48 protein-coding genes, 2 tRNA genes and 1 rRNA gene are annotated in these 48,849 nt (G+C 54.4%); 28 read left to right on the top strand and 23 right to left on the bottom strand.

The genetic code is table 11. The features are described from left to right. Positions 1-137 precede the first annotated feature (137 nt). The 3 genes from rrf (at position 138) to dkgB (ending at position 1,358) form a co-directional block, all read left to right on the top strand. Positions 138-253 (top strand): 5S ribosomal RNA (rrf, locus tag ABLU80_RS20725). A 56-nt stretch (positions 254-309) separates the two neighbouring features. Continuing rightward, positions 310-386 (top strand) — tRNA-Asp (locus ABLU80_RS20720). Positions 387-554: 168 nt separating this feature from the next. After that, the gene (gene dkgB / locus ABLU80_RS20715; protein ID WP_032712664.1) at positions 555-1,358 is read left to right on the top strand and encodes a 2,5-didehydrogluconate reductase DkgB; all 804 of its coding nucleotides are present in this window, start codon (positions 555-557) and stop codon (positions 1,356-1,358) included. Positions 1,359-1,406: 48 nt separating this feature from the next. Here the strand turns inward: dkgB and yafC are convergent, their stop codons facing one another. Continuing rightward, a complete protein-coding gene (gene yafC, locus ABLU80_RS20710; RefSeq protein ID WP_015368133.1) occupies positions 1,407-2,309 on the bottom strand; it encodes a DNA-binding transcriptional regulator YafC in 903 nt (300 codons plus the stop codon). Positions 2,310-2,413: 104 nt separating this feature from the next. Here yafC and ABLU80_RS20705 point away from each other — a divergent pair, with 104 nt between their 5' ends. The 3 genes from ABLU80_RS20705 to ABLU80_RS20695 all read left to right on the top strand — a co-directional run bounded on the left by ABLU80_RS20705 (position 2,414) and on the right by ABLU80_RS20695 (position 5,362). Next, positions 2,414-3,604 carry an MFS transporter gene (locus ABLU80_RS20705; protein WP_348850430.1) on the top strand — a complete coding sequence of 397 codons (1,191 nt, stop codon included), beginning with the start codon at positions 2,414-2,416 and terminating at the stop codon, positions 3,602-3,604. Positions 3,605-3,707: 103 nt separating this feature from the next. After that, positions 3,708-4,505: an endonuclease/exonuclease/phosphatase family protein gene (locus ABLU80_RS20700; protein ID WP_015704463.1), complete on the top strand. Its 798-nt coding sequence runs from the start codon at positions 3,708-3,710 to the stop codon at positions 4,503-4,505. Positions 4,506-4,591: 86 nt separating this feature from the next. Beyond that, positions 4,592-5,362 carry a class I SAM-dependent methyltransferase gene (locus tag ABLU80_RS20695; RefSeq protein ID WP_213795692.1) on the top strand — a complete coding sequence of 257 codons (771 nt, stop codon included), beginning with the start codon at positions 4,592-4,594 and terminating at the stop codon, positions 5,360-5,362. Between the two features lie 54 nt (positions 5,363-5,416). On the opposite strand, the gene mltD is transcribed toward ABLU80_RS20695, so the two are convergent. Further along, complete coding sequence (mltD, locus tag ABLU80_RS20690) at positions 5,417-6,784, bottom strand: murein transglycosylase D (RefSeq protein ID WP_032712667.1); 1,368 nt, start codon at positions 6,782-6,784, stop codon at positions 5,417-5,419. Positions 6,785-6,855: 71 nt separating this feature from the next. Continuing rightward, positions 6,856-7,611 (bottom strand): hydroxyacylglutathione hydrolase, encoded by a 756-nt coding sequence (gloB, locus tag ABLU80_RS20685; protein WP_015704465.1) that lies wholly within the window; start codon positions 7,609-7,611, stop codon positions 6,856-6,858. Between the two features lie 33 nt (positions 7,612-7,644). On the opposite strand from gloB, the gene ABLU80_RS20680 reads away from it, so the two are divergent. Continuing rightward, positions 7,645-8,367, top strand: coding sequence for a class I SAM-dependent methyltransferase (locus tag ABLU80_RS20680; protein WP_348850429.1), 723 nt, complete (start codon positions 7,645-7,647; stop codon positions 8,365-8,367). Here ABLU80_RS20680 and rnhA read toward each other — a convergent pair. Continuing rightward, positions 8,364-8,831: a ribonuclease HI gene (rnhA, locus tag ABLU80_RS20675; RefSeq protein ID WP_015368126.1), complete on the bottom strand. Its 468-nt coding sequence runs from the start codon at positions 8,829-8,831 to the stop codon at positions 8,364-8,366. The two genes, ABLU80_RS20680 and rnhA, sit on opposite strands and share 4 nt — an antisense overlap. A 64-nt stretch (positions 8,832-8,895) precedes the next feature. Between rnhA and dnaQ the strand changes: the two genes are divergently transcribed. The 6 genes from dnaQ (at position 8,896) to ABLU80_RS20645 (ending at position 13,872) form a co-directional block, all read left to right on the top strand. Further along, a complete protein-coding gene (gene dnaQ, locus ABLU80_RS20670) occupies positions 8,896-9,627 on the top strand; it encodes a DNA polymerase III subunit epsilon (protein WP_015368125.1) in 732 nt (243 codons plus the stop codon). Positions 9,628-9,759: 132 nt separating this feature from the next. Beyond that, positions 9,760-9,836: transfer RNA gene (locus tag ABLU80_RS20665), tRNA-Asp, on the top strand. Positions 9,837-10,226: 390 nt separating this feature from the next. Further along, entirely contained in the window at positions 10,227-10,928 is a 702-nt protein-coding gene (locus ABLU80_RS20660) for a hypothetical protein (protein ID WP_196798181.1), read from the top strand. A 33-nt stretch (positions 10,929-10,961) separates the two neighbouring features. Then, on the top strand, positions 10,962-11,615 hold the full coding sequence (locus ABLU80_RS20655; RefSeq protein WP_227513509.1) for a phospholipase D-like domain-containing protein: 654 nt from the start codon (positions 10,962-10,964) through the stop codon (positions 11,613-11,615). A gap of 74 nt (positions 11,616-11,689) precedes the next feature. After that, the gene (locus tag ABLU80_RS20650) at positions 11,690-12,709 is read left to right on the top strand and encodes a DUF6396 domain-containing protein (protein WP_227513508.1); all 1,020 of its coding nucleotides are present in this window, start codon (positions 11,690-11,692) and stop codon (positions 12,707-12,709) included. A gap of 731 nt (positions 12,710-13,440) precedes the next feature. Continuing rightward, positions 13,441-13,872 carry a hypothetical protein gene (locus ABLU80_RS20645; protein WP_228306603.1) on the top strand — a complete coding sequence of 144 codons (432 nt, stop codon included), beginning with the start codon at positions 13,441-13,443 and terminating at the stop codon, positions 13,870-13,872. A gap of 186 nt (positions 13,873-14,058) precedes the next feature. On the opposite strand, the gene ABLU80_RS20640 is transcribed toward ABLU80_RS20645, so the two are convergent. Next, positions 14,059-14,946 carry a LysR family transcriptional regulator gene (locus ABLU80_RS20640; protein WP_047080955.1) on the bottom strand — a complete coding sequence of 296 codons (888 nt, stop codon included), beginning with the start codon at positions 14,944-14,946 and terminating at the stop codon, positions 14,059-14,061. Positions 14,947-15,049: 103 nt separating this feature from the next. Between ABLU80_RS20640 and eamB the strand changes: the two genes are divergently transcribed. Further along, positions 15,050-15,640 (top strand): cysteine/O-acetylserine transporter, encoded by a 591-nt coding sequence (gene eamB, locus ABLU80_RS20635; protein ID WP_045413139.1) that lies wholly within the window; start codon positions 15,050-15,052, stop codon positions 15,638-15,640. 30 nt (positions 15,641-15,670) lie between these two features. Here the strand turns inward: eamB and ABLU80_RS20630 are convergent, their stop codons facing one another. Further along, complete coding sequence (locus ABLU80_RS20630) at positions 15,671-16,441, bottom strand: amidohydrolase (RefSeq protein WP_182015136.1); 771 nt, start codon at positions 16,439-16,441, stop codon at positions 15,671-15,673. A 168-nt stretch (positions 16,442-16,609) separates the two neighbouring features. Beyond that, entirely contained in the window at positions 16,610-19,054 is a 2,445-nt protein-coding gene (fadE, locus tag ABLU80_RS20625) for an acyl-CoA dehydrogenase FadE (protein WP_015368121.1), read from the bottom strand. Positions 19,055-19,294: 240 nt separating this feature from the next. Here fadE and lpcA point away from each other — a divergent pair, with 240 nt between their 5' ends. Together lpcA and ABLU80_RS20615 are read left to right on the top strand one after the other, a co-directional pair. After that, on the top strand, positions 19,295-19,876 hold the full coding sequence (gene lpcA, locus ABLU80_RS20620; protein ID WP_004099149.1) for a D-sedoheptulose 7-phosphate isomerase: 582 nt from the start codon (positions 19,295-19,297) through the stop codon (positions 19,874-19,876). Between the two features lie 96 nt (positions 19,877-19,972). Next, positions 19,973-20,740: a class II glutamine amidotransferase gene (locus ABLU80_RS20615; RefSeq protein WP_049033453.1), complete on the top strand. Its 768-nt coding sequence runs from the start codon at positions 19,973-19,975 to the stop codon at positions 20,738-20,740. Here the strand turns inward: ABLU80_RS20615 and dpaA are convergent. Then, positions 20,711-21,451, bottom strand: coding sequence for a peptidoglycan meso-diaminopimelic acid protein amidase (gene dpaA / locus ABLU80_RS20610; protein WP_015704469.1), 741 nt, complete (start codon positions 21,449-21,451; stop codon positions 20,711-20,713). The genes ABLU80_RS20615 and dpaA overlap by 30 nt on opposite strands. 409 nt (positions 21,452-21,860) lie before the next feature. On the opposite strand from dpaA, the gene ABLU80_RS20605 reads away from it, so the two are divergent. From ABLU80_RS20605 to nqrM, 7 genes are read left to right on the top strand one after another with little or no spacing between them, the layout of a single operon-like run. Continuing rightward, positions 21,861-23,207, top strand: a complete 1,347-nt coding sequence (locus ABLU80_RS20605; protein ID WP_230250596.1) for a Na(+)-translocating NADH-quinone reductase subunit A — start codon at positions 21,861-21,863, stop codon at positions 23,205-23,207. A 3-nt stretch (positions 23,208-23,210) separates the two neighbouring features. Next, a complete protein-coding gene (locus ABLU80_RS20600) occupies positions 23,211-24,449 on the top strand; it encodes an NADH:ubiquinone reductase (Na(+)-transporting) subunit B (RefSeq protein WP_015704471.1) in 1,239 nt (412 codons plus the stop codon). Further along, positions 24,442-25,236, top strand: coding sequence for a Na(+)-translocating NADH-quinone reductase subunit C (locus ABLU80_RS20595; RefSeq protein WP_015704472.1), 795 nt, complete (start codon positions 24,442-24,444; stop codon positions 25,234-25,236). The genes ABLU80_RS20600 and ABLU80_RS20595 overlap by 8 nt, the downstream gene beginning before the upstream one ends. Then, positions 25,229-25,867, top strand: a complete 639-nt coding sequence (locus ABLU80_RS20590; RefSeq protein ID WP_002889716.1) for an NADH:ubiquinone reductase (Na(+)-transporting) subunit D — start codon at positions 25,229-25,231, stop codon at positions 25,865-25,867. The genes ABLU80_RS20595 and ABLU80_RS20590 overlap by 8 nt, the downstream gene beginning before the upstream one ends. A gap of 6 nt (positions 25,868-25,873) precedes the next feature. Further along, positions 25,874-26,470, top strand: a complete 597-nt coding sequence (gene nqrE, locus ABLU80_RS20585; protein ID WP_015368115.1) for an NADH:ubiquinone reductase (Na(+)-transporting) subunit E — start codon at positions 25,874-25,876, stop codon at positions 26,468-26,470. A 12-nt stretch (positions 26,471-26,482) separates the two neighbouring features. After that, a complete protein-coding gene (gene nqrF, locus ABLU80_RS20580) occupies positions 26,483-27,706 on the top strand; it encodes an NADH:ubiquinone reductase (Na(+)-transporting) subunit F (RefSeq protein ID WP_020079561.1) in 1,224 nt (407 codons plus the stop codon). A gap of 2 nt (positions 27,707-27,708) precedes the next feature. Continuing rightward, positions 27,709-27,924 carry a (Na+)-NQR maturation NqrM gene (gene nqrM / locus ABLU80_RS20575; RefSeq protein ID WP_015368113.1) on the top strand — a complete coding sequence of 72 codons (216 nt, stop codon included), beginning with the start codon at positions 27,709-27,711 and terminating at the stop codon, positions 27,922-27,924. Between the two features lie 56 nt (positions 27,925-27,980). Here nqrM and ABLU80_RS20570 read toward each other — a convergent pair whose 3' ends face one another. After that, entirely contained in the window at positions 27,981-28,841 is an 861-nt protein-coding gene (locus tag ABLU80_RS20570; protein WP_045366719.1) for a glycerophosphodiester phosphodiesterase family protein, read from the bottom strand. A 159-nt stretch (positions 28,842-29,000) separates the two neighbouring features. On the opposite strand from ABLU80_RS20570, the gene dinB reads away from it, so the two are divergent. Both dinB and ABLU80_RS20560 read left to right on the top strand, forming a co-directional pair. Next, positions 29,001-30,056, top strand: coding sequence for a DNA polymerase IV (gene dinB / locus ABLU80_RS20565; protein WP_015704475.1), 1,056 nt, complete (start codon positions 29,001-29,003; stop codon positions 30,054-30,056). A 2-nt stretch (positions 30,057-30,058) separates the two neighbouring features. Continuing rightward, positions 30,059-30,520: a GNAT family N-acetyltransferase gene (locus tag ABLU80_RS20560; RefSeq protein ID WP_047064469.1), complete on the top strand. Its 462-nt coding sequence runs from the start codon at positions 30,059-30,061 to the stop codon at positions 30,518-30,520. Positions 30,521-30,944: 424 nt separating this feature from the next. On the opposite strand, the gene ABLU80_RS20555 is transcribed toward ABLU80_RS20560, so the two are convergent. Next, positions 30,945-31,082 (bottom strand): hypothetical protein, encoded by a 138-nt coding sequence (locus tag ABLU80_RS20555; RefSeq protein WP_348850426.1) that lies wholly within the window; start codon positions 31,080-31,082, stop codon positions 30,945-30,947. Positions 31,083-31,101: 19 nt separating this feature from the next. Next, complete coding sequence (gene pepD / locus ABLU80_RS20550) at positions 31,102-32,559, bottom strand: cytosol nonspecific dipeptidase (RefSeq protein WP_047064546.1); 1,458 nt, start codon at positions 32,557-32,559, stop codon at positions 31,102-31,104. A 257-nt stretch (positions 32,560-32,816) separates the two neighbouring features. Between pepD and gpt the strand changes: the two genes are divergently transcribed. The 3 genes from gpt to crl all read left to right on the top strand — a co-directional run bounded on the left by gpt (position 32,817) and on the right by crl (position 35,083). Then, on the top strand, positions 32,817-33,275 hold the full coding sequence (gene gpt / locus ABLU80_RS20545) for a xanthine phosphoribosyltransferase (RefSeq protein ID WP_002889733.1): 459 nt from the start codon (positions 32,817-32,819) through the stop codon (positions 33,273-33,275). Between the two features lie 107 nt (positions 33,276-33,382). Then, a complete protein-coding gene (gene frsA / locus ABLU80_RS20540) occupies positions 33,383-34,627 on the top strand; it encodes an esterase FrsA (RefSeq protein ID WP_045413116.1) in 1,245 nt (414 codons plus the stop codon). A gap of 57 nt (positions 34,628-34,684) precedes the next feature. Then, on the top strand, positions 34,685-35,083 hold the full coding sequence (gene crl / locus ABLU80_RS20535; protein WP_348850424.1) for a sigma factor-binding protein Crl: 399 nt from the start codon (positions 34,685-34,687) through the stop codon (positions 35,081-35,083). A 93-nt stretch (positions 35,084-35,176) separates the two neighbouring features. Here the strand turns inward: crl and ABLU80_RS20530 are convergent, their stop codons facing one another. From ABLU80_RS20530 to ABLU80_RS20475, 12 genes are read right to left on the bottom strand one after another with little or no spacing between them, the layout of a single operon-like run. Further along, the gene (locus ABLU80_RS20530; RefSeq protein WP_020079555.1) at positions 35,177-35,692 is read right to left on the bottom strand and encodes a serine acetyltransferase; all 516 of its coding nucleotides are present in this window, start codon (positions 35,690-35,692) and stop codon (positions 35,177-35,179) included. Positions 35,693-35,703: 11 nt separating this feature from the next. Continuing rightward, positions 35,704-37,119: a DUF4832 domain-containing protein gene (locus tag ABLU80_RS20525; RefSeq protein ID WP_348850423.1), complete on the bottom strand. Its 1,416-nt coding sequence runs from the start codon at positions 37,117-37,119 to the stop codon at positions 35,704-35,706. A gap of 7 nt (positions 37,120-37,126) precedes the next feature. After that, positions 37,127-37,540, bottom strand: a complete 414-nt coding sequence (locus tag ABLU80_RS20520; protein ID WP_015704480.1) for a hypothetical protein — start codon at positions 37,538-37,540, stop codon at positions 37,127-37,129. An 11-nt stretch (positions 37,541-37,551) separates the two neighbouring features. Further along, positions 37,552-38,652, bottom strand: a complete 1,101-nt coding sequence (locus ABLU80_RS20515) for a glycosyltransferase family 4 protein (protein WP_348850422.1) — start codon at positions 38,650-38,652, stop codon at positions 37,552-37,554. After that, positions 38,649-39,863: a glycosyltransferase family 4 protein gene (locus tag ABLU80_RS20510; RefSeq protein WP_348850421.1), complete on the bottom strand. Its 1,215-nt coding sequence runs from the start codon at positions 39,861-39,863 to the stop codon at positions 38,649-38,651. The genes ABLU80_RS20515 and ABLU80_RS20510 overlap by 4 nt, the downstream gene beginning before the upstream one ends. After that, on the bottom strand, positions 39,844-40,869 hold the full coding sequence (locus tag ABLU80_RS20505) for a glycosyltransferase (protein WP_348850420.1): 1,026 nt from the start codon (positions 40,867-40,869) through the stop codon (positions 39,844-39,846). Before ABLU80_RS20505 ends, ABLU80_RS20510 begins: the two co-directional genes overlap by 20 nt. After that, positions 40,862-42,244, bottom strand: a complete 1,383-nt coding sequence (locus ABLU80_RS20500) for a hypothetical protein (protein ID WP_047063979.1) — start codon at positions 42,242-42,244, stop codon at positions 40,862-40,864. Before ABLU80_RS20500 ends, ABLU80_RS20505 begins: the two co-directional genes overlap by 8 nt. Beyond that, positions 42,235-43,452, bottom strand: a complete 1,218-nt coding sequence (locus tag ABLU80_RS20495; protein ID WP_285178043.1) for a capsular biosynthesis protein — start codon at positions 43,450-43,452, stop codon at positions 42,235-42,237. Before ABLU80_RS20495 ends, ABLU80_RS20500 begins: the two co-directional genes overlap by 10 nt. A gap of 5 nt (positions 43,453-43,457) precedes the next feature. Continuing rightward, positions 43,458-45,545, bottom strand: coding sequence for a polysaccharide biosynthesis tyrosine autokinase (locus ABLU80_RS20490; RefSeq protein ID WP_348850419.1), 2,088 nt, complete (start codon positions 45,543-45,545; stop codon positions 43,458-43,460). A gap of 1 nt (position 45,546) precedes the next feature. Then, positions 45,547-46,101: a polysaccharide biosynthesis/export family protein gene (locus ABLU80_RS20485; protein WP_045380850.1), complete on the bottom strand. Its 555-nt coding sequence runs from the start codon at positions 46,099-46,101 to the stop codon at positions 45,547-45,549. Then, on the bottom strand, positions 46,098-47,384 hold the full coding sequence (locus ABLU80_RS20480) for an outer membrane beta-barrel protein (protein ID WP_015704488.1): 1,287 nt from the start codon (positions 47,382-47,384) through the stop codon (positions 46,098-46,100). Before ABLU80_RS20480 ends, ABLU80_RS20485 begins: the two co-directional genes overlap by 4 nt. Beyond that, positions 47,374-48,777: an undecaprenyl-phosphate glucose phosphotransferase gene (locus ABLU80_RS20475; RefSeq protein WP_015704489.1), complete on the bottom strand. Its 1,404-nt coding sequence runs from the start codon at positions 48,775-48,777 to the stop codon at positions 47,374-47,376. The genes ABLU80_RS20480 and ABLU80_RS20475 overlap by 11 nt, the downstream gene beginning before the upstream one ends. Positions 48,778-48,849 lie beyond the last annotated feature (72 nt).

Below are 48,849 nucleotides of genomic sequence, written 5' to 3'. Positions count from 1 at the left end.
ACGTTGAGCTAACCGATACTAATGAACCGTGAGGCTTAACCTTACAACGCCGAAGGTGTTTTGGCGGATTTGAGACGATTTTCAGCCTGATACAGATTAATCAGTACGTCCTGAGGACGTGTTGAAAACAGAATTTGCCTGGCGGCGATAGCGCGGTGGTCCCACCTGACCCCATGCCGAACTCAGAAGTGAAACGCCGTAGCGCCGATGGTAGTGTGGGGTCTCCCCATGTGAGAGTAGGGAACTGCCAGGCATCAAATTTGCAGTAAAACCGGGGCATTAAACCGGTAGATGTAGAAAAAATTCGGTGGAGCGGTAGTTCAGTCGGTTAGAATACCTGCCTGTCACGCAGGGGGTCGCGGGTTCGAGTCCCGTCCGTTCCGCCACTTATTAAAAGCCCTGAGCATTTTGCTCAGGGCTTTTTTGTTTTCTCCATTCCAATTATTGCTAAATCAGCAAAAATCCTCTGCATTTATCGATCTTTTTCCCAACCCAACCTTCACCCATAATGGCCTCAGTTAAGCGAAACGAATAATTAACGAGGAACATCAATCATGACAATCCCTGCATTTGGTCTTGGCACTTTCCGTCTGCAAGACGACGTAGTCATCAACTCTGTAAAAATGGCGCTGGAGCTGGGCTATCGTACTATCGATACCGCACAGATCTATGAAAACGAAGCCGCTGTTGGCCAGGCTATCGCGGAAAGCGGCGTGCCGCGTGATGAACTGTTCATCACCACCAAAATCTGGATCGAAAACCTGAGTAAAGACAAGCTGATCGCCAGCCTGAAAGAGAGCCTGCAGAAGCTGCGCACCGATTATGTTGATCTGACGCTGATTCACTGGCCGTCGCCGAACGATGCGGTTGCTGTTGAAGAGTTTATGGCTGCGCTGATGGAAGCGAAGAAGCTGGGTCTGACCCGACAGATCGGTATCTCTAACTTCACTATTCCACTGATGGAACGTGCGATCGCTGCCGTTGGCGCTGAAAATATCGCGACCAACCAGGTTGAACTGTCTCCGTACCTGCAGAACCGTAAAGTGGTCGATTGGGCGCGTGAACACGGTATCCACATCACCTCTTACATGACGCTGGCCTACGGTAAGGCGCTGAAAGATGAAGTGATTGCCCGTATCGCGGCGAAACATAATGCGACCCCGGCACAGGTTATTCTGGCGTGGGCGATGGGCGAAGGTTATGCGGTTATTCCATCTTCCACCAAGCGTGAAAATCTGGCGAGCAACCTGAAAGCGCTGGATCTGAAGCTGGATGATGAAGATCGTAAAGCGATTGCCGCGCTGGATTGCAACGACCGTCTGGTAAGCCCGGAAGGTCTGGCGCCGAAGTGGGATTAATCCACCGATTCCGGCAGGCGGTTGACGCCGCTGCCGGACGATAGTTTCTTACAGCTCCTTCGGGAGCTGTTTGACGTGCTCACTCAGAAAGTCAATAAATGCCCTGATGCGCGTGCTGACGGCTCTGTCGCTGTAATACACCGCACTGAAAGGCATCTCCACCGGCAAGCGCTTGTCGGCAAGTAGCTCCACAAACTCCCCGCTGGCAATCTCTTTATCCACCATATAATCCGATAGACAGGCAATACCATTGCCGCCAAGACAGAGCTGTTTTAGCGTTTCGCCACTGTTAGAGGTTATTTCGCAACCGACTTCCAGTAATTGACCATCGCTGGCGGCAATAGGCCAGGTATTTAACGAGACAGGCTCGGTGAACCCCAGGCAGAGATGATCCGCAAGATCTTCCGCATTCACCGGCGTGCCGTAGCGAGCGATATAATCAGGCGAGGCGATGATCTTGCGATAGCTGGTGAACAGCGGGCGGGCGCGCAGGCTGGAATCGGTTAGGGTACCCACGCGGATCGCGACGTCGACTTTACGTTCTATAAGATTAATGAAGGTTTCCGAGGAGACCAGCGAGAGCGTCATTTCTGGATAACGTTCGCGAAACGGTTTTACCAGCGGCATTAAAAAATGCAGCATCACCGGGGTGGCGGCATCAACGCGAAGCAATCCGCGAGGGGTAGTGCGCGTCTCCAGAAGCTCGTTCTCAGCAGCCGCCATCTCCTGCAACACCACCTGCATGCGGCGGAAATAACGCTCGCCTTCTTCTGTCAGGCTCAGCTGGCGCGTGGTCCGGTTTAACAAACTAACGCCTAGCTTTGATTCCAGCTTTTTGACTGCCCGGCTGACGGCAGAGTTTGCCTGCCCGAGCTGCTCGGCCGCCCGGCTAAAACTGCCGCTTTCCACTACGGCGACGAAGATAGCGATCTCTTCTGACGTGGCTCTCATTGTTGCACCTATAGCAAAATTCTATTGATATTTTGATGGTTTTTGTTATTTAAACATCCCTTCATACTACGTGTCATCTTAATCCTGATGCTACGGAGTAAATTATGCCACTGGCGCTACTTGCATTAACCATCGGTGCCTTTGCTATTGGCACTACCGAATTTGTGATCGTCGGCCTGGTACCGACCATTGCTGAACAACTGGCTATCTCGCTGCCGTCTGCGGGCCTGCTGGTTTCCATCTATGCGCTAGGCGTGGCGATTGGCGCCCCGGTGCTGACCGCGCTAACCGGGCGCATGCCGCGTAAGCAGCTCCTGCTGGCGTTAATGGTGTTGTTTACCGCCGGTAACCTGCTAGCGTGGCAGGCTCCGGGTTATGGCACTTTGATTGTAGCCCGCCTGCTGACCGGACTGGCGCATGGCGTATTCTTTTCTATCGGCTCGACGATTGCCACCAGCCTGGTGCCAAAAGAGAAAGCCGCCTCGGCCATTGCTATCATGTTCGGCGGCCTGACGGTCGCGCTGGTAACCGGGGTGCCTTTCGGGACGTTCATCGGTCAGCATTTTGGCTGGCGGGAAACGTTTCTCGCGGTATCGATTCTGGGCGTCATTGCGCTTATCAGCAGCCTGGTCCTGGTGCCAAATAATATTCCGGGCCGCGCCGGCGCCAGCCTGCGCGATCAGATGAAAGTCTTGACCCATCCGCGCCTGTTGATGATCTACGCGATTACCGCGCTGGGCTATGGCGGCGTGTTTACCGCATTTACTTTCCTCGCGCCGATGATGCAGAAGCTGGCTGGCTTTAGCCCGTCTGCGGTCAGTTGGATCCTGCTGGGTTACGGTATCTCCGTCGCTATCGGTAACGTGTGGGGCGGTAAGCTCGCCGATAAACATGGCGCTGTCGCCGCGTTGAAATTTATCTTCGCTGCGTTGGTGGTGCTGTTGCTGGTCTTCCAGTTCACGGCCAATCTGCACTACGCCGCTCTGGCAACGGTACTGGTGATGGGGATTTTCGCCTTCGGCAACGTTCCGGGTCTGCAGGTCTATGTGGTACAAAAGGCTGAACAATACACGCCGGGCGCCGTTGATGTTGCTTCTGGTTTGAACATCGCTGCCTTCAATATTGGTATTGCCCTCGGTTCGGTCATTGGTGGACAGACGGTCGAGCTGTACGGTCTGGCGCAGACGCCGTGGATTGGCGCGCTGATTGTGCTGGTTGCTTTGTTACTGGTTGTACTGAGCGGTCGTTTAGATAAATCTCCACGCCGTTCGGCAGCCGTTTCTCTCGAAGGATAAGGCTTTCTCGCAAATTGCATTGAAAGTGTATGGGAAAATCCCTATAACAGAAGAACCAGCCGCAGTCGGGCTGGTTTCCTGTTATCGAGGTTGAATGCCTAAATTGCGAAAGAATACCTATGCCATGCGCTATGTCGCCGGACAACCCGCGGAGAGAATCTTGCCTCCGGGGGCGTTTGCGGGTGTCAGTCCGGTTTATCCCGCCGGCGCGCCGTTAAGCAGCGATGAGAAAATTCGCGTGCTGGTGTGGAATATCTTTAAGCAGCAGCGTGCAGAATGGCAGTCAGTGCTCAAAAATTTCGGCAAAGACGCGCATCTGGTCCTGTTGCAGGAGGCGCAAACCACCCCAGAACTGGTCAGGTTCGCGACTTCAAACTATCTGGCCGCCGATCAGGTGCCGGCGCTGGTATTGCCGCAGCATCCTTCCGGCGTGATGACGCTGGCCTCCGCTCACCCCATCTATTGCTGTCCCTTGCGCGAGCGCGAACCTATTTTACGTTTGCCTAAATCGGCGTTAGTGACCGTTTATCCGCTGCCCGATGCACGGTTGTTGATGGTGGTGAATATCCATGCGGTTAATTTTAGTCTTGGCGTCGATGTCTATAGTAAACAGCTGCTGCCAATTGGCGATCAGATTGCCCATCACAGCGGGCCGGTAATCATGGCTGGTGATTTCAACGCCTGGAGCCGCCCGCGGATGAATGCGTTGTACCGCTTTGCGCGTGAGATGTCGTTACGCGAGGTTCGTTTTTCTGACGATCAGCGTCGCCGCGCGTTTGGTCGCCCGCTCGATTTTGTGTTCTACCGCGGCTTAAGCGTGCACGATGCCTCCGTGCTGGTGACCCGCGCTTCCGATCACAACCCGCTACTAGTCGAATTCAGTCCCGGCAAGCCTGATTAATTAAGGTATGTCAGGCCTGCCATCGGGCAGGTCTGCGTTCAGCACGATGCTGCCCTTTATTACTCAAACCACCGAAGGACAACACAATGACAACACGCTCTCATCATGACAACGTCGAAAAGCAGTTTGGCTCACAGGCAAGCGCCTATCTGACCAGCGCCGTACACGCCTCCGGGCGCGATCTGCAGCGTCTGGCGGAACGGCTGGCGGATTTCCCGCAGGCAACGTTGCTGGATATGGGATGCGGGGCAGGGCACGCCAGTTTTACCGCCGCAGGCCAGGTAGCGCAGGTTACCGCGTATGATTTATCGAGCCAGATGCTGGAGGTTGTCGCTCAGGCGGCAAAAGAAAAAGGCTTTACCAACATCGTCACTCAGCAGGGATATGCTGAAATGCTGCCGTTTGCCGACGCCAGTTTTGATGTGGTGATTAGCCGCTACTCCGCTCACCATTGGCATGATGTCGGCCAGGCGCTGCGCGAGGTGAAACGCGTGTTGAAGCCGGGCGGGGTGATGATCATCATGGACGTAATGTCTCCGGGGCATCCGGTACGTGATGTCTGGCTGCAAACCGTGGAAGCGCTGCGCGATACCTCGCACGTGCGTAATTACTCCAGCGGCGAGTGGCTGGCGCTGGCCAACGACGCAGGCCTGGCGATCAATCATTTATTGACCGATCGTCTGCCGCTGGAGTTTAGCTCCTGGGTCGCGCGGATGCGCACGCCTGAAGCGCTGGCGGAGGCGATTCGCTTATATCAGCAGAGCGCATCGGCGGAGGTTAAAGCCTACTTCGAATTACAGCAGGATGGATCGTTTACCAGTGATACCATCATGTTTGAAGCGCATAAAGCAGTGTAACGCTGGCAATAAAAAAGGCACCGGGGAATCGGTGCCTTTCTCGTTATTCTGAAATCAGGATTCAGGTCTGTCGTTGTTCTTCACAAACAGCGTTAGCTGATCCCCTGGCTTCAGGTTATCGGTATCGCTGTTCCAGCGCATAACGTCGCGGATATTGACGCCGTGGCGTTTTGCGATGCTCGATAGCGAGTCGCCCTTACGAACACGATAGGTGATGCTATCGCTGTTGTTCGCCAGACGTTGCGCGCTGCTGCCTGCGCCGACAACCAGATTCTGCCCAACTTTCAGCCCTGAACCGCGCAGGTTGTTCCACTGCTGCAGATCCCGGGTGGTGACGCCGAGGCGCGAAGCAATCCCGGAAATCGTATCGCCAGAACGTACCTTGTAGCTATGGCTGGTCAGCGGCGTATTGTCAGCAAGCTGCGTCGGCTGTACGGCGGCAATGTCGCCAGAGGCCAGAGACTCACGCAGTTGAGCTGCGTGTTTCTGAGGCACCATAACGTACTTTGGTCCGCTAGCGCCAAGCGTTGACCCCTTTACGCCGGCGTTGAAGGTTTTCAGCTTGCTGACCGGCATTCCTGCCATGTCCGCGAGCTGAGAAATCTCAACCGGACTATCGAGGCGAACGCGCGCCAGCGCACGGCTTTCATCAGCCGTTGGCAGCTTCACGCCGTAACGCTTGCTGTTTTTGAGAATATCGCTCAAAGCCAGCATTTTTGGCACGTAGACCTTGGTTTCACGCGGCAGCGAGAGCGACCAAAAATCGGTGGGTTTACCACGCGAACGGTTCGCCTTCACGGCCTTCATTACCCGGCCTTCGCCGCTGTTATATGCCGCGACGGTCAGTAACCAGTCGCCGTCGAACATTTTGTTCAGACGTTGCATCATGTCCAGCGCCGCGGTAGTAGACGCAACGACATCACGACGCGCATCGTAACTGCGGGTCTGTTTTAAACCATAATTGCGCCCTGTGCTCGGAATGATCTGCCAAATGCCTGCGGCATTGGCACCAGACGTCGCGTGTGGGTCAAAAGCGCTCTCCACTATGGGTAGTAATACCAGTTCCATTGGCATGTTACGTTTCTTAACTTGCCCGGCTATCCAGTACATATACGGTTCAGCCCGTAAAGTTACATCGTGGAGATAGCTCTTATTACGTAAGTACTTCTGTTTCTGTTCGCGAATCCGGGGGTTTTCCGGAATTCCCATCTTTAGCTCGTCGCTTATGGAAGTCCACAGATCCTGGTCTTGCGCGTAGAGGGTTCCATCATCTAACCATCGCGCCTGACTTGTGAACTTGCCTGCTTCCCCTTGACCAGCTGCAGAAAGGCTCTGTGCTCGCTGTTCTACGGTGCCGTCGTGCTTCGACGCCTGGCACCCTACCAGCAGGACAGAGGCGAGTAATATCGCTCGTGCCTTCATGTGTGTGTCAATAGTTGCTTAAAAGACGAGCAAGGATAACGGTGAAGGCCGAGGATGACAAGCGTTAAATCTCAGAAGTCATCTTTCTTTGACCTTAACCATGCAAATCTCTGCGCTGAGTGTTGCAAATTTGTTTCTTTGGATATTTCTTTAATTAAATCATTGTCATCCGTACGTAAAAATAAATTTATACGGCGTTCATTTTTCAGAGTAACGGGTAGTGTCTTTTGGTTTTTTGCGCGTAACTCCTTAACTTTATGGTAGTAATCCTTTATATCCATATCATCTGGCAGGATACTCAATGCAAACTTCATGTTTGCTAAAGTGTACTCATGTGCGCAACAAATTAGGGTGTCAGCGGGAAGGGCATTTATTTTCATAAATGATTGATACATTTGATCTGCTGTACCTTCGAACAGCCTGCCGCAGCCGCCGGAAAACATTGTATCGCCACAAAATAGATAAGGTTTGCTGTAGAAACAGATATGTCCTAATGTGTGACCTGGCGTGGCGAAAATAGAAAATTCGTGACCCAAAAGAGTAATGCTATCGCCATCAGATACAATATCCGTGCTTCCCTTATCCTGGGTTTCTGCCGGCCCGTAAACCACAAGTTGCGGAAATTTTTGCCGCAGTTCTTTCACGCCGCCAACATGATCATGGTGGTGGTGGGTTAACAAAATCGCTTCTGGCTGCCAGTTGTTTTCTTCAATGGCCGCGAGTACCGGCGCGGCTTCACCGGGATCGACTATCACACAACGACGGCTATCGTCGCTAACAACCCAGATGTAGTTGTCCTGAAATGCAGGAATACTGATAAGATTCATAAATTACCTCTCAAAGCGTTGCGGAAGGTTGCGATGAAGCCGGCAAGGATACCTCATACAATTACAGCTCCAGAGCATTGGTCCAGTATGCCGTGGGGTGAATACTATCGCGAGTCGCTGGAACGGCATATGAAACCGTGGCTGGCTAAATTATATGGCTTTCATCTACTTAAGATTGGCAATCTGAGCGCGGAAATCAATACCGAAGCCTGCGCGATCTCCCATCAGGTGAACGTTTCGCTGGGGGGAAGTCCGATCCAGGTCAAAGCCGACCCGCTGTATCTTCCTTTCGCCGCCAAATCGGTGGATGCCTGTTTACTGGCGCATACTCTGCCATGGTGCAGCGATCCGCACCGGCTGTTGCGCGAAGCTGACCGCGTGCTGATTGACGATGGCTGGATGATTTTGACTGCTTTTAACCCGCTGAGCCTGATTGGATTGCGCAAAGTGACGCCGGTTCTGCGAAAAACTATCCCCTATAACAGCCGGATGTTTACCATGACGCGACAGCTAGACTGGCTGGCGCTGCTCAATTTTGAGGTGCTGCACTATGGTCGCTATCAGGTGCTGCCCTGGTCGAGGCAGGGGGGAAAAATGCTAAGTACTCATCTGCCGGCTTTGGGATGTTTGCAAATGATCGTCGCGCGGAAAAGAACCGTTCCGCTGACGCTAAATCCGATGAAGTCCGGGAAGGCGAAGACGCAGCTGCGTCCGGCCGTTGGCGCCACCAGGCAGTGGCGCGACGGGGGAAATTAGCTTTCCGGCTGATAGCCGACATCGTCCAGCGTGGGGTTAGACGCCGCAGCGCGCGCGAGTTCGTCACAGCGTTCGTTTTCCGGGTGCCCGGCATGGCCTTTGACCCATTCCCACTTAATTTGATGCTGGCCGAGAGCGGCATCAAGACGTTTCCACAGATCGACATTTTTAACCGGCTTTTTGTCCGCGGTTTTCCAGCCGCGTTTTTTCCAGTTATGGATCCACTGGGTTATCCCCTGGCGGACGTACTGGCTATCGGTGCTTAGCACCACTTCGCAATGCTCTTTAAGCGCTTCGAGAGCGACGATGGCAGCCATCAGTTCCATGCGGTTGTTAGTCGTCAGGCGGTAGCCCGCGCTGTAGGTTTTTTCATGCTGGCGATAGCGCATAATAGCGCCGTAGCCGCCAGGCCCTGGATTCCCCAGGCAAGAACCATCGGTGAAAATTTCTACCTGTTTGAGCATCTCTGGTAGACTTCCTGTAATTGAAATCGATATGTAAACGACAAGTCTGACATAAATGACCGCTATGAGCACTGCAATTACACGACAGATTGTTCTCGATACCGAAACCACCGGTATGAACCAGATCGGCGCCCACTATGAAGGGCATAAGATCATCGAGATCGGCGCCGTAGAGGTGATCAACCGTCGCCTCACCGGTAATAACTTCCATGTTTACCTGAAGCCCGACCGTCTGGTGGACCCTGAAGCCTTCGGCGTTCACGGTATTGCCGATGAATTCCTCATGGATAAGCCGACATTTGCCGACGTTGCCGATGAGTTCATGGAGTATATCCGCGGCGCGGAGCTGGTCATCCATAACGCATCGTTCGATATCGGCTTTATGGATTATGAATTCAAAAAGCTGAACCGCGGCATTGAGAAAACGGAAACCTTTTGTAAGGTCACCGATAGCCTGGCGCTGGCGCGTAAGATGTTCCCCGGCAAGCGTAACAGCCTCGATGCGCTCTGTTCACGTTATGAAATAGACAACAGCAAGCGTACGCTGCACGGCGCGTTGCTCGATGCCCAGATTCTGGCCGACGTCTATCTGATGATGACCGGTGGGCAGACCAGCATGGCGTTTTCGATGGAAGGAGAAGGCCAACAGCAGGCCGGCGATATTGGAATACAGCGCGTTGTCCGCGCCGCCAGTAAATTACGCGTGGTTTATGCCTCTGACAGTGAGCTGGCGGACCATGAATCGCGTCTCGACCTGGTGCAAAAAAAGGGCGGAAGCTGCCTGTGGCGCGCCTGATTGCCGCTAATATGCGCTAAAAATAGGCGGGCGGGCTAATTTTGCAGCAAACGATTCAAAAGTGAAGAAAAAGCGTTGACGACGATGTAGGGAAACCGTAATATTCGCCTCGTTCCCAACGGAACACAACGCGGAGCGGTAGTTCAGTCGGTTAGAATACCTGCCTGTCACGCAGGGGGTCGCGGGTTCGAGTCCCGTCCGTTCCGCCACTTACATTTTTCAGGGTGTCTCAGGACGTCCTGATGCGAGAGAAAACCGCAAGCCTGTTCACAGGCTTGCGGTTTTTTTTCGTCTCTGTGATTCCGTATCTGTACGATGGAATCCGGAGAAAATAAGTACAGATTTGAGTATATGCCTCTGACGGAACTGAAAGCCCCTGTTCTTATTACCGCGCTTAAACCCGTGGAGAGCCGGGGGCGCTGGAAACCCTGCGCCGTATTGTCCAGCGGGTAAATGAGGCCACGGAATACCGGGACTGAAGTAAGGGGGCCATTCGCTTTAAAGACCGGGCGGGTCAGAGTACAACAGATGAGCGTTATGCTTATGATAGACAATGGTTCAGTCAGTACTCTTTGACATGTGAATGGTCCGATCATCAGTTGAAAAATGGTCAGACAGGGATAGCGGAAATTGCTGCCGCACCCGCTGCACAGCGACAAGAAAAATTAAACTCGCTTTCTCCTTTGTTTGTCGGTCGCGGCTTTAATCTCCTGGAGAGGGCTGAAATTGCATACCGTGCTGCGAGTATGGCGCTGGACCCGGACATCAGTCCTGATACTGTTCTTGCCCTCGCAGGCTTTGTAACTCACCATCAGAAAACGGTGCTGGTTAACTATGAGTTGCCGGTGTCTGCCATTGGTTTTGTTATGGGGCATAACATGCTTGACGAGTACTGGTATACTGACAGTCATTCATCAATGTTCCGTCCCGGTAACAGGATGGATCCACGGTTAGGTGCAAATGGCAAACTACCGCGGAAGGATATTTCCTGCCGGGTAACCGGCCCGATTCTGGAGCATCTGCACCATAATTTTGCCATAGCGTGGCGTAAAGAAACCGGCCAGGATCTGATGACTATCCGCAATGCTGCCGTTGTGGCTAAAGATCTGAAACCAAGGCCCATTCACGGTACTCCGCTGATGGCACAGTTATTACGTACTCCGGCACAGCCAGGGAAACATGATATTGAAACGCTCTATCTGAAAGCGGTGAATAATGCGACGCAGTTTATCTATATCGAAAACCAATATTTTCGCTGGCCACCACTGGCGGAATTAATAAATAAGATTGCGGAAAGATAGAATAAAGCGGGGCGCGAATTATATTTGTTTGTTGTGACTAAAGTCACGGATGAAGGTATTGGGGCGGGAACGCTGAATACCCAGCGCATGCTTGAGACGCTCGATCAGGCTAATACCATTCCTGAAGTGACAAAACTGCGTAAAATTGGGCTACTCAGCAACGAAACGTTTGGTGGCTCTGGCTATATTGATCTGGGGGAAATAAATAAACATAACCGCGAGATGAGTGAGAAAATTGCTGACTTTAAAAAGAAAGCGAATGAAATTCAGAGCAGCGAGATACTGCCTGAAGAACGCCCCGGGCTTAAGATCCATCTCTGTTCATTAGTTGCTCCTGACTCGCTGCCGGAAGAATGGATGCCGGTCTATATCCACTCCAAGCTGATGATAGTGAATGACGTGTTTACCACGCACGGCTCCGCCAATATCAACACGCGCAGTATGCAGGTAGACAGTGAAATGAATATTGCACATGAATGGGCCGGCGTGACGCGGGATTTACGGCGACGGTTGTGGAATCTGCATACAAATGGGAAAGGGGGGCTGGATGATCCGGCCAAGGCATTTGAGGAATGGGGTTATCTCCTTGATAGAAATGAAGCCCATCAAGATTCAAAGAAAGAACAACCGGAGGCCTCCCTGATTAAATTCTTTTACAACAAAGCGACGCTGAGCGATCTGGACTGATGAAACGACTCTTCTTTTTATTCTGTTTAGTGCTGGCCGCCTGTGACCAGAACAATACCCACAAGGATGCGCCCATGAACCCGCTGACCGATATTAACGCCCGGCTGGCGTTTACCTGTAAACACCAGAGTATCCCTGAGGTATCTGCTGATGCAGACGTGCTGTTTAAGTATGCCCGCTGGTTGCAGAAAAACAATCTGATTAACCGGGACAAAACGGTGGATGTGGAAATCGCACGACTGTACCGTATCGCAGCAGAAAACGGGCACTACAAATCCAGTATTAACCTGCAAAACGGGGCGCTGCGCGGGCGTTTTTCGCTGAGCAGCCATGAGCGTCTGCGCCTGAGTCAGCGACTGATAGATGCGAAGGTGGCCGCTGGCTATTACTTTATCGCCATCTATCTGGAGCACGGTGCGGCAGGACTGGCGCAGGACCCGGAGATGGCGCAGCGTTATTACCGTAAGGCGGCGGATGAGGGGAATCCCCAGGCCCAGGCTTATGTGGGCAAAAAACTGGCACCTGCTGATATAGCTCCGGATATATCCCGTCAGATGCGCCATTGCGCTGCCGAACAGGGGGAAGGGCGTGCGGCCAATGCGCTGGCGAATGCTCTCTCTGTTGACAAAAAATATCCGGAGGCAGTTGAGGCATTCCAGTTAGGGGTCAGTGCAGGAGATTCAGGTTCTGCCGGTTTTTTGAGGCATGGATTCAGCGGACCAGAACCAGCGGACAGAATGTTCTATTTGGGCCTGCAAAAAGACCCGGAGCGTGCCCGCCGTTATGAGCAGATAGGCGAAGTGCTGGCGAAATACTCCTGGGCACATCCCACGGTCCCGGAAATCAACGATATCGTCCCGTTACCGCCCGCACCGCTTCCTGAGTGGGACGGTAAGCTGAAGTGGCTGGAAGAGTGGGAGGCCAATGTGTCGCCGCCAAAGCCCAGTGCGTCGCTGATAGCAGAACTGGCAAAAGCGAAACAACTGAACCCGGCAACAGGCAGACCGCTGCCGACATCACCGGACTTCGACAAAGATAGCGTGGCGCAACTGCTGTGCCGCAGCGGTGAAGCCTGCCCGAAAAGCGGCTACTGACAGATAGCCTGGATACCAAACCGCGGAATTAGCAAAGAAGAAACCCGTTACTTTAAACAGGGCGACGTAATGCCAACTGATTTGGTAGAGCGTTTTACTCCGCGCCCTGGCCACTGAAGGATAAAAAGGTCCGGGAGGAACAGTGGATAGACTGGCGATTCGTGGGGGAAGGGTAAGCATTTTACATATCACCCGAATTAATACCTCCACTGGAGAGAGAATGCCTGTGATGTATTGCCATTGGGCTATTCTTCAGCTTCATGATTGTAGGCGCGGGTGTCAGTGGTAGCCGGTGTGGGACAGCGTGCCTTAACTCAGTGTCTACCGTGAAAACTATAAGCTTTAATCAGCTGTGCACATTCCAGCCTGAACTCGGGGGTGAAAGTACGCTTGGTTTTCTTGTTCATTAAGTCACCGGTTTTGTGTTGAGGTGAGAATATCACCTTTAATCAGGTGGCCAAATTTACTGTGCCACTACAGTCAGTAGAGACCCCTGTGAGTGTCAGCTCTTTTTTCCTCCTTATATGTAGAATATGAAGGGGCTTGCTGTTTTTTCTTCCGGATACGCCTGTTGCCCCTTCAGCCTTGCCCGAGCAACGGCTCATCTTGTTTGCTCGTCTCATTTTCAGAAAATCGGGCATATTAAATTTAATCATGATTGGTTATTTAATAGGTCTATCGTAAAACGTCGTCAGGATCTTTTCTGTGTTAAATATATGTATGGTGAATAAATGAAAGCAATAGCGGTTATATGTTTACTGTATTTATTTCTTTTTAGTCATGATTCATTTTCTGAAACTATAACTCCTGATATGGATATGCTTCAACAATACAGGGCATATTCATTAACTAAGTGTATTAAGGATAATTATACAAAAATGGGAGTGGATTTTTCGTCTTTACCGCTTAAAGACCATACCATGGGCTTGATTTTCGAGATGGATCCGCAAGGCATTCTTGGTACTAATGAGCGGTATTTTGAAAAATACATTGAGGATAAAACAAAGTTTTTTTATCAGCCTAAGCAATCCAGCGGCGATTTGGCGCAGTCAAATTTGGTGATTTATGACTGTCTGAGCTTTAGCCAGTCTAAAGAGCTTGAAGAATTTATTCTGGATTTAATGGCGGAATCAGCGTATAGGAAAGCTTATCCGAAAAAATAACAAAGCAAAATAAATCCAGTTTTCTGAGATGGTTGAAATGTTTCTGTTATGACTTCTTGGGCTCCTTGAAACCTTGCCCCCATGCTAAATGAAAGAATTCTTGATGATTGATACAGAAGTATTCGACTGATAGGTTATATGTTGCCCTTATCTGAGATATTTTTCTCATGCTACCTACGGCAGTATTCATACATTATCCGCCCCTAACGCCTCCTCAACACACTGCATAAATACCCGCATTGCCGGGCTAACTACTTTACCGGCGTGATGAGCGCATATCGCGTTAATAGTGAGCGGAACAGCGCTAAACGGTAGCTCAACCAGCGTACCGCGCTTAAGCTCTTCCTCAACGGCGAAACGCGGCAGATAGCTGACGCCAAGATTGCTCGCCACGCACTGCTTAATACTTTCGATACTCCAGAGCTCAATAGTATTTTCCAGGGTAATGGCGCGCTGGCGCAGCGTGCTTTCAAAAATTTGCCGAAATACGCACTGTGGCTCATTGATAACAAAGCTCAGCGGGATATGTTGCCCGCAGCGGGTAAAATCGACCGCCGGATGCTGCGGCGAGGCGACCAGCGTCAGCGGCTGCTGGCCAAAGCTTGTCATGGTTAACGCGTCATCGTTGCCAACCCGATAAAACACGCCCAAATCGGCGCTATCGTTGAGTAGCGCATCGCGGATGACATAACAGTTAAGTGATTGCAATGATAAGCGTACCTGCGGCGCCCGTTGTTTAAAGCGCAGTAGCACCTGCGGCATTTTATAGGCCAGCAGAGTTTCCCCACAGGCAACGCGCAGCTCGCCAGCCGGTTCGCTATCCTCGCGAGCCGCCTCACGAATGGTTTCCATCACCCTCGCCAGTTCATGGACGTGCGGCAGCACCTTTTTACCGGATTCGGTCAGGCACATGCGGCGGCCTATTTTTTCAAACAGCTGAACGGCAAGTTCTTGCTCAAGCTGTTGAATATGAAAGGTCACGGTGGATTGCGTACAGCATAGTTTTTGCGCCGCGCGTAAAAACGAGCCTTCTTCCACTACCGTCTTGAGAGTAATAAAACGCCGCAGATCCATTTCGCCACCAACTATCGAAATTATCGAATTCAGAGTCAGAAAACATTCATTTTTTTAAATGAATGGCTTCGGGTACTGTCTGCCAAAACGAAGGAGAAGACAAGTGACCCCAGCTTTGATTAGTGCTTTTTTGACTTATACCCTGATAACCGCGCTGACTCCCGGCCCCAATAATATTCTTGCCCTCAGCAGCGTCACCTCCCATGGCTTACGCCGCAGTCTGCGGGTGCTGGCAGGGATGAGCATTGGTTTTATTATCACTATGCTGATTTGCGCGGCTTTAACCTTTTCGCTGGTGGAACTCGACTCACGCTTTACCCGGCTATTGGGATGGATTGGCGCGGCGTATATCCTGTGGCTGGCCTGGCAGATAGCCAAAAGTAAACCGGGAGCAGGCGCGCTGAGTACAGAGCCGGTGGGTTTCTGGGCGAGCCTGGGCCTGCAGTTCGTCAACGTAAAAATTATTCTGTATGGCATCACCGCGCTCTCTACCTTTGTCCTGCCCGTTACCCGCGAGCCGATTTGGCTCATCAGCGTGAGTCTGCTGCTGGCGGCGATTGGCGCGCTGGGAAATCTATGCTGGGCTCTGGCGGGGCATCTGTTTCAGCGCCTGTTTTTGTTGTACGGGCGGCAACTGAACTGGGTATTGGCAGCGTTATTGGTCTACTGCGCTTTGCGGATCGTAGTGGAATAAAAAGGGAGCGCAGCGGCTCCCGAAAAGTGTTTAGCCGATTGTGAAGGGATCGGCATCCTGCCAGGCCGGAAATTTCTCGCGATACTCCTGCAGCGCGGCCAACGACAGATCGGCATCGAGCCGCGTCGCCTGATGCGGTTCGGCGGTAGCGATAATCTCTCCCTGTGGGCTGATGATACGGCTATCGCCCCGATAATGGTGGCCGTTACCATCGGTGCCGACGCGGTTGCAGCCGGCGACGTAGGCCTGGTTTTCAATTGCTCTGGCGACCAGCAGCGATTGCCAGTGCAGCGAACGCGGGGCTGGCCAGTTAGCGACATACAGCGCCAGGTCGTAATCGTTGTGGTTACGCGACCATACCGGGAAGCGCAGGTCATAACATACCAGCGGCAGAATTCGCCAGCCGCGCCATTCAAAGACCACTCGCTCAGTACCTGCCTCATAATGGTGATGCTCATCCGCCATGCGGAACAGGTGACGCTTATCGTAAAAGTGCATTTTACCGCCGGGCTCTACCAGCAGAAAGCGGTTCACCGGGCCACGTTCGGTCTGCAAGGCCGCGCTACCGGCAATCATCGCGTTGGTCTGCTCCGCTTTCGCCAGCATCCACTCAACGACCTCTCCCTGAGGCATCGACTGCTTCGCCGCTTCCATGGCAAATCCGGTAGTAAACATCTCAGGCAGCACAATGATGTCGCGCCCGCTCACTTCTTCCAGCTGACGATCGAAATGGCGCAGGTTGGCGGGACCATCCATCCACACCAGCGGTTGCTGCAACAGCGTAATTTTCAAGCCAGACACAGTGGTGAACTCCATTATGAAGAGGGCATAAACTAATTTTAATACCATATCAGCAGCGGGAGGCGGCATGGAATATTTTGTTAAAAAAATGCTACTTTGGCGGGGGAGTAACAAAAGAAAAGGCGGGGAAATTCCCCGCCTTCGTCGTGATGTGGAGTATTGCTGCTATTATGCCGCTTCAATTTTGCGGATTTTTTCCGGCAGCTTTACCGGTTTGGTCGCCAGTTCATCCGCCGCGAAATCATCAACGTTAATACTGCGCAGACGGCTGGTTTCCGCACGGGTCAGAATCGAGGCTTCCTCCTGATTAATTAACCCTTTGGCCAGCGCATTAGTGGCCAGCTCATCCAGGCGGGTGAACGGCAGATTTTTACCCAGCTCTTTGCAGATGCGCTGGTGGATTGGGTCCGCCGCCATCACATCCAGCAGCGCCTCTTCCAGCAGGCCAACCGGGTTATGTTCGCTTGGCGTCAGGTACTGGCCGCGACCGATACGGGAGCGGGTCGCGCTCGGAACCTGCAGAATTTTCGCCACTTTATGATCCAGCTTGTCGGACGGCGCATCGTAGTGACGGCCGGTCGGGAAGATGGCGAGACGCAGCGCGCCGGCGACAAAGCGGTTCGGGAAGTTCTTCAGCAGGTCATCGATAGCCTGCTCTGCCTGATACAGCGCATCTTGCACGCCCCAATGGACCAGCGGCAGATCCGCTTCATTACGGCCTTCATCGTCATAACGTTTCAGCACCGCCGATGCCAGGTAAAGCTGGCTCAGCACGTCGCCGAGACGCGCGGAGATACGTTCGCGACGCTTCAGGCTGCCGCCCAGTACCGCCATTGATACATCCGACAGCAGGGCCAGGTTGGCGCTCAGGCGATTCATGTGCTGATAGTAGCGGCGTGTAGTATCACGGGTCGGCGCGCTGCTGGTGCGGCCGCGAGTCAGGCCCAGCCAGAAGCTGCGTACTTTGTTGCTACCGACATGGCCGATATGTTTAAACAGCAGCTTATCGAAGGCGTTAACGTCATTATTCTGCGCGGCGGCCATCTCATCCAGTACATACGGATGGCAGCGAATCGCCCCCTGACCGAAGATCATCATGCTGCGGGTGAGGATATTCGCCCCTTCAACGGTAATGGCGATCGGCGCGCCCTGATAAGCGCGGGCAAGGAAGTTGCCTTCGCCCAGCATGATGCCTTTACCGCCGGTAATATCCATAGCGTCTATGATTGAACGCTGGCCGCGGTGGGTACAATGATATTTAACGATTGCCGACAGCACCGCCGGCTTCTCACCAAGCATAATACCGTAGGTAATCAGCGAAGCGGCGGCGTCCATTACGTAGGCGTTGCCTGCGATACGCGCCAGCGGCTCTTCGATACCTTCCATTTTACCAATCGAGATTTTGAACTGACGGCGAATGTGGGCGTAGGCGCCGGTCGCCATAGCGACGGATTTCAGGCCGCCGGTGGCGTTGGACGGCAGAGTAATGCCGCGACCCACGGACAGGCATTCAACCAGCATACGCCAGCCCTGGCCGGCCATGCTCGGGCCGCCGATGATGTAATCGATCGGTACGAAAATATCTTTACCGCGAGTGGGGCCGTTCTGGAACGGCACGTTCAGCGGGAAGTGACGACGGCCAATTTCCACGCCCGGCGTTGAGGTAGGGATCAGCGCGCAGGTGATACCGAGTTCTTCCTCGCCGCCTAGCAGACGGTCCGGGTCTGAGAGTTTGAAAGCGAGGCCCAGTACGGTGGCGATTGGCGCGAGGGTGATATAGCGCTTGTTCCAGGTCAGGCGCATCCCCAGCACCTGCTGACCCTGCCAGTCGCCCATACAGACTACGCCGGTATCCGGGATCGCGCCGGCGTCGGAGCCCGCTTCCGGGCTGGTCAACGCGAAGCATGGGATCTCCTGACCACGCGCCAGGCGCGGCAGGTAGTGATTTTTCTGCTCTTCGGTACCGTAATGTTGCAGCAGTTCGCCCGGCCCTAAGGAGTTAGGCACGCCGACGGTGATCGCCAGGATCCCGGAAACGCCGGACAGCTTTTGCAGTACGCGAGACTGGGCATAGGCGGAAAACTCCAGGCCGCCGTACTCTTTCTTAATGATCATCGCAAAGAAGCGATGCTCTTTCAGGTACGCCCACAGCTCCGGCGGCAGATCCGCCATTTCATGGGTAATTTCGAAGTCGTTCGCCATGCGGCAGGCTTCTTCTACCGGGCCGTCGATGAAAGCCTGCTCTTCGGCGGTGAGGCGCGGTTGCGGATAGTTATGCAGCTTGTGCCAGTCCGGGTTGCCGCGGAACAGATCGCCTTCCCACCAGGTGGTACCGGCATCGATGGCTTCTTTCTCCGTACGCGACATCGGCGGCATTACTTTACGGAAGGCGCGGAATGCCGGGGCGGAGAAAAGCGATTTACGCATCGGCGCAAAGTTGAACGGCAGCAGGATAATCGCCAGCGGCAGCAGCAGCCAGATATTCCACAGCCCCGCCACGCTGAGCGCCGCGGTCCAGGCGAGCAAAATCACGCTGCTGAGAAGCAGGCTGACTCGGTGATAGAAGAGCACGCCGAGTAACACTACGGTTGCAACAATACTCAAAATCATCATAGAGAAATGCTCCCTTATCTTGTAGGAGGTCTGACCACTTGTGATGTATTGGTTGTAGTGGATGTAATTTGTTTTAGCAATGTGTTTACAAAATAATTACAACCTTGCTCACATTGTTGGCTGGAAAAGCGGCACGTAAAATCAAAAGGACGAGGGATAACGTTGCCTGCTGCTTCTCGCTTCGGCGGCTATCCGGTACACTGCCAGGGTTATTCCAACCAATACTGAAGGATTATCCTCATGTACCAGGATCTTATTCGTAACGAACTGAACGAAGCCGCGGAAACGCTGGCCAACTTTCTGCAGGACGAGGCCAACATTCACGCTATCCAGCGCGCGGCGGTACTGCTGGCGGATAGCTTCAAAGCTGGCGGTAAAGTACTTTCCTGTGGCAACGGCGGTTCTCATTGCGATGCGATGCATTTTGCGGAAGAGCTGACCGGGCGTTATCGCGAGAACCGCCCTGGTTATCCGGCGATCGCTATTTCTGACGTCAGCCATCTGTCCTGCGTGAGTAATGATTTTGGCTATGAATATGTCTTCTCCCGCTACGTTGAATCGGTTGGCCGCGCAGGCGATGTTCTGCTGGGCATTTCCACCTCCGGCAACTCCGGCAACGTGATCAAAGCGATTGAAGCCGCGCGCGCGCAGGGTATGAAAGTGATCACCCTGACCGGTAAAGACGGCGGCAAAATGGCGGGTTCCGCCGATGTGGAAATTCGCGTACCGCATTTCGGTTACGCCGATCGCATTCAGGAGATTCACATTAAGGTGATTCATATTCTGATTATGTTGATCGAAAAAGAGATGGTTAAAGCTTAACTTGCCATGATGACGGCGCCGTGGCTTCCATGTTGAGGAGCCACGGCGACAAGGCTTTAGCGGCAGGATATTTTGTGCAGTGGTATGAGGTGATCTATGTGCGAATTGCTCGGGATGAGCGCCAATGTGCCGACCGATATCTGTTTTAGCTTCTCCGGGCTGGTTCAGCGCGGGGGCGGCACCGGGCCGCATAAAGACGGCTGGGGTATTACCTTTTACGAAGGGAAAGGGTGTCGCACATTTAAAGATCCGCAGCCGAGCTTTCAGTCGCCAATAGCCAAACTGGTACAGGATTATCCCATCAAATCCTGTTCCGTCATTGCCCATATCCGTCAGGCCAACCGCGGCGAAGTGGCGCTGGAGAACACCCATCCGTTCACCCGCGAACTGTGGGGCCGCCACTGGACCTACGCCCATAACGGCCAGCTCAAGGGTTATAAATCGCTGAAAACGGGAAATTTCCGCCCGGTGGGCGAGACCGACAGCGAAACGGCTTTCTGCTGGCTGCTGCACCGTTTAAACGAGCGCTATCCGCGCACGCCAGGCAATATGGTCGGCGTGTTTAAATACATCGCGACGCTGGCGGGCGAAATGCGCGAGAAGGGCGTGTTTAATATGCTGTTATCGGACGGGCGCTATGTGATGGCGTACTGTTCAACCAACCTGTACTGGATCACCCGTCGGGCGCCGTTTGGCGTGGCGAAGCTGCTGGATCAGGATGTGGAAATTGATTTTCAACGTGAGACCACACCAAACGATGTGGTCTCCGTTATCGCCACTCAGCCGCTGACCGGCAATGAGGCCTGGAATAAAATCATGCCAGGTGAGTGGGCGTTATTTTGCCTCGGGGAGCGTATAGTTTGAGGCCAGCTGCGGCTGGATAACCTCGTGGCTGAGCGGCTTGCTGACGATATAGCGGCCATCCATCACCGAAACCACCGGCGGTTTGTGGGTCTGCTGGAAGTAGTCATAGCCTGGCTTCAGCTGCTTCCAGAAATCCGCATAGTACGAGAACTTATGTCGCGCCATGTTGGCGTCGGTCATGCGGAACGGGTAGATGCTGACCTGCACGCTTGGCTGGCCAAATACCAGCGCGCCGGTGACAAACTGGAAGATCTCGTCAATGCCGGTATCGGTCATCGCGTAGCAGCCGACGGAAACGCAGGCGCCGTGGATCATCAGGTATTTACCTTCATAGCCGTGCGCGCGATCGTAGGCATTCGGGAAGCCGATATTGATCGCTTTATAAAAGCGGCTGTCTGGTTTTAGCTGACTGCGCGAGACGTTATAAAATCCTTCCGGACTTTTAAAATCGCCCTGGCGTTGCTTCGGCCCGAGGCCGCCGGAGTAGTTACAGATCCGGTAGCTATCGAGAAGCTGGTAGGTTTCGCCCATTTTGACGTAGAGATCGAGCATCCGCTCTTCTTTGAAGATCTCGATATAAACGGGAGAGCCCATTAACTGCTGTTTATATTCTTTGCTAACCGGCGTTGTCGGGCTGTTACTGCTGAGTAACCCAGCAAATGACACGCACGGCAACAGAAGCATCGCAATAAAGAATGCGATTTTGCGCATACTGCTTGTTCCTTGATAAAACAAAAAACCACATGCCAGGACGGCAAGAGATACCCGAAATCAGAGTTTTCTGGATTTAGAGCGCTCACATTAGCATCACGGCAGTTTTTCGCAAGCACGGTGTGGCTGCGTTTACAATTTAATGTTCCTTTATAGCGAATATTGCCGCAAAGCGCAGTGAGAACTTTGCGCAATAGCTCGCATTTTAGAAGCACTTATTGGCGCTTTTCCTACTTCTGCCACTCACAAAATGTTACACTCCCGCCGTTTATGACCAGGGTAAGAAAGGATGCTTCTCTCCCGTCTTGTGCCCCCGTGGCACCGCTATTCCTTTCTTATTCTGATATTCCATCAATAATGCTGGCCTCGGCTTGAGCCGGGGTTTAGGTTACGGATACCTGCTAACGATATGATTAAAATCACGAAAGGGCTGGATTTGCCCATAGCTGGCATGCCATTACAGCAGATCTCGCCCCGGCCTGCGGTGAAACGCGTCGCGCTGCTCGGCGAGGAGTACGTCGGCATGCGCCCCTCGATGGCCGTGAGCGAAGGCGATCGGGTGCAAAAAGGCCAGGTGCTGTTCGAAGATAAAAAGAACGCCGGGGTACGTTTTACCGCGCCAGCCAGCGGGGTGGTCAGCGCCATTCATCGCGGCGAGCGCCGGGTGCTGCAATCGGTGGTGATTGATGTCGACGGCAGCAATGAGGCGGTGTCGTTTACCCGCTATGCATTAGAAGATCTTAACGATTTGCCACAGGAAGCGGTGCAGCAACAGCTGCTGGACTCCGGGCAGTGGACGGCGTTTCGTACCCGTCCTTTCAGCAAAATTCCCGCGCCGGGTAGCGTTCCGGCGGCTATTTTCGTCACTGCTATCGATACCAACCCGCTGGCGGCTGAACCGCAGCCGATTATCCTGGCCCAGCGTGAAGCCTTTGATGCCGGTCTGACGGTGCTAACGCACCTGACGGACGGTAAAGTCCACGTCTGTCAGGCCAGCGGCGGCAAGCTGGGCGGCCATCCCGCCGGGCAGGTGACATTCAACCAGTTTAGTGGCCCGCATCCGGCAGGGCTTGCCGGTACGCACATTCACTTCCTTGAGCCGGTCAGCCTGACCAAACAGGTCTGGCATCTCAACTATCAGGAGGTCATCGCCATCGGCAGACTGTTCCTCGACGGCGAGCTGTACAGCGAACGCGTCATTGCCCTTGGCGGCCCGCAGGTAAAACAGCCGCGGCTGCTGCAAACCTGTCTTGGCGCCAGCCTCGATGAACTGCTGGCGGGCGAGCTGGTGGATGATGAAAACCGGGTAATTTCCGGTTCAGTCTTGAGCGGCACCCACGCCTGCGGCCCTCACGCCTTCCTCGGACGCTACCATTTGCAGGTCAGCGTCGTCAGAGAAGGCCGCGAAAAAGAGCTGTTTGGCTGGGTGATGCCGGGCAAAGAGAAGTTCTCGATTACCCGTACCACCCTTGGTCATTTCTTTAAGCGCAAGCGCTTTAATTTCTCCACTGATACTAACGGCGGCGAGCGGGCGATGGTGCCGATCGGCAACTATGAGCGGGTGATGCCGCTGGACATTCTGCCCACCATATTGCTGCGCGATCTGCTCGCCGGCGATAGCGATAGCGCCCAGGCGCTGGGCTGTCTGGAGCTGGATGAAGAAGATCTGGCGCTCTGCACCTACGTTTGTCCGGGCAAATATGAATACGGCCCGGCGCTGCGCAGCGTGTTAACCCAGATTGAGCAGGAAGGATAAGAGATGGGCTTAAAGCACCTGATTGAGAAACTTGAGCCGCATTTCACGCACGGCGGCAAGTTAGCAAAATATTACCCGCTGTATGAAGCGGCGGCGACGATCTTCTACACCCCTGGTTTAGTCACCCGCGGCGCGGCGCACGTACGTGACGCCATTGACCTCAAGCGGATGATGATCCTCGTCTGGTTTGCGGTGTTCCCGGCGATGTTCTGGGGCATGTACAACGTCGGCTTGCAGACTATTCCGGCGCTGCACAAGCTATACGGCGCCGAACAGTTACAGCAGGTGATTGCCAACAACTGGCACTATAGCGTTGCCCAGTGGTTAGGGGTGAGCTTCAGCGCCGATGCCGGGTGGCTCAGCATGATGACGCTGGGGGCGGTATTTTTCCTGCCTATCTACCTGACCGTATTCATCGTCGGCGGTTTTTGGGAAGTGCTGTTCGCGATTGTGCGCAAACATGAGATCAACGAAGGCTTTTTCGTTACCTCGATTCTCTTCGCGCTGATTGTGCCGCCAACGATGCCGCTATGGCAGGCGGCGCTGGGGATCTCCTTCGGCGTGGTGATTGCCAAAGAGATTTTCGGCGGCACCGGGCGCAATTTCCTCAACCCGGCGCTGGCGGGGCGCGCGTTTCTGTTCTTTGCCTACCCGGCGCAGATTTCCGGCGACCTGGTATGGACGGCGGCGGACGGTTTTTCCGGCGCGACGCCGCTCTCCCAGTGGGCCAGCGGCGGCGGTGAAGCGCTGGTTAACGTCGCCACCGGCATCCCGGTGAGCTGGATGGACGCCTTCCTTGGCAATATTCCCGGCTCGATTGGCGAAGTGTCGACGCTGATGATCCTCATCGGCGGCGCGTTCATTATCTTTGCCCGTATCGCCTCCTGGCGCATCGTCGCCGGGGTGATGGTCGGTATGATCGCCACCGCCACGCTGTTTAATTTCATCGGTTCCGATACCAACCCCATGTTCTCGATGCCGTGGTACTGGCATCTGGTGCTCGGCGGTTTCGCCTTCGGCATGATGTTTATGGCGACTGACCCGGTATCGGCTTCCTTTACCGATAAAGGTAAATGGAGCTACGGCCTGCTGATTGGCGTGATGTGCGTGCTGATTCGCGTCGTCAACCCGGCCTATCCGGAAGGGATGATGCTGGCGATTCTGTTCGCCAACCTCTTTGCGCCGCTGTTCGATTACCTGGTGGTGCAGGCCAATATCAAGCGGAGGAAGTCGCGTGGCTGAGAAGAAAAGTAACGATAGCATCGGCAAAACGCTGCTGGTGGTGCTGGTGCTTTGTCTGGTGTGCTCCATTGTGGTCGCCGGTTCCGCCGTGGGCCTCAAGTCGCGTCAGCAGGAACAACGCGCGCTGGATAAACAGCGCAATATTCTGGCGGTCGCCGGCCTGATGCAGCAGGGGATGGATGCTGACGCGGTGGCGGAAACCTTCGCCGCGCGCATTACCCCGCGGCTGGTCAATCTGGCGACCGGCGAACTGCTGGATAAAGACCCGGGCAAATTTAATCAGGCCCAGGCGCTGAAAGATCCGCAGCAGAGCATCGCGCTCGACGCCAGCCAGGATCCGGCCGGGATTAAACGCCGCAGCAACCTGGCGGAAATTTACCTGGTGCGTGACGCGCAGCAGCAGATTCAGGAAGTCGTGCTGCCTATCTATGGCAATGGCCTGTGGTCAATGATGTACGCCTTCGTGGCGCTGGACGTCGATGGGCGCACGGTGAAAGGCATTACTTACTACGATCAGGGCGAAACGCCGGGGCTGGGCGGCGAGGTGGAAAACCCGAACTGGCGTCAGCAGTTTGTCGGTAAGCAGGTGCTGGATGACAACGGTATGCCGTCGTTGAAGGTGGTAAAAGGCGGCGCGCGCGCCGGCGATCTCCACGCGGTTGACGGTTTATCCGGCGCCACGCTGACGTCAAACGGCGTGCAGCATAGCTTTGATTTCTGGATGGGCGAACTGGGCTTTGGTCCGTTCCTGAAAAAGGTTCGTGAGGGAGAGCTGAATAATGGCTGAACAGAGCGATATGAAAGAGGTGAAGCGCGTGCTGGTGGGGCCGCTTATCGCCAATAACCCCATCGCCCTGCAGGTGCTCGGCGTCTGCTCCGCGCTGGCGGTGACCACCAAACTGGAAACCGCCTTCGTGATGACCATTGCGGTGACGCTGGTAACGGCGTTCTCCAGCATGTTTATCTCTATGATTCGCCACCATATTCCCAATAGCGTGCGCATCATCGTGCAGATGGCGATCATCGCCTCGTTGGTTATCGTGGTGGATCAGCTGCTGCGGGCTTTCGCCTATGAGACCTCTAAGCAGCTGTCGGTGTTCGTCGGGCTTATCATCACGAACTGTATCGTGATGGGGCGTGCCGAAGCTTATGCCATGAAATCGCCGCCGCTGGCCAGCTTTATGGATGGTATCGGTAACGGTCTCGGTTACGGCGCGATCCTGATTATCGTCGGTTTCCTGCGCGAGCTTATCGGCAGCGGTAAGCTGTTCGGTATCACCGTACTGGAAACGGTGCAGAACGGCGGCTGGTATCAGCCGAACGGCCTGTTCCTGCTGGCGCCGAGCGCGTTCTTCATTATCGGTTTGCTGATTTGGGCCCTGCGTAGCTGGAAGCCTGAACAGCAGGAAAAGGAGTAACCGATCATGGCTCATTACATTAGCCTGTTTGTCCGCGCGGTGTTCGTTGAGAACATGGCGCTGGCCTTCTTCCTCGGGATGTGTACCTTCCTCGCGGTGTCGAAAAAGGTCTCCACCGCGTTTGGCCTCGGCGTTGCGGTCACGGTGGTGCTGGGTCTTGCCGTACCGATCAACAACCTGGTCTATAACCTGGTGCTGCGCGACGGCGCATTGATGGAAGGCGTAGACCTCAGTTTCCTTAACTTCATTACCTTTATCGGGGTGATTGCGGCGCTGGTGCAAATACTTGAGATGATCCTCGATAAGTACTTCCCGGCACTCTATAACGCGTTAGGGATCTTCCTGCCGCTTATCGCCGTTAACTGCGCTATTTTCGGCGGCGTGTCGTTTATGGTGCAGCGCGATTACAACTTCCCGGAATCTATTGTCTACGGCTTTGGTTCCGGCATCGGCTGGATGCTGGCGATTGTCGCGATGGCGGGGATCCGCGAAAAAATGAAGTACGCCAACGTGCCCGCCGGTCTGCGCGGGTTAGGGATCACCTTTATCACCACCGGACTGATGGCGCTCGGCTTTATGTCATTCTCCGGTGTGCAGCTATAAGGGCGGAAAAGTATGGAAATTATTCTTGGCGTGGTGATGTTCACGCTGATCGTGCTGGTCCTGTCGGGGCTCATCCTGGTGGCGCGCTCGAAGCTGGTGAACGCGGGCGATGTGGTTATTGAAATCAATAACGAAGCGGATAAACAGATCCGCACGCCGGCGGGCGACAAACTGCTGAACACGCTCTCCAGCAACGGTATCTTCGTCTCTTCCGCCTGCGGCGGCGGCGGCTCCTGCGGCCAGTGCCGGGTGACCATCAAAGAAGGCGGCGGCGATATTTTGCCGACCGAGCTTTCGCATATCACCAAACGCGAAGCCAAAGAAGGGTGCCGCCTGGCCTGCCAGGTGGCGGTGAAGCAGAATATGAAAATTGAGCTGCCGGAAGAGATTTTCGGCGTGAAAAAATGGGAGTGCGAGGTTATCTCTAATGATAACAAAGCGACCTTCATTAAAGAGCTCAAATTACGGGTGCCGGATGGTGAAGCGGTGCCGTTCCGCGCCGGCGGTTATATTCAGATCGAATGCCCGTCGCATAAAGTGGCCTATGCCGACTTTGATATTCCCGATGAATATCGCTCAGACTGGGACAAGTTCAACCTGTTCCGCTATGTCTCTGATGTGAAAGAGCCGACCCTGCGCGCCTACTCGATGGCTAACTACCCGGAAGAGGAGGGCATCATTATGCTCAACGTGCGTATCGCCACGCCGCCGCCGAAGGTACCGGATGCGCCGCCGGGGATTATGTCGTCCTATATCTGGTCGCTGAAGCCTGGCGATAAGGTGACGATTTCCGGGCCGTTTGGCGAGTTCTTCGCCAAAGAGACCGACGCCGAGATGGTGTTTATCGGCGGCGGCGCGGGCATGGCGCCGATGCGTTCACACATCTTTGACCAGCTTAAGCGCCTGCACAGCACGCGTAAAATCAGCTTCTGGTACGGCGCGCGTTCGCTGCGTGAAATGTTCTATGACGATGAGTTTGAACAGCTGGCGCGCGAAAACCCCAATTTTACCTTCCACGTCGCGCTCTCCGATCCGCTGCCGGAAGATAACTGGACCGGGCATACGGGCTTTATCCATAATGTTCTGTATGAAAACTATCTGCGCGACCATCCGGCGCCGGAAGATTGCGAGTTCTATATGTGCGGGCCGCCGGTGATGAACGCCGCGGTGATTAAAATGCTCAAAGATCTGGGCGTCGAAGATGAGAACATCATGCTCGATGACTTTGGAGGCTGATGATGTGGACGGTATTTGTCGCGACCTTTGTGATTTTTGCGCTGGTGATCCTCGGCATGTCCCTGGGCTACCTGGTGAAGCGTAAGAGTATTCAAGGCAGCTGCGGCGGGATCTCCTCGCTGGGGCTGGAGAAAGTCTGCGACTGTCCGGAACCGTGCGATGCGCGTAAGAAACGTCTCGCCCGCGAGGCGCAGCGCCAGCAGCAGCGCATTCTCTAATGCGCCGACGGCGCTACGCTTGCGTTTTTCAGGCCGCTTTCGCGGCCTTTTTTATCTTACTGCCAGTTTTTCGCCTGCGCCGGAGAATCCACCATCACGCCGTCGGCGCCTAATTCTTTCGCCGTTCGATAATCTTCCGCGCTATTGATGCCGAAGAAAATGATGTGGGCCTGGCCCTGCGAGCGGAAGCAATCCATCGCCTCTTTATCCCAGGTGAGCGTCGCCGGAGAAACGCCTTCACCAAGGGTAAACTTCTCGACTACCTCCACCTTGCGCTTTAGTTCCAGCCCGTACCACTTATCGCCATCGCGCTGGCTGTCTTGCTGGCACTGGTGGCTGAGCGAAACGTTTGCAAGCCTGGTTCGGGTTTCGCTGCGGCTAACAAAGCGGGGGATCGGTTGCGGCAGAGCGGCGATATAGCGGTCTTCGGTGGAATAAACCCGTACCCGGTCGAGGCTATGGGTATTTTTTAACACCTCCAGCAGGCGTTCGCCCATCACCGCCGGATCGGCATCCGGTGATTTTATATCGATGTAGAAGAAGGTCTGCGGCCACTGCTGCAGCACGCTTTGTAAGGTCGGGATCGTGGCCTGCTTGCCGCGCCACGGATGGCTGTCATCGCCCCATTTCCAGCCGGCATCGACTTTTGCCAGCTCGGCGGCGGTTAAGCTTGAGACCTTGCCCTCGGCGTTGGTCAGGGCGGAGAGATCGCTTGAGCGATAGAGCACCGGTACGCCATCGCGGCTTAGCTGTACCGTAATCCAGATGGCCTGTGCGTGATTTTCCAGCGCCAGTTTGATGGCCGGTAGGGTGTTTTCCGGCGCATCGCCGGTACCGCCGCGGTGGGCAATCAGCTGCGGATTGGCGAAAACGCTGCCGGTCGCCAGCAGACAGAGTACCGTGAGTATTTTCTTCATGATTGTATCTTCCTGATTAATTATTTAAATGTATGAAAATAAAGGTGATTTGTTTCACTTTTATGTTGTAACAGCTTTTTTGGCGGTTGAATTAAAAAAAGAATAAAATTTGCGTGTAGTTTTGCTATGCTGTATGGGTATACAGTGTTGGGCAAGGCGATGCGTAAAATTATCCATGTCGATATGGACTGCTTCTTCGCAGCGGTGGAAATGCGTGACAACCCGGCGTTGCGCGATATCCCCATTGCAATCGGCGGCAGTCGGGTACAGCGTGGCGTGATTAGTACCGCGAACTATCCTGCGCGTAAGTTTGGCGTGCGCAGCGCGATGCCGACGGCGACGGCGCTTAAACTGTGTCCGCACCTCACGCTGCTGCCGGGGCGCTTTGATGCCTACAAAGAAGCCTCGAACCACATCCGCGAAATTTTCTCCCGCTATACCTCGTTAATCGAGCCGCTGTCGCTGGATGAAGCCTACCTTGACGTGAGCGACAGCGTACACTGCCACGGCTCTGCCACGCTGATGGCCCAGGAGATCCGCCAGACCATCGAGCGTGAACTGAATCTCACTGCTTCGGCGGGCGTGGCGCCGGTAAAATTCCTCGCTAAAATTGCCTCAGATATGAACAAGCCGAATGGCCAGTTCGTCATTGCCCCGCATCAGGTGGCGGAGTTTGTGCGGTCTCTGCCGCTGGCGAAAATTCCCGGCGTCGGGAAGGTGTCGGCGGCGAAGCTGGAAAATATGGGGCTGCGTACCTGTGGCGACGTGCAAAACAGCGATCTGGCGATGCTGCTTAAACGTTTTGGTAAGTTTGGCCGTATCCTGTGGGAGCGCAGCCACGGCATTGACGAGCGCGAAATCCATAACGATCGTCAGCGTAAATCGGTCGGCGTCGAGCGCACTCTGGCGGAAGATATTCATGAGTGGTCAGACTGCGAAGCGATTATCGAAAATCTCTATCCCGAGCTGGAACGCCGTCTGGCGAAGGTAAAACCGGATCTACTGATCGCGCGTCAGGGCATCAAACTGAAGTTTAACGATTTCCAGCTCACTACTCAGGAGCACGTCTGGCCGCGGTTAAACAAAGAGGATTTAATCGCGACCGCGCGAAACGCCTGGCTTGAGCGTCGGGGCAGCCGCGGCGTGCGGCTGGTGGGGTTACACGTGACGCTGCTCGACCCACAGCTCGAACGACAACTGGTACTTGGACTATAACGATGTTAACGATCAGGGCGTATGTAGAAGAGGATTTTCCGGCGCTGTGCGCCATTTTTTTGCGCGCGGTAAAAGAGACCGCCAGCCGGGATTATTCTCCCGCGCAAATTGCCGCCTGGGCGCAGGTTGATGAATCCCGCTGGCGGCAGAAATTTGCGCATTCGCAAGTGCTGGTGGCGGTTATTGATAATCAGCCGGTTGGATTTATCACTGTCGTTAATGATTATATCGACCTCTTTTTCGTCTCGCCGGATTATACCCGTCGTGGAATCGGTCATGCGCTCATCGGGGCGGTCTGCGCCAGCCTTCCGGGAAAGATATTGTCGGTTGATGCGAGCATAACGGCACGATCCAGTTTTCTTCGCCAGGGATTTCGTGTCGTCGCTGAGCAGCGAGTAGAATCGCGTGGAGAGTGGTTCACTAACTATCGAATGGAAAAACGCGGTTCGGGTAAGGCTGAATAGATACAGTTATCGGTTTGCGACTTTTTTGGTCCGGGAAAAACACGTGTTTTGTGTTAATTCAGAGCACATTGCGCTCCCGATATTTCTTCTGCGTTATGGCTTTCCTGGCGCAGGGAGCGCACAGGGGGCGGCCAGTCGCCGCCGCCCCCTGTACCCCCGGGCTCTGGCCGCCAAAATCGCCACTTCGTGGTACCTTCGACTTATCCCTGCAGGCTTCGGGTCGGGCCGAGGCAGCGTCCTTGCAAATCACGGCCCTCAGCCCGCATCCATGCGGGCTGCCCCGGCCTGCCGGGAACGTCTCAGCGATTTTGAGGCCACCAACACCGGCAGTTTCAGTAGCCACGGGTACAGGGTAGAGGCCACGAACCGTAGGCCGGATAAGGCGTAGCCGCCATCCGGCGCGAAAGTGGCTCTTTACCCGCGGTTATTGCCCGGCGGCGCGTTGCGCCTTATCCGGGCTACCAAACTGCACATTACTGTAGCCGGCGTAGGTCGGGTAAGGCGTTAGCCGCCACCAGACAAAACAGGTCATAACCGGGGCCGGAGGCACAACCGGCGGCATAGCGCCGCCGGTATAGGGCTTACTTAGCCGGAATAGCTTTCAGCAGTTCGGTCAGCAGCGTCCAGTACTGGCCGACGCTCTCGATATGAACCTGCTCATCCGGGGAGTGCGGGCCGGTAATGGTCGGGCCGATGGAAACCATGTCCATGTCCGGATACGGTTTTTTGAACAGACCGCATTCCAGGCCAGCGTGGATAATCTGGATGTTCGGCGTCTTGTTGAACAGACGCTGATAGGTCTCGCGCACCAGGTGCATAACCGGAGAGTTGGCATCCGGCTGCCAGCCAGGGTAAGCGCCTTTGGCTTCGGTTTTCGCCCCCGCCAGTTTGCCCAGCGAATCCAGCATGCTGACGACGTAGTCTTTACCGCTGTCGATGAGCGAGCGAATCAGGCAGTGGATCTGCACGTTGTCGTCGGTCATGGTGACAACGCCGACGTTCAGCGAGGTTTCAACAACGCCTTTGGCGACGTCGGAGTTGCGGATCACGCCGTTCGGCGTCGCGTTCAGCAGGCGCACGAAACCGTCGCGGGAAGCCTGAGTCAGCGCCGCTTTGTCGTTAGCGACCGCTTCAAGCAGGACGACCAGATTCTTCTCTTTAGCCGCCAGTTCGTTTTTCAGGATATCCTGGTAAGTATTCACCAGCGCTTTCAGCGCATCGGCTTTATCCGCAGCGACGGCGACGGTCGCGTATGCTTCACGCGGGATGGCGTTGCGCAATGTACCGCCGTTGAAATCGACCAGACGCAGATCCAGCTCATCGGCGTGGCCGGCGAGGAAGCGCGACAACAGCTTGTTGGCGTTGCCCAGACCAAGGTGAATGTCACCGCCGGAGTGTCCGCCTTTCAGCCCTTTTAAGGTCAGTTTAAAGCTCTGGAAGCCGGCAGGAATCGCTTCGCGAGTCAGCGCCAGGTTAGAGGTGAAATCGATACCGCCGGCGCAACCCATGTAGATTTCGCCTTCTTCTTCCGAATCGGTATTGATCAGGATATCCGCCTGCAGCCAGTTAGCCTGCAGACCGAACGCGCCATCCATGCCGGCTTCTTCGGTCATGGTCAGCAGCACTTCCAGCGGGCCGTGGGCAACGCTATCGTCGGCCAGCACCGCTAGCGCGGAGGCCATACCGATGCCGTTATCCGCGCCCAGGGTGGTGCCCCGCGCTTTAACCCACTCGCCGTCGATGTACGGCTGAATCGGGTCTTTGGTGAAGTCGTGTACGGTATCGTTATTTTTCTGCGGCACCATATCGAGGTGCGCCTGCAGAACTACCGGCTTGCGGTTTTCCATACCGGCAGTCGCGCCTTTACGAATCAGAATGTTGCCAACCTGGTCGCGTTCCGCGTGTAAGCCTTTCTCTTTTGCCCAACCCATGATGTGCTCGGCGAGCTGTTCTTCGTGATAGGACGGGTGTGGGATGGAGCAAATTTTGGCAAAAATATCCCAAAGCGGTTGCGGGGATAATTGAGACAATTCAGACACGATGAGTCTCCTTACAGTCACCTGCAAAAGTCGTTTACAGGTCGAGGGTTAGCAATAAGATTCACTACAAGCTCGGGCTTGCGCGATGTGGTTGAGAATACCACTTTCCGCGCACTCTGCTAGTGTAAAGCACGCAAAAAGCGTTGCCGGAGGCGCTTAATACTGGTTTTTAGCGCGTCAGGTCTCTATAATCTCGCGCAACCATTTTCCCCCTCGAACAATATTTAAGCCGTTATACACAGGCTGGGACAATTCACATGAGCGAAAAATACGTCGTCACCTGGGACATGTTGCAGATTCACGCCCGCAAACTGGCAAGCCGTCTGCTGCCGGTTGAACAATGGAAAGGCATCATTGCCGTTAGCCGTGGCGGTCTGGTACCGGGAGCTTTACTGGCGCGTGAACTGGGTATTCGTCATGTTGATACCGTATGTATCTCTAGCTACGATCACGACAACCAGCGCGAACTGAAAGTACTGAAGCGCGCTGAAGGCGATGGCGAAGGTTTCATCGTTATTGATGACCTGGTCGATACCGGCGGCACCGCCGTCGCTATCCGCGAAATGTATCCTAAAGCACACTTTGTCACCATTTTCGCTAAGCCGGCGGGCCGTCCGCTGGTTGATGATTATGTGGTTGATATCCCGCAGGATACCTGGATTGAACAGCCGTGGGATATGGGCGTCGTCTTCGTCCCGCCAATCGCTGGCCGTTAATTCCCGCCAATCGTGAATAATTACCACGCCCGGTTATGCCGGGCGTGGTTTTTTTTACCCTGACGCGGGTTACAATAGCGAAAGCAGCAACATGATGGAGGCGGCACATGTCACAGGCTAACCTTAGCGAAACGTTGTTTAAACCCCGATTCAAATACCCGGAAACCTCAACGCTGGTCCGTCGGTTTTCATCCGGCCAGCATCAGGGCATGCAGACCGCGCTGAGCGGTAATCACGTCGATCACTGGTATCGCTTAATCAATCGCCTGATGTGGATCTGGCGCGGCGTCTCGCCGCAGGAGATATGGGATGTCCAGGCGCGCATCGTGATGAGCGATGCCGAGCGCTCTGACCCGGAGCTCTACGATACGGTGATTGGCTATCGCGGCGGCAACTGGGTGTATGAGTGGACTAAACAAGCGATGATGTGGCAGCAAAAAGCGACTCAGGAAGCCGATCCTTTGCAGAGCGGTCGCCACTGGCTGCACGCCTCCAACCTCTATAGCATCGCCGCCTACCCGCATATCAAGGGCGATGGGCTGGCCGATCAGGCGCAGACGCTGGCCAATCGCGCCTATGAAGAGGCGGCGCAACGTCTGCCGGGCGAGCTGCGGGAACTGGAATTCGCTATCCCCGGCGGCGCCCCGGTGACGGGCTTCCTGCATATGCCGAAAGGCGAAGGCCCGTTTCCGACGGTGCTGATGTGCGGCGGTCTGGATTCGCTGCAAACCGATTATTACAGCCTGTATGAGAAGTATTTTGCCCCGCTGGGGATCGCCATGCTGACGCTGGACATGCCGTCCATCGGTTTCTCAACCAAGTGGACGTTGAGCCAGGACACCAGCATGCTGCATCAGTACGTGCTACAGCATCTGCAGAATGTCCCCTGGGTTGACCATACCCGGGTGGCGGCATTTGGTTTCCGCTTCGGCGCCAATATTGCGGTTCGTCTGGGGTATCTGGAGCCGCAGCGGCTGAAGGCGGTGGCCTGTCTGGGGCCGGTGGTGCATAACCTGCTGGTGGATCCGCAGCTGATGGCGCGGGTGCCGGAGATGTTCCTCGATGTGCTGGCATCGCGTCTTGGCATGCACGATGCTTCCGACGAAGCGCTACGTGTCGAACTTAACCGTTATTCATTAAAAACTCAGGGCTTGCTGGGCCGCCGTTGCCCTACGCCGATGCTCTCCGGCTACTGGAAAGACGATCCCTTTAGCCCCGAAGAGGAGTCGCGGTTAATCACCTCCTCCTCGGCGGACGGCAAGCTGCTGGAGATACCGTTTAAGCCGGTTTACCGTAATTTCGATCACGCATTGCGTCAGATTGCCCGCTGGATCAACCATAGATTTAGTTAATATATTGCTAAATTTTATTGGTTTGGTAAAACAGTTGCATCACTAAAGGAGATCGCAATGACGTTACCGAGTGGACACCTGAAAAGTAAGCTGATTAAAAAATTCACGGCGCTAGGCCCCTATATCCGTGAAGGGCAGTGTGAAGAGAACCGCTTTTTTTTCGACTGCCTGGCAGTTTGCGTCAACGTTAAACCAGCGCCGGAGAAGCGGGAATTCTGGGGCTGGTGGATGGAAATGGAAGCACAGGAATCTCGTTTCACTTATAGCTACCAGTTCGGCCTGTTTGATAAAGAGGGCAACTGGCAAGCCGTCGCCATCGACGACCCTGAAGTTCGCGAAAGACTCGAAAAAACGCTGCGTGAGTTCCACGAGCGCGCCGCGGCGCTGCTGGCAACGTTCAATCTGAAACTCGAACCGGCTGACGATTTCAGCGAACCGGTTCGCCTGCGCGCGTAAACCCGGCTTTTGGCATCCGCTTCCTGCCGCGGGAAGCGGATGACCGCCAACGATGATTCTTGACATCAGGTCACGGCGCTTCAGCCGTTATTCCTACACTTCGCGATGAGTTGACAACACCCGGAATGGCTGGCCGACCACTACCTGACCGGCGGCCAGATCTTTCGTCACCACGGTACCCGCGCCAATTTTGACATTATCACCCAACGTCACCGGGCCGATAACCACCACGTGGGCGCCGAATTCGACGTTATTGCCAATCACCGGGCTTGCCCCTTCGCGGCCTTCGCTATCCGTCAGGCTGCCGATGGTGGCTCCCTGACGCAGGATACAGTTTTCACCGATGACGGTGCCGCGGTTGAGAACGATGCAATGTGGATGGTACAGCCTCAGCCCGTAGCCGATCCGCGTTTGCCACGGTAGTTCGACGCAAAACAGACACTCGTTAATCAGTTTATTGAGAATAACGAATGGAATGCCGAGCAGCTTGTAAAACGGGTTGCGGCTGCGATACATCGTCGCGAGGCGATAGAGCAGAATCGCGATTTTCGCCTTCATACTGCCGGTATGTTTGATCTCGCGGCGGACCTGGCTGATGGCATTAGGCATGAATTCTCCGTTTACTTAAGGGAAAAGGTGGTCAGTTGATACCAGCCGTCGGCGGTTTTACCCTGGTTGGCCAGCAGCAGCCGCGGCTTGCCCTGGGCATCGGTAATGGCGGTCTGCAACGCGTAATCGCCGGCGGGCAGCGAGGCGGGTAGCGTGAGAGTGACAGTGCTTTGCATCTCCCCCGGCAGCCAGCGGCGCACGTCATCCTGGGTTTTTACCTGGGTAACCGTGGCGCCGGCGGCGTTGACCACGCGCCATTGTACCGGGTAGAACAGGTAGGCCGGGGCGACGCCATCATTACGCCAGGTAACACTGACCGCTAACGGCTTACCAGCCTTAACCGGCGTCTCGAAGGTGAGTTTGTTAACCCGGAAACGGTAGCCGATTCGCAGTAAGGCTTTATCGACAATATCGCGGTATTCCGTCGGAATCGGTCGTGATTTCAGGTTCAGGCTGCTGGCGTGTTGCTGTAGCGCCCAGTCGAAGGTGGCCTGCACCTCTTCACGCGTGTAGTGCTGTACGCTCTGCCATTCGCTCATATAGCCGCAGATCTCAAGGCTGACGGGCGCCCGTTTCCAGCTATCGACAAACCCCGGCGCCGCGGCCTGGGCGGCGGACAGACGCTGCGGATAATCATCGCGCATATGGCTCCACTCGCTGGAGAAGTTATGCCAGTCGCCCCAGCAGTCCGCCCGCCAGCCCGCGCCGCGGCGGCTGGCCCAGGCCAGCGAATCGCCGCCGCTAATCAGCATGACTTTCGGCGTTTTCGGGAAACTATCGAAATGCATATCAACATAGCGATTGAGCTGCTCCGGCGTGTACTTCTCCATTAACGGCGGAATCTCGCTAAAGTTGGAGTTGTGCCATTCGCCCCAGGAGCCGACCATGCCGATATCGATAAAGGCCAGTTCCGGATTGCCGTCATAGCGCTGACCGAGGGCATTCAGCAGTTTCTGCGCATAGGCGATAAAAGTTGGATCGCTGAGATCCGGCACGAAGGTTTTACCGTCGGCGACCCACTGGCCCTTGATCCCTTTGGCGATCAGCCAGTCGGGAATTTTCGATCCCGTTTGCGGCTCGTCGAGCGCCATTACCCGCAGGCCGACGTTCATGGCTGGCTGATGGCTGGCGGCGACGCTAAAAGCATTATCGATCGGCGCGAAATTGTAGATACCTTCCTGTGGTTCCAGCTCACTCCAGTAGAAGCGATCGTACTCAAAACCAGTATCGGGATACTCGGCGCGGGTCGGTTTTTCACCATAGCCATCATGAAAGCTGGCGACGCCGATGCCCGGATTGGTGAGCAGGCCGTCGAAAGGAGGCGGGGTGATGACCGTGGTTTGCGCGCCAACGGATGCTGACGCCAGCGCGCTGGCCAGTAGCAGGGCGCGAAACAGAGGAGCGCTATGCAGAGATAATATCGCCATACTCAATTCACTTTGTCATGTGGTCATGAAGATTAACAAACCACGTCCAGATACCGACGTGGAAATTTTTAAATACATCAATGCCTAACGCTGATTTCAACATATAGAGCGCCAGTAGGATCGACAGCAGGGCGAACACCACGCCAAGCGTAATCAACAGCGTCGCGAAGATGCGTCCGAACAGAGTGCTTTCGCGCGAAACTTTGCGCAGATCCCGACCAAAAAGAAATACCACGAAATAGCGGCGATGCAGGAACGGAAAGCTGTGGCGAAAATCGATGCGATGGCGTGACGCCAGGTTGGCGCGCACCAACGCCTGCTCGATTCCCCGTTTCTGCTCCGCGGTTAATGAGGTTTCAACCTCCTGGTCAAGCGCGGCATAGAAGCGCTCGACCACCAGTTCTGCTGTAGATTTCGGCACGAGTAACCTGCTTACGTTAAGCGCTGATAGACTTGCGCGGTTTGCGCGGCGATTTCCGGCCAGCGGTACTTCGGCATAAACTGGCTGTAATCCGCTTTTTCTCCTGCGACCCATTGTTGCAGTTTCTGCGTCAGAGCCGGAACGTTGCCGACGGGAAAGTAGTTCGCTGGCGGCAGGCCAATTTCTAGGTTGGCCGGAATGTCGCTGACCACCACCGGCAGTGACCACGACATGGCCTCCAGCAGCGCGATCGGCAATCCTTCATGATAAGAGGGCAGCACGAATAGCCCGGCCTGCGAGAACAGCGTATGCAGCGGCGCGCCGTTGATAAAGCCTGTGAGGATGACGTTTGGCGTGGCGGTCGCCTGTTGCTTCAGGCGTTCGCTATATTCATCGGCGTGGTCGGCATCGCCAATGAGCACCAGCGGTACCGAACACCCGGCGGCGGCATAGGCGGCAACGAGATCGTGCAGTCCTTTCTCTTCGACAAAACGGGCCACGGCAACGATATACTGGCCCGGTTTTAGACCGTATTTATCGAGGATCTCCGCCTGCCGATCCGCAGGAGGCAGGTCGGCCTGGCGCACGCCGTTGTAGATAACATGGGCGTTATGGCGGCCATGCTTGTGCTTAATCAGATTATTGATGACCTCGGAAATGACGATCACTTCATTGGCGTATTTCACCGCCCATTTTTCGCCAAGGCGCAGCATCTCTTTGGCCATCCGGCCCCATTTCTGCCGATCGTAATCCGGGCCATGATGGGTAAAGACGACGCGTTTTCCCAGCAGACGCAGCAACGGCACCACCAGGCCAGGGCCGACGGCGTGAACGTGAACCACGTTGGAGCCGTCGAATAAGGTACTGAACGCCGCCAGCGTCGAGTGAATAATAGCCTCGAATTTACGGCTTTTCGGCGCCCACAGACTCTTGAGTTTAACGCCCTGATATTCGCTACGTCGGTAGTTCACATAGGGCGAGCGGGCGATCACGCAGACTTCCGCGCTGCCCTGGCGATAGATTTCCGGGTATAAATTCTGGCAGTGAGTTTCGACGCCGCCCTGCACATCGGGGATCCCGCGCGTGCCTAATACCGTGACGTTGATGGTCATTTTTTCTCCCCGACAAGTTGTTCATAAAGCGCCTGCAGCACCTGCATGTGGCGGGCGAGATCGTATTTTTCTTCCAGCCGCTGGCGGGCGTTAATTCCCATATTGCGGGCCAGCTCAGGGTCTGCAGCCAGTTTGTCCATCAGTTGCGCCAGCGCGTCGCTATTGCCGGGTTCAACCAGATAGCCGTCGACGCCGTCATGGATCTGTTCCGGGATACCGCCAATATTGCCGCCGATCACCGGGCGGCCAAAAGCCATGGCTTCGAGCACCGACATGGAGCAGTTTTCATAATATTCAGAGGGGACGACTACCGCTCGGGCCCCGCGAATAAGGTTATTCAGCTCCTCGCCGTGTTTCATATAGCCGAGGAACTGCGGGCCGTTGAAGCGCGCGCGCAGGTCTGCGCCCAATGGGCCATCGCCGACAATCTTAAGCGGCATCGCCTCCCGCATTTTTTGCTGCGCCTGCGCCAGCGTCGGCACGCCTTTTTCCCGGCTCAGGCGGCCAATATAGAGAAAATAGTCGCCTGCGGTGTCGCCGGGCACGGTGCTATTGGCATCAATACCGTTGACGATCACTTCAATGCGGGCGTCGGGCAGCTTACGCAGCAGGGTCTGGCGCATAAACTCGCTTGGGGCGATGATACAGTCGAGCATGGCGTAATTTTTGGCAAACTTCTGCCAGTAGGCTTCCAACGATAGCAGCAGACTTTTGAAAGTATCGCCCTGCTGGCAGCGGTGACGAAAAGCGTTGATCACTGACCCGGTCAGACACTCTTCGCAGACATGACCATCGCGCAGCATGGTGTACGAAGGACAGACGATTTTGTAATCGTGGGCGGTGAGTACCGTTTTGCAGCCAAAGCGTTTCGCCACGCCGATAACGGCAGGCGTAAGCTGATGATAGATATTATGAAAATGAACAATATCCGGCCGCTCGCGCAACAAAAGCGTGTTGAGCTTCGCGCAGGCCTCGGCATTATAAATAAAGTCCACCCCAGCTTTGATTTTGCTCATCAGGCCGTGGCTGTCGTGGTAATCGACGTTATGGACGAAAAATTCCTCCCACGGCGACGGTTTATTTTCCGCGTGCTGCATGCTGAAGTCGACCACCTGGTAGCCGGCTTGCAGCATCGCGTCGCGCTCCTGAAAATAAACGGTTTCCGCGCCGCCTTTGATAAAGAAGAATTTGTTAACGAAGAGAATTTTCATTTTCAGTATCAATATGCTGTGGATTCGAGACGGTCACCGCCGGGCGTTTCATCGGATCGCGCACTGAATTAATCACCCCGCGCAGCAGCCCCGCTGAAAATAGCGATAAGTTAATCGCGCTCTGCACGCCATCGCGCAGCGATTTATTTTTAATGGCCTTCAGAGCGATAAACGCCAGCAGCGGCAGCAGGGCAATGGCGATAACCTTGCCATTGAAGGTCAGTAGACAAATCAGTAAGACCAGAAGATAGAGGGTGAAGATCAGCTCATTACGTACAATCCGCAGCGCCGCCGGGAAATGGGCTTTACCCCAGCAGTTCCGGAGCAACTCGCCCGGCGCCCACAGGAAGCCGTTTTTCCAACGGTAGGCCAGCATTTTAAAGGTTGGCATGGTGTAAGAAGCGTGGCTAAAGTAGGGCGCCGCCAGGCGATGCAGTTTGTAACCCGCCGCTTGTAAACGAATGCCCAGCTCCGCTTCTTCGTAGCCATGCAGGTTGAGGTTGGTCAGATAGCCGATTTTCGCGATCGCTTCACGACGATACAGGCCGCCGCCGCCCAGATGATCGGTGTCGCCCTGTGGATAGATCAGATGCAGGCGCTGCTTGCGCGATTTGAACTCATAGTTAGAGGCATCATCCATCTCGACGCTGCCGGCGACTCCCGCGTACTCCGGATGCGTTTCCAGGAATTCGACCGCGGTATCCAGAAAGCCCGGCTCCAGCTCCATATCGCCATCCAGCAGCAGCAGATAATCGCCTTCGCTATACAGCCAGCCCAGCTGGTGGCCGATACCGCAGCAGCGGTCGGCGGCGTTATCCAGACACACCACCATCGCGCCTTTCGCGATAGCCAGTTCGCGGGTGTTATCCGTTGATAAGCTGTCGGCGACGATGATTTGATGCGGGTACGGTTGCAGCTGTTTGCGCACGCTATCGATCGTTTTCTCGATGCCCTGCGCTTCGTTCAGGGTCTTGATGCTGACGGTAATGGATGGCGTTTTATTCATAGTGGGTACCGGAGTTAAGACGGACAGCGCGGTGGATGACAATCAGCGCCCCAAGGGATAACCATAATAAAAACTGTAGCATGGGAATGATCATCAGGATCTGGCTGTAGGGCAGGCTGAGCAGACAGCCGATAACAAAAACGTAGAACGCCGGCGCCGCGCTAAGGAGTTGCAGATCCTCAAGCTTGAGATCGTGGCGCGAAAAGGTCTCTTTCGGCCGCATGGCGACCAGGATGGAGGCGATGGTGCCAATGAACAGAATGATGCCGATAATCCCCACTTCCCACAGCAGCATGCTTAAGGCGGTGGAATCGAGGATCAGGTGATACCAGACGCCGATATAGCCCGGCGAGACGGTACTGCCGCTGTTGGTGGCGTTAAGGCCGTAACCAAACAGCATGCCGCCAGGACCAAATAGTTCGTTATGCTGCAGCCAGAAGAAGAGGGTGGTAAAACGCCCCAGTTCGCCGCTGGGCATAATGTAGTTAGTATCAAAAATATAGCCCAGTGAATCGATAAACACCGACAGCGCGCTTTTGGTCGGGTCGCCGCCGAAGGCCGAGGAATAGTTGGAGGCCAACACGGTAATGGCGACAAAAATTAATAGCGCCATGCCGGCGGCGATGATCAGCAGCGATCGCAGGCTAACTTTACTCACGCCACTCACGTAGCCGGGCAGGATCCACAGCAGGGCCAGCAGGAACGGTGACAGCAGAATGACGAATTTTACTTCCCCCACCACGCAGAGGAAGAAACCCAGCGCGATGTGGATCACCAGCGATTTAAATGAGCAGATGCCGTGCTTAAACTCTGACACTTTCATAAGCATGATCAGCAGACAGAACATCCCCATCGCCGCGGTGTTGCCGCCGCCCATCGGGTCGCCGCCGAAAGTGCCGACCACCGAGTCCCATTTCTCATCTTCGCCGCGAAATGCCACCCGTTTAGGCACCACGAAAATCACCTGATAGATAGCGACCGGGATCTGCACATAGTAGATCCAGTAGAAAAGCCGCGTCAGACGGTACAGCTGTGATTCACTAAACATGCCCAACAGCATGCAGAACATCAGCAGCGAGAGCGCCAGCTCGTTTTTAAAGCCGACGATGGCGGTGACGACCCCTGACTGTAGTACCGTTGAGACCAGCCCGAGCACGATAAAGGACAGATACAGCGCCAGTATTAGCTTTTCCCGCCCGGTGAGCGCCAGCGGTTGCGGGCGGCTCTGCATCAGGAGCAGCACCGCCATCACCAGCACCAGAAAAAATGGCAGCCACAGCACGGCCGCGATACCGGTGAAATACTGGACCGTACCGCAGAACACCAGCGTCATCAGGGCATAGGCTTCGAGATAGCGGCCGGTGTTTAGCTGCATATTTTCTGCTCCTGCAGCGAAAGCGTTTTCGCCCGCTGATTCATTTTGAGCAAAATGAACAAGTAACGCGCGAAGGTCAGGAACGAGAAGGCCAGCAGGGCGATTTCATAACTGACGCCAAAGTACGGCAAGGCGATGAAGGCGATGGCGATAATCAGCAACTGCTCAATCTGAATGCGCAGGAAGTAGCGCCGGGAGCCGAAGATCAGTTCGATCACCGTCAGCGGGCTGACCGCCAGCGCGGCGAACAGATAAGGCAGCATGTAGCGCGAGGTGGGGATCGAATTCAGCCACTCCTCGCTAAAGCCCAGGCGCATCACCAGCGGATAGAAAATCCAGATACCAAGGATGCACACCGCGGCGGCGCCCAGCAGCAGCAGGCGAACTTTTTTATATTCCGGATAGTTAAAGGTGCGGTTACGAAAATCCATCGACCATTTAGAAAAGATGGAGTTGCGCACGGCGTTACCGATAATCATCACCGGCGACAGGCAGAAACGGCTGACCACCGAAAAGTAGCCGGCGACCAGCGGCGAGAACCAGATGTTAATCAGCATCGTCGGCAGGTTATTACTGGCCATCGCCAGTACCTCGGCGCTGCCGACGCGGCTGATATGCTGCCAGTGATCGCGTAAAAAACGTACATTCGTCGTAATCGAAAAGTGGCGCAACGTTAAGCTTTTGAAGTTAAACAGGCGAATCAGGCAGCCGACCAGCAGCAGCAGGATGCCGACCATCCACGCCAGATAAAACAGCGTTGGGTTGGGCATCGCCAGCAGCGCAATAGCGACCACCAGCGACACCGCAATGCGCTGGAAGGTCAGGAAAGGATAGTTACCGCCGCGCAGGGAAAGGTTTTCCGCCACCAGCACCAACGCATAGCCAAAGGTCAGCAAATAGAGAAACGCAATGTTAAGTTCGAAGATAAGCCCGGTGATGACCGCCCAGGGGAGGGCCATCAGCAGACTCTGCAGCAGGCAGAACACCACGTTTTGCCCAAGCTCGTGATCCTCCTGACGGGGGATTAGCAACTGCGAGGCAAAGGTACAGACCTGCGCGCCGATCAGCACATTACTGTAGATCATCGCGTAATGGCCGACCTCAGCCATCCCATAGCGATGAGAGATAAGCCAGACCGAAAAGGCGCCGATCAGCTGCGAAAGCACCGATGAACTGGCGATGGATGAAATACTCTTAATCAGATTCATAGGCGCTATTTCGGAGCAATGAGTTCGTGCATCTGGCGCTCAAGCAGGCGTTTACCTTCCTGCGTTTCCAGGTGTTCTTCGCGCACCTGGTTAAGCATGCTCGCCACCCGGCTACTACCCGCGCTCTGCAGACGTTGTTCCGCTTTGCGGATCCGCGGAGCCTGCTCGCCGGCCTTCACCACCAGCAGAGTCATATCGCTTTGTGCCGCCAACAGCAGACTATCCTGAGCCTGATTCAGCGCCGGAGCGTCGATGATTAGCGTATCGTAAGTTTGATGCAACGTTGCCAGCAGCGCCGGCAGGCGTTCAGAAGTGATCAATAGCAGCGAAGAATCGTTGAGTTTGCCGCGGGGCATAAAGTCCAGTTGATCATCCAGTTTGACGACGGACTGCTCCGGCATGCACTCGCCGTTCAGCAATTGGCTGAAGCCCTGTTTATGTTGCGGAAATTTCGCCGATAAACCCTGAGTGGCCAGGTAGTCGAGGTCAATCAGCAGCGTTTTACGCGATTTGCTGGCTGAGCAGGCCAGCAGTTCGGCAATATACGAACTGCCGGAACGGGATTGCACCGAAGTCACCAGGATGGTGGCGGGTTTATCGCGCTGATTGAGCAACGCCAGCCGCAGGCTGTGGATCATATCGGCGTAGAGCACGTTATGGAAAATCTGCTGCGCGTTTTCCAGATGCGCCAGTAGCGGAAATTCGCCGCTGGCCTCGAGGGCGGTTTTCGCTTTGAGCTCGCTGAGGCTATTCACCGTTTTATCCAGCGCGGTACTGACGATCAGATACATGATATACAGCGCCAGCGCCATCAGGGTAATCATCACGATCAACAGGCCGCGCTGGGGTTTAGATGGACGATCCGGCGGTACGGCGGCGTCGTAAATGACTTCATCCGGTACCGAGAAGGTCTCTGACAATTTCTGCTCGTTAGCGCGCTGGTACAGTGATTTATAAAGCTCTTCGGTTTTATTCAGCGCGGTGGTCATGGTGTTGTACTGGTCGCGCTTGGCGCCGAGTGCCTGGAAATTGGCCTTCTGATCGTTGAGCATTTTTTGGTAGTGCTGCTCATCGTCGAGGGCGATTTGATACTGCTGGCGCAGGCCGTTAAACAGCTCGCCCAATACCTGGCCGAGCTGGGCATTCACCGCCTGCAGCTGCGCCTGGGCCTGCAGATATTTCGGATGCTGCGGGCCGTAGTGTTTGGCCGCTTCGGAAAGATTGCGCCGGGTCTGGATGAGGGCAATGCGTAAATCCTGCACCTGCGGATGGCCGGAGATTTCCGGCAGCGAGATAATCTGCTCTACCGGTTTACCCTGCTGGCGGCGGACCTTGTCCCATACCGTCTGCGCTTTCAGGCGGCGCTGGGTGGCGTCGGCCAGATGGTTAATCACAATCCCCAGCCGCTCGGTCTCATAACCATCCATACTGCGGAAGGTCAGCAATCCGTTCTGCTTGAGGAAGTTATCGATGTCCGCCTTCTGCTGATCCATTTTGGTTTTCAGGTCGTCCATCATTTTTTCGTTCCAGCCCTGCGCCTGAAGCAAGGTGTTTTGCTTCTGCTGCAGGCTGTAATCGATGAAGGCCTGGGCGACGCCGTTGGCGATATCGGCGGCTTTCTGCGGTGATTTCGCTTCCATCGATACGGCAACCAGTTGGGTGGTGCGCACGCCGGAAATGGTCAGGCTTTTTTGCAGCGCCTGAATAGCATTATTAATACGTGCGGTTTCGTCGAGATTATCGCCGCCGTTAAATTCGCTATCCTGCTCCAGCTTTAATTTACGCACCGCGGCATCGAGCACTACTCGTGACCCCATTAACGCGTACTTGGTCTCGTAGTAATCGCTGCGCGTGGAGTCGTAGTTTTCCAGCCGCGGCAGAGGAGAGACGTCCTGCGACTGCGCTTTGAACAGCACGGTAGCGGTCGCCGTGTAGCTGGAAGACATAAAGCGCGTCAGAATAAATGACGCCACGGCGGCGACAATCACCACCACCAGGCACCAGATAAGCTTGTGCTTAATTTTGTTGAAATAAGGCGTGAAGTCGATAAAGCCTTCTTTCTTTTTCGCGTTTTCGACCAGTGAAATTGCCATATCAGAAGAAACTCATGCCAATAATGATGGTATCTCCTGCCTGCACGGAGGAGTCGGCGGCGACATTTTCCAGCAGCTTTCCGCCGCGGGCCTGTCGAATTTGAATATCATGACGATCGGCGCGGTCGGTGAAACCGCCGGCCAGGGCGATGGCTTTTTCCGCCGTTAAACCCGGCTCCCAGGCATAACCATCCGGTTTTTTCACTTCGCCGAGCAGATAAACTTTGCGGTATTCGGCGATGCTCACCGTGACCATCGGCGCCTGTAGGTAGTTACCGCGCAGTTTATCGGCGATTTCATTACTCACCTGTTCAGGGGTTTTACCTTTTAACAGCAGCGATCCGATATAGGGGTAATCAATGCTGCCGCTATTATCGATTTTTACCCGCATCGTCAGATCCTGCTCCCCGGAGACCGCAATATTCACTTCATCGCCCTGGTCCAAAAGGTAGACGGCGTCCGGCGGCGTTTTAATGGTCTGCGGCGGCGTCGAACAGCCCGCCAGCAGTAGCGCCAGCAGCGGAAGCATCGCCAGGGTCCTGTTTAAAAAGGTCATAGTTGTACCTGCGTCATAAAAATAATGGCCGAATCGTCGTAGCCCAGGGTGCGGTCAACCGCATGCGAGTAGTCCGGGCCAATATAAAAAGTGTCCGTATCTTTATTTGAGTGCATGGTGTTCCATTGCAGCTTCAGCTTAAAGTTAACCGATGGTCGGAAATCATAGTTAAAGGTCAGCGACAGCAGATTAGACTTATCTTTGCGCTTATTACTCTGATGCTTATAGTCTTCAGTGATATATGAATAATCGACCAGAGTTGAGAAACGATCCACCAGCCAGTGATGTTCATAGCCGACGCCGAAATTCGACACCAGGATATAGCCGCCGGAGTCGGTGGGGTCCTTGATGCGCTGGGAGCTGTGTAGGTTAACTTTCATTTGCTCCAGCGGTTTCCAGTCGGCGTTGATATCCCAGTTCAGGCCGTTAAAACCCTGTGAGTCCGGGTTATGGATAAAGTCTTTGTAGAGCCAGGCGACGTTACCGTTAATCTCCGTTTTACCCGACAGGCGATTCTTCATGCCGACCAGTAGATAATACTCATTGCTGTCTTTTAACGGATTCAGCTCGTAGCGGCGCTGGTTGGTGATAAAGCTATAGCGGTAGCGCAGCGTTTTGGCTTTCTGGTCAAACACTTCGGCCACCAGGCTGTTTTCATGCCACTCCTGATCGTGCATGTAATAGTTAAAGTCATCGCTGGCGTCTTTGATGCTGTCGAGGTCGCGAAAGCGCAATTGTTTATGCAGTAGCGCGACTTCAACTTTACCGCGCCCTTCCGGCGCGCCGTAGCTGTAACGCAGCTCGCTGTTAAAGAAGCGGGTGCCGATCGGCTTGTTGATGCCAAACTCTTTAAACTGCTCGGGCAAAAAGCCTTCGGTGGTGTCGCGGCCGCGCTCTTCATGACCCAGCGTCTCATCGAGATCCAGCGACAGCCCGTGCATGCTGCCAAATCGCCACTTGCCGTTAAACATAAAAAAATGGTTGTTGCGATTATCTGCGCTATCGTTGCCATAGTTGCGGTAATCGCCGGAATACATCAACAGGTAGCGGTCTTCATAACGTTCGCCGATAGCTTTAACGACAGGCTTAATATTCTGGTAGCTGGAGCCGATTTTATTTTGGTCGTAACGCTGCCAGGTCACGTTGTCATCGTAACCGATGTCATAACCCAACTGGCTCTCGAAATCGATGCCGGCAACCCCGGTATGCGGTTTTGCCTGCAGGTCTGCGTGTGCATAAGGCACAGACAGCAAACCGGCCAGAACGGCGAACCTAGAACGCATTTTTGCCAACAAAGCCCCGGAAGAAAGTCAAAAAGACGATTTTGAGATCGAGGAACAGCGACCACGACTGGATGTAGGCCAGGTCGTACTGAATTCGCTTCTCCATTTTGTCCAGTGTGTCGGTCTCACCGCGGAAGCCGTTAATCTGCGCCAGTCCGGTGATACCTGGTTTAACCTTGTGGCGAATCATGTAGTTCTCCACCAGCACGCGATACTGCTCGTTATGCGCCACCGCGTGCGGGCGGGGACCGACGATCGACATCCGCCCCTGTAGCACGTTGAAAAACTGCGGCAGTTCATCCAGTGAGGTTTTACGCAAAAAAGCGCCGAATTTGGTAATTCGCGGATCGTTGCGGGTCGCCTGAGTGACCACGGCGCTATTTTCCATGACCCGCATGGTTCTGAATTTCCAGACTTCTATTTGTTTACCGTTGAGGCCATAACGATTCTGTTTAAATAAAATCGGCCCCGGAGAGGTGAGTTTGATACCAATCGCCACAAACAGCATCGCCGGCAGGCTAATTAAGGTAAAGAAAGAACCGAGAATGATATCTTCAATACGCTTGATGATTGCCCCTTCGCCATCAAAAGGCGAAGTGAAGATACTGATAGTTTGCAGATTGCCGAACATGCGCAGCTGGGAAATATGTGAGCTGTAAGAGAACAGGTCCGGTACCAGGAATACATCGACGGTTGTGTCAGAGAATTCATTGAGAAATTGCTTAATGCGCTGCTGTGCAACCATGGGAAGCGCGATATAAATTTCATCAACGTCGCCTGTCTTCGCCAGAGCCAGCAGATCGCGCGAGTTGCCTTTTCTTTCGATACTCATCAGCCGGCTATCTCGCTGGTTGTTGCGGTCTTCAAAATAGCTGATGATGATACCGCGTTGTGAGTACTCTTTTTGTAAAGCCTGCTCGATGGCCAGGCCCGCGGGCGTAATACCGAGAATCGCGACCCGTAACACCGAGTTAAACAGATAATGGGCAGTGATTGCCCGCACCACGAAGACAATGAGAAATATAAATATTGAGCATTTCGCCAGACTGGCGGCCAGCGGAATAAAATTAACGACTGATTGCGTATTAATTAACCACTCGGCGACGACGAAAAATAAGAATGAAACAATACTACTCAGGCATACGCTTAAAATAAGCGCTGCTGATTTTGTGAAATAGTGCCCTTTAAATTGTCCTGAATACAAATGAAAATACTCATTAATTCTTATAAATACTAATGAATAGATAATGCCAACGAGCGCGGAAGCGGTTGTGGGTTCAGTATAAAAATATTTTAAATAGATAAAAATCAAAACGTTGACGGTGAGAAAGTCCAGTAGTTTTATCAACTTGCTATAACGGGAATGATAAATTTTTATATTGTTATCTGCCATTTTTTGCTCGTTTAAAATGAGTTATTTAAACATCGTTATGCTATTTTTTTAAACTAACTGGAAAGCCTGATA

This window comes from Klebsiella sp. CN_Kp104, from assembly GCF_040064515.1.
Classification (GTDB): domain Bacteria; phylum Pseudomonadota; class Gammaproteobacteria; order Enterobacterales; family Enterobacteriaceae; genus Klebsiella; species Klebsiella aerogenes.
The sequence above is the reverse complement of the archived record's forward strand: the minus strand, read 5'-3'. Positions and strand labels throughout refer to the sequence as shown.

Bases quoted from the DNA above. Each gene is read 5' to 3' on its own strand.
- ABLU80_RS20485 (WP_045380850.1), bottom strand. From the start codon at position 46,101: ATGACCTTTTTAAACAGGACCCTGGCGATGCTTCCGCTGCTGGCGCTA.
- ABLU80_RS20705 (WP_348850430.1), top strand. From the start codon at position 2,414: ATGCCACTGGCGCTACTTGCATTAACCATCGGTGCCTTTGCTATTGGC.
- ABLU80_RS20590 (WP_002889716.1), top strand. From the start codon at position 25,229: ATGGCTGAACAGAGCGATATGAAAGAGGTGAAGCGCGTGCTGGTGGGG.
- crl (WP_348850424.1), top strand. From the start codon at position 34,685: ATGACGTTACCGAGTGGACACCTGAAAAGTAAGCTGATTAAAAAATTC.
- nqrM (WP_015368113.1), top strand. From the start codon at position 27,709: ATGTGGACGGTATTTGTCGCGACCTTTGTGATTTTTGCGCTGGTGATC.
- dkgB (WP_032712664.1), top strand. From the start codon at position 555: ATGACAATCCCTGCATTTGGTCTTGGCACTTTCCGTCTGCAAGACGAC.
- ABLU80_RS20530 (WP_020079555.1), bottom strand. From the start codon at position 35,692: ATGCCTAATGCCATCAGCCAGGTCCGCCGCGAGATCAAACATACCGGC.
- dinB (WP_015704475.1), top strand. From the start codon at position 29,001: ATGCGTAAAATTATCCATGTCGATATGGACTGCTTCTTCGCAGCGGTG.
- ABLU80_RS20555 (WP_348850426.1), bottom strand. From the start codon at position 31,082: ATGCCGCCGGTTGTGCCTCCGGCCCCGGTTATGACCTGTTTTGTCTGG.
- dnaQ (WP_015368125.1), top strand. From the start codon at position 8,896: ATGAGCACTGCAATTACACGACAGATTGTTCTCGATACCGAAACCACC.
- ABLU80_RS20480 (WP_015704488.1), bottom strand. From the start codon at position 47,384: ATGCGTTCTAGGTTCGCCGTTCTGGCCGGTTTGCTGTCTGTGCCTTAT.
- ABLU80_RS20475 (WP_015704489.1), bottom strand. From the start codon at position 48,777: ATGGCAGATAACAATATAAAAATTTATCATTCCCGTTATAGCAAGTTG.
- ABLU80_RS20525 (WP_348850423.1), bottom strand. From the start codon at position 37,119: ATGGCGATATTATCTCTGCATAGCGCTCCTCTGTTTCGCGCCCTGCTA.
- lpcA (WP_004099149.1), top strand. From the start codon at position 19,295: ATGTACCAGGATCTTATTCGTAACGAACTGAACGAAGCCGCGGAAACG.
- ABLU80_RS20680 (WP_348850429.1), top strand. From the start codon at position 7,645: ATGAAGCCGGCAAGGATACCTCATACAATTACAGCTCCAGAGCATTGG.
- ABLU80_RS20510 (WP_348850421.1), bottom strand. From the start codon at position 39,863: ATGAAAATTCTCTTCGTTAACAAATTCTTCTTTATCAAAGGCGGCGCG.
- ABLU80_RS20605 (WP_230250596.1), top strand. From the start codon at position 21,861: ATGATTAAAATCACGAAAGGGCTGGATTTGCCCATAGCTGGCATGCCA.
- ABLU80_RS20500 (WP_047063979.1), bottom strand. From the start codon at position 42,244: ATGCAGCTAAACACCGGCCGCTATCTCGAAGCCTATGCCCTGATGACG.
- ABLU80_RS20600 (WP_015704471.1), top strand. From the start codon at position 23,211: ATGGGCTTAAAGCACCTGATTGAGAAACTTGAGCCGCATTTCACGCAC.
- ABLU80_RS20505 (WP_348850420.1), bottom strand. From the start codon at position 40,869: ATGAATAAAACGCCATCCATTACCGTCAGCATCAAGACCCTGAACGAA.
- ABLU80_RS20695 (WP_213795692.1), top strand. From the start codon at position 4,592: ATGACAACACGCTCTCATCATGACAACGTCGAAAAGCAGTTTGGCTCA.
- ABLU80_RS20650 (WP_227513508.1), top strand. From the start codon at position 11,690: ATGAACCCGCTGACCGATATTAACGCCCGGCTGGCGTTTACCTGTAAA.
- gloB (WP_015704465.1), bottom strand. From the start codon at position 7,611: ATGAATCTTATCAGTATTCCTGCATTTCAGGACAACTACATCTGGGTT.
- nqrE (WP_015368115.1), top strand. From the start codon at position 25,874: ATGGCTCATTACATTAGCCTGTTTGTCCGCGCGGTGTTCGTTGAGAAC.
- ABLU80_RS20490 (WP_348850419.1), bottom strand. From the start codon at position 45,545: ATGGCAATTTCACTGGTCGAAAACGCGAAAAAGAAAGAAGGCTTTATC.
- ABLU80_RS20615 (WP_049033453.1), top strand. From the start codon at position 19,973: ATGTGCGAATTGCTCGGGATGAGCGCCAATGTGCCGACCGATATCTGT.
- ABLU80_RS20645 (WP_228306603.1), top strand. From the start codon at position 13,441: ATGAAAGCAATAGCGGTTATATGTTTACTGTATTTATTTCTTTTTAGT.
- dpaA (WP_015704469.1), bottom strand. From the start codon at position 21,451: ATGCGCAAAATCGCATTCTTTATTGCGATGCTTCTGTTGCCGTGCGTG.
- frsA (WP_045413116.1), top strand. From the start codon at position 33,383: ATGTCACAGGCTAACCTTAGCGAAACGTTGTTTAAACCCCGATTCAAA.
- gpt (WP_002889733.1), top strand. From the start codon at position 32,817: ATGAGCGAAAAATACGTCGTCACCTGGGACATGTTGCAGATTCACGCC.
- rnhA (WP_015368126.1), bottom strand. From the start codon at position 8,831: ATGCTCAAACAGGTAGAAATTTTCACCGATGGTTCTTGCCTGGGGAAT.
- ABLU80_RS20515 (WP_348850422.1), bottom strand. From the start codon at position 38,652: ATGACCATCAACGTCACGGTATTAGGCACGCGCGGGATCCCCGATGTG.
- ABLU80_RS20495 (WP_285178043.1), bottom strand. From the start codon at position 43,452: ATGAATCTGATTAAGAGTATTTCATCCATCGCCAGTTCATCGGTGCTT.
- mltD (WP_032712667.1), bottom strand. From the start codon at position 6,784: ATGAAGGCACGAGCGATATTACTCGCCTCTGTCCTGCTGGTAGGGTGC.
- fadE (WP_015368121.1), bottom strand. From the start codon at position 19,054: ATGATGATTTTGAGTATTGTTGCAACCGTAGTGTTACTCGGCGTGCTC.
- ABLU80_RS20640 (WP_047080955.1), bottom strand. From the start codon at position 14,946: ATGGATCTGCGGCGTTTTATTACTCTCAAGACGGTAGTGGAAGAAGGC.
- ABLU80_RS20560 (WP_047064469.1), top strand. From the start codon at position 30,059: ATGTTAACGATCAGGGCGTATGTAGAAGAGGATTTTCCGGCGCTGTGC.
- ABLU80_RS20570 (WP_045366719.1), bottom strand. From the start codon at position 28,841: ATGAAGAAAATACTCACGGTACTCTGTCTGCTGGCGACCGGCAGCGTT.
- yafC (WP_015368133.1), bottom strand. From the start codon at position 2,309: ATGAGAGCCACGTCAGAAGAGATCGCTATCTTCGTCGCCGTAGTGGAA.
- nqrF (WP_020079561.1), top strand. From the start codon at position 26,483: ATGGAAATTATTCTTGGCGTGGTGATGTTCACGCTGATCGTGCTGGTC.